At 69.3% G+C, this 56,704-nt stretch carries 52 protein-coding genes and 2 pseudogenes (1 of these 54 cut by a window edge); 37 read left to right on the top strand and 17 right to left on the bottom strand.

The annotated features are described in order from the left end of the window. Both ACT3TD_RS08970 and ACT3TD_RS08965 read left to right on the top strand, forming a co-directional pair. A protein-coding gene (locus ACT3TD_RS08970; RefSeq protein WP_441582174.1) for an ATP-binding protein crosses the window boundary here: on the top strand, window positions 1-151 show its 3' portion. The gene continues 1,628 nt to the left of window position 1, outside the view; 151 of the gene's 1,779 nt are visible here — the last part of the coding sequence; its start codon lies beyond the left edge, outside the window; the stop codon is at window positions 149-151. Further along, window positions 148-873, top strand: a complete 726-nt coding sequence (locus ACT3TD_RS08965) for a response regulator (protein ID WP_441579277.1) — start codon at window positions 148-150, stop codon at window positions 871-873. The genes ACT3TD_RS08970 and ACT3TD_RS08965 overlap by 4 nt, the downstream gene beginning before the upstream one ends. A gap of 30 nt (window positions 874-903) precedes the next feature. Here the strand turns inward: ACT3TD_RS08965 and ACT3TD_RS08960 are convergent, their stop codons facing one another. Beyond that, a complete protein-coding gene (locus tag ACT3TD_RS08960) occupies window positions 904-1,308 on the bottom strand; it encodes a YccF domain-containing protein (protein ID WP_301443664.1) in 405 nt (134 codons plus the stop codon). Window positions 1,309-1,496: 188 nt separating this feature from the next. Continuing rightward, entirely contained in the window at window positions 1,497-2,903 is a 1,407-nt protein-coding gene (locus ACT3TD_RS08955) for an MFS transporter (protein WP_301443660.1), read from the bottom strand. Window positions 2,904-3,067: 164 nt separating this feature from the next. Here ACT3TD_RS08955 and ACT3TD_RS08950 point away from each other — a divergent pair, with 164 nt between their 5' ends. Further along, a complete protein-coding gene (locus ACT3TD_RS08950) occupies window positions 3,068-3,727 on the top strand; it encodes a hypothetical protein (protein WP_441579470.1) in 660 nt (219 codons plus the stop codon). On the opposite strand, the gene ACT3TD_RS08945 is transcribed toward ACT3TD_RS08950, so the two are convergent. After that, complete coding sequence (locus ACT3TD_RS08945) at window positions 3,709-4,791, bottom strand: bile acid:sodium symporter family protein (protein WP_441579471.1); 1,083 nt, start codon at window positions 4,789-4,791, stop codon at window positions 3,709-3,711. The two genes, ACT3TD_RS08950 and ACT3TD_RS08945, sit on opposite strands and share 19 nt — an antisense overlap. A gap of 211 nt (window positions 4,792-5,002) precedes the next feature. Between ACT3TD_RS08945 and ACT3TD_RS08940 the strand changes: the two genes are divergently transcribed. Next, a complete protein-coding gene (locus ACT3TD_RS08940; RefSeq protein ID WP_441579472.1) occupies window positions 5,003-6,826 on the top strand; it encodes an alkaline phosphatase D family protein in 1,824 nt (607 codons plus the stop codon). Between the two features lie 40 nt (window positions 6,827-6,866). Beyond that, window positions 6,867-7,624: pseudogene (locus tag ACT3TD_RS08935) on the top strand (DNA alkylation repair protein). A 22-nt stretch (window positions 7,625-7,646) separates the two neighbouring features. On the opposite strand, the gene ACT3TD_RS08930 reads toward ACT3TD_RS08935, so the two are convergent. Both ACT3TD_RS08930 and ACT3TD_RS08925 read right to left on the bottom strand, forming a co-directional pair. Next, window positions 7,647-9,278 carry a PTS ascorbate transporter subunit IIC gene (locus ACT3TD_RS08930; protein ID WP_444614841.1) on the bottom strand — a complete coding sequence of 544 codons (1,632 nt, stop codon included), beginning with the start codon at window positions 9,276-9,278 and terminating at the stop codon, window positions 7,647-7,649. Window positions 9,279-9,307: 29 nt separating this feature from the next. Then, window positions 9,308-10,153 (bottom strand): PTS sugar transporter subunit IIA, encoded by an 846-nt coding sequence (locus ACT3TD_RS08925; RefSeq protein WP_301442707.1) that lies wholly within the window; start codon window positions 10,151-10,153, stop codon window positions 9,308-9,310. A 179-nt stretch (window positions 10,154-10,332) separates the two neighbouring features. On the opposite strand from ACT3TD_RS08925, the gene ACT3TD_RS08920 reads away from it, so the two are divergent. Beyond that, the gene (locus ACT3TD_RS08920; RefSeq protein WP_301442708.1) at window positions 10,333-10,488 is read left to right on the top strand and encodes a hypothetical protein; all 156 of its coding nucleotides are present in this window, start codon (window positions 10,333-10,335) and stop codon (window positions 10,486-10,488) included. Window positions 10,489-10,514: 26 nt separating this feature from the next. After that, window positions 10,515-11,378, top strand: coding sequence for a CoA transferase (locus tag ACT3TD_RS08915; RefSeq protein ID WP_301442709.1), 864 nt, complete (start codon window positions 10,515-10,517; stop codon window positions 11,376-11,378). Window positions 11,379-11,391: 13 nt separating this feature from the next. On the opposite strand, the gene ACT3TD_RS08910 is transcribed toward ACT3TD_RS08915, so the two are convergent. Both ACT3TD_RS08910 and ACT3TD_RS08905 read right to left on the bottom strand, forming a co-directional pair. Beyond that, window positions 11,392-11,874 (bottom strand): GNAT family N-acetyltransferase, encoded by a 483-nt coding sequence (locus ACT3TD_RS08910; RefSeq protein WP_301442710.1) that lies wholly within the window; start codon window positions 11,872-11,874, stop codon window positions 11,392-11,394. An 86-nt stretch (window positions 11,875-11,960) separates the two neighbouring features. Then, window positions 11,961-12,248, bottom strand: a complete 288-nt coding sequence (locus ACT3TD_RS08905) for a hypothetical protein (RefSeq protein ID WP_301442711.1) — start codon at window positions 12,246-12,248, stop codon at window positions 11,961-11,963. A gap of 309 nt (window positions 12,249-12,557) precedes the next feature. Between ACT3TD_RS08905 and ACT3TD_RS08900 the strand changes: the two genes are divergently transcribed. Further along, window positions 12,558-13,355: a hypothetical protein gene (locus tag ACT3TD_RS08900; protein WP_301442712.1), complete on the top strand. Its 798-nt coding sequence runs from the start codon at window positions 12,558-12,560 to the stop codon at window positions 13,353-13,355. A gap of 83 nt (window positions 13,356-13,438) precedes the next feature. Then, a complete protein-coding gene (locus ACT3TD_RS08895; RefSeq protein WP_301442713.1) occupies window positions 13,439-14,386 on the top strand; it encodes a D-isomer specific 2-hydroxyacid dehydrogenase family protein in 948 nt (315 codons plus the stop codon). 18 nt (window positions 14,387-14,404) lie between these two features. On the opposite strand, the gene ACT3TD_RS08890 is transcribed toward ACT3TD_RS08895, so the two are convergent. Further along, the gene (locus ACT3TD_RS08890) at window positions 14,405-15,013 is read right to left on the bottom strand and encodes a DUF1990 domain-containing protein (protein WP_301442714.1); all 609 of its coding nucleotides are present in this window, start codon (window positions 15,011-15,013) and stop codon (window positions 14,405-14,407) included. 127 nt (window positions 15,014-15,140) lie between these two features. Here ACT3TD_RS08890 and ACT3TD_RS08885 point away from each other — a divergent pair, with 127 nt between their 5' ends. From ACT3TD_RS08885 to ACT3TD_RS08870, 4 genes are all read left to right on the top strand, one after another. Beyond that, window positions 15,141-15,986, top strand: coding sequence for a hypothetical protein (locus ACT3TD_RS08885; RefSeq protein ID WP_301442715.1), 846 nt, complete (start codon window positions 15,141-15,143; stop codon window positions 15,984-15,986). A gap of 441 nt (window positions 15,987-16,427) precedes the next feature. After that, complete coding sequence (locus ACT3TD_RS08880; protein WP_301442716.1) at window positions 16,428-18,248, top strand: BCCT family transporter; 1,821 nt, start codon at window positions 16,428-16,430, stop codon at window positions 18,246-18,248. A gap of 107 nt (window positions 18,249-18,355) precedes the next feature. Continuing rightward, on the top strand, window positions 18,356-19,210 hold the full coding sequence (locus ACT3TD_RS08875; protein WP_444614839.1) for a 3-hydroxybutyryl-CoA dehydrogenase: 855 nt from the start codon (window positions 18,356-18,358) through the stop codon (window positions 19,208-19,210). A gap of 89 nt (window positions 19,211-19,299) precedes the next feature. Then, window positions 19,300-19,509, top strand: a complete 210-nt coding sequence (locus ACT3TD_RS08870) for a CsbD family protein (protein ID WP_301442718.1) — start codon at window positions 19,300-19,302, stop codon at window positions 19,507-19,509. Between the two features lie 180 nt (window positions 19,510-19,689). Here the strand turns inward: ACT3TD_RS08870 and ACT3TD_RS08865 are convergent, their stop codons facing one another. The 4 genes from ACT3TD_RS08865 to ACT3TD_RS08850 all read right to left on the bottom strand — a co-directional run bounded on the left by ACT3TD_RS08865 (window position 19,690) and on the right by ACT3TD_RS08850 (window position 25,182). Beyond that, a complete protein-coding gene (locus ACT3TD_RS08865) occupies window positions 19,690-21,612 on the bottom strand; it encodes an ABC transporter ATP-binding protein (protein ID WP_301442219.1) in 1,923 nt (640 codons plus the stop codon). Window positions 21,613-21,629: 17 nt separating this feature from the next. Beyond that, a complete protein-coding gene (locus ACT3TD_RS08860) occupies window positions 21,630-22,844 on the bottom strand; it encodes a MalY/PatB family protein (RefSeq protein WP_301442220.1) in 1,215 nt (404 codons plus the stop codon). Between the two features lie 72 nt (window positions 22,845-22,916). Next, window positions 22,917-24,446 carry a carboxylesterase family protein gene (locus ACT3TD_RS08855; protein ID WP_441579652.1) on the bottom strand — a complete coding sequence of 510 codons (1,530 nt, stop codon included), beginning with the start codon at window positions 24,444-24,446 and terminating at the stop codon, window positions 22,917-22,919. 4 nt (window positions 24,447-24,450) lie between these two features. Beyond that, complete coding sequence (locus tag ACT3TD_RS08850) at window positions 24,451-25,182, bottom strand: TetR/AcrR family transcriptional regulator (RefSeq protein ID WP_301442222.1); 732 nt, start codon at window positions 25,180-25,182, stop codon at window positions 24,451-24,453. Window positions 25,183-25,263: 81 nt separating this feature from the next. Between ACT3TD_RS08850 and ACT3TD_RS08845 the strand changes: the two genes are divergently transcribed. The 16 genes from ACT3TD_RS08845 (at window position 25,264) to ACT3TD_RS08770 (ending at window position 42,888) form a co-directional block, all read left to right on the top strand. After that, on the top strand, window positions 25,264-27,384 hold the full coding sequence (locus tag ACT3TD_RS08845) for a M3 family metallopeptidase (RefSeq protein ID WP_441579653.1): 2,121 nt from the start codon (window positions 25,264-25,266) through the stop codon (window positions 27,382-27,384). 35 nt (window positions 27,385-27,419) lie between these two features. Then, on the top strand, window positions 27,420-27,635 hold the full coding sequence (locus tag ACT3TD_RS08840; protein ID WP_441579654.1) for a hypothetical protein: 216 nt from the start codon (window positions 27,420-27,422) through the stop codon (window positions 27,633-27,635). 219 nt (window positions 27,636-27,854) lie between these two features. After that, window positions 27,855-29,681, top strand: coding sequence for an AMP-dependent synthetase/ligase (locus ACT3TD_RS08835; protein WP_444614838.1), 1,827 nt, complete (start codon window positions 27,855-27,857; stop codon window positions 29,679-29,681). Window positions 29,682-29,808: 127 nt separating this feature from the next. Further along, window positions 29,809-30,471, top strand: coding sequence for a hypothetical protein (locus tag ACT3TD_RS08830; protein WP_301442226.1), 663 nt, complete (start codon window positions 29,809-29,811; stop codon window positions 30,469-30,471). Between the two features lie 72 nt (window positions 30,472-30,543). After that, complete coding sequence (gene hemW, locus ACT3TD_RS08825) at window positions 30,544-31,824, top strand: radical SAM family heme chaperone HemW (RefSeq protein ID WP_301442227.1); 1,281 nt, start codon at window positions 30,544-30,546, stop codon at window positions 31,822-31,824. Window positions 31,825-31,926: 102 nt separating this feature from the next. Continuing rightward, window positions 31,927-32,946: a heat-inducible transcriptional repressor HrcA gene (hrcA, locus tag ACT3TD_RS08820; protein WP_301442228.1), complete on the top strand. Its 1,020-nt coding sequence runs from the start codon at window positions 31,927-31,929 to the stop codon at window positions 32,944-32,946. Window positions 32,947-33,072: 126 nt separating this feature from the next. Further along, window positions 33,073-34,218, top strand: coding sequence for a molecular chaperone DnaJ (gene dnaJ, locus ACT3TD_RS08815; protein WP_444614836.1), 1,146 nt, complete (start codon window positions 33,073-33,075; stop codon window positions 34,216-34,218). Window positions 34,219-34,230: 12 nt separating this feature from the next. Beyond that, window positions 34,231-35,052, top strand: a complete 822-nt coding sequence (locus tag ACT3TD_RS08810) for a 16S rRNA (uracil(1498)-N(3))-methyltransferase (protein ID WP_301442230.1) — start codon at window positions 34,231-34,233, stop codon at window positions 35,050-35,052. Window positions 35,053-35,104: 52 nt separating this feature from the next. Then, window positions 35,105-36,220 (top strand): PhoH family protein, encoded by a 1,116-nt coding sequence (locus ACT3TD_RS08805; protein ID WP_301442231.1) that lies wholly within the window; start codon window positions 35,105-35,107, stop codon window positions 36,218-36,220. Next, window positions 36,217-36,831 carry an rRNA maturation RNase YbeY gene (gene ybeY / locus ACT3TD_RS08800; protein ID WP_301442232.1) on the top strand — a complete coding sequence of 205 codons (615 nt, stop codon included), beginning with the start codon at window positions 36,217-36,219 and terminating at the stop codon, window positions 36,829-36,831. Before ACT3TD_RS08805 ends, ybeY begins: the two co-directional genes overlap by 4 nt. Then, a complete protein-coding gene (locus tag ACT3TD_RS08795; protein WP_301442233.1) occupies window positions 36,824-38,227 on the top strand; it encodes a hemolysin family protein in 1,404 nt (467 codons plus the stop codon). The genes ybeY and ACT3TD_RS08795 overlap by 8 nt, the downstream gene beginning before the upstream one ends. 65 nt (window positions 38,228-38,292) lie before the next feature. Continuing rightward, window positions 38,293-39,216: a GTPase Era gene (gene era, locus ACT3TD_RS08790; protein WP_441579722.1), complete on the top strand. Its 924-nt coding sequence runs from the start codon at window positions 38,293-38,295 to the stop codon at window positions 39,214-39,216. A 269-nt stretch (window positions 39,217-39,485) separates the two neighbouring features. Next, window positions 39,486-40,118, top strand: a complete 633-nt coding sequence (locus ACT3TD_RS08785) for a DUF4282 domain-containing protein (protein WP_301443411.1) — start codon at window positions 39,486-39,488, stop codon at window positions 40,116-40,118. 64 nt (window positions 40,119-40,182) lie between these two features. Then, on the top strand, window positions 40,183-40,986 hold the full coding sequence (gene recO, locus ACT3TD_RS08780) for a DNA repair protein RecO (RefSeq protein ID WP_301443412.1): 804 nt from the start codon (window positions 40,183-40,185) through the stop codon (window positions 40,984-40,986). A 25-nt stretch (window positions 40,987-41,011) separates the two neighbouring features. Beyond that, the gene (locus ACT3TD_RS08775; RefSeq protein ID WP_301443413.1) at window positions 41,012-41,737 is read left to right on the top strand and encodes an isoprenyl transferase; all 726 of its coding nucleotides are present in this window, start codon (window positions 41,012-41,014) and stop codon (window positions 41,735-41,737) included. Then, window positions 41,734-42,888 carry a VIT1/CCC1 transporter family protein gene (locus ACT3TD_RS08770; protein ID WP_301443414.1) on the top strand — a complete coding sequence of 385 codons (1,155 nt, stop codon included), beginning with the start codon at window positions 41,734-41,736 and terminating at the stop codon, window positions 42,886-42,888. The genes ACT3TD_RS08775 and ACT3TD_RS08770 overlap by 4 nt, the downstream gene beginning before the upstream one ends. Before the next feature lie 44 nt (window positions 42,889-42,932). Here the strand turns inward: ACT3TD_RS08770 and ACT3TD_RS08765 are convergent, their stop codons facing one another. After that, on the bottom strand, window positions 42,933-43,349 hold the full coding sequence (locus tag ACT3TD_RS08765) for a Fur family transcriptional regulator (RefSeq protein ID WP_301443415.1): 417 nt from the start codon (window positions 43,347-43,349) through the stop codon (window positions 42,933-42,935). A gap of 483 nt (window positions 43,350-43,832) precedes the next feature. Between ACT3TD_RS08765 and ACT3TD_RS08760 the strand changes: the two genes are divergently transcribed. Next, window positions 43,833-45,215 (top strand): glycine--tRNA ligase, encoded by a 1,383-nt coding sequence (locus ACT3TD_RS08760; protein WP_301443416.1) that lies wholly within the window; start codon window positions 43,833-43,835, stop codon window positions 45,213-45,215. A 19-nt stretch (window positions 45,216-45,234) separates the two neighbouring features. Then, on the top strand, window positions 45,235-45,828 hold the full coding sequence (locus ACT3TD_RS08755) for a hypothetical protein (RefSeq protein ID WP_301443417.1): 594 nt from the start codon (window positions 45,235-45,237) through the stop codon (window positions 45,826-45,828). A gap of 20 nt (window positions 45,829-45,848) precedes the next feature. Here ACT3TD_RS08755 and ACT3TD_RS08750 read toward each other — a convergent pair whose 3' ends face one another. Both ACT3TD_RS08750 and ACT3TD_RS08745 read right to left on the bottom strand, forming a co-directional pair. Then, complete coding sequence (locus ACT3TD_RS08750; protein WP_301443418.1) at window positions 45,849-46,370, bottom strand: dihydrofolate reductase family protein; 522 nt, start codon at window positions 46,368-46,370, stop codon at window positions 45,849-45,851. Window positions 46,371-46,480: 110 nt separating this feature from the next. Further along, on the bottom strand, window positions 46,481-48,577 hold the full coding sequence (locus ACT3TD_RS08745; protein ID WP_441579678.1) for a TPM domain-containing protein: 2,097 nt from the start codon (window positions 48,575-48,577) through the stop codon (window positions 46,481-46,483). Window positions 48,578-48,627: 50 nt separating this feature from the next. Here ACT3TD_RS08745 and ACT3TD_RS08740 point away from each other — a divergent pair, with 50 nt between their 5' ends. Both ACT3TD_RS08740 and ACT3TD_RS08735 read left to right on the top strand, forming a co-directional pair. Beyond that, window positions 48,628-49,296: a YdcF family protein gene (locus tag ACT3TD_RS08740; protein ID WP_301444137.1), complete on the top strand. Its 669-nt coding sequence runs from the start codon at window positions 48,628-48,630 to the stop codon at window positions 49,294-49,296. A gap of 40 nt (window positions 49,297-49,336) precedes the next feature. Continuing rightward, complete coding sequence (locus ACT3TD_RS08735) at window positions 49,337-50,638, top strand: deoxyguanosinetriphosphate triphosphohydrolase (RefSeq protein WP_301444138.1); 1,302 nt, start codon at window positions 49,337-49,339, stop codon at window positions 50,636-50,638. Window positions 50,639-50,646: 8 nt separating this feature from the next. Here ACT3TD_RS08735 and ACT3TD_RS08730 read toward each other — a convergent pair whose 3' ends face one another. Beyond that, window positions 50,647-51,093: a ribonuclease domain-containing protein gene (locus tag ACT3TD_RS08730; protein ID WP_441579680.1), complete on the bottom strand. Its 447-nt coding sequence runs from the start codon at window positions 51,091-51,093 to the stop codon at window positions 50,647-50,649. A gap of 66 nt (window positions 51,094-51,159) precedes the next feature. Between ACT3TD_RS08730 and dnaG the strand changes: the two genes are divergently transcribed. After that, a complete protein-coding gene (dnaG, locus tag ACT3TD_RS08725) occupies window positions 51,160-53,145 on the top strand; it encodes a DNA primase (protein WP_441582168.1) in 1,986 nt (661 codons plus the stop codon). A 161-nt stretch (window positions 53,146-53,306) separates the two neighbouring features. Here the strand turns inward: dnaG and ACT3TD_RS08720 are convergent. Continuing rightward, window positions 53,307-53,537 (bottom strand): annotated as a pseudogene (locus ACT3TD_RS08720) (hypothetical protein); the annotation flags it as partial. 147 nt (window positions 53,538-53,684) lie between these two features. Between ACT3TD_RS08720 and ACT3TD_RS08715 the strand changes: the two are divergent. From ACT3TD_RS08715 to ACT3TD_RS08705, 3 genes are all read left to right on the top strand, one after another. After that, window positions 53,685-54,797 carry an S-(hydroxymethyl)mycothiol dehydrogenase gene (locus ACT3TD_RS08715; protein ID WP_301443666.1) on the top strand — a complete coding sequence of 371 codons (1,113 nt, stop codon included), beginning with the start codon at window positions 53,685-53,687 and terminating at the stop codon, window positions 54,795-54,797. Beyond that, window positions 54,794-55,462 carry an MBL fold metallo-hydrolase gene (locus ACT3TD_RS08710; RefSeq protein ID WP_301443667.1) on the top strand — a complete coding sequence of 223 codons (669 nt, stop codon included), beginning with the start codon at window positions 54,794-54,796 and terminating at the stop codon, window positions 55,460-55,462. The genes ACT3TD_RS08715 and ACT3TD_RS08710 overlap by 4 nt, the downstream gene beginning before the upstream one ends. Before the next feature lie 182 nt (window positions 55,463-55,644). Further along, a complete protein-coding gene (locus ACT3TD_RS08705; RefSeq protein WP_367620321.1) occupies window positions 55,645-55,941 on the top strand; it encodes a metal-sensitive transcriptional regulator in 297 nt (98 codons plus the stop codon). The last annotated feature ends 763 nt before the right edge of the window (window positions 55,942-56,704 follow it).

The following is a 56,704-nucleotide window of genomic DNA, read 5'->3' as shown; positions in this document are numbered from 1 at the left end:
GCGCGAGATGCTGCGCCGTCGCGGCGGCGAACTCTGGGTCATCGACCGCGGCGGCACGCACCCGGGGCACGGGGCGGTCTTCGGCGTGCGACTACCCGGGGTGTTCGGGACGGCCGAGGGCTCAACCAATCCAGACGAGGAGACACGATGACACACCACCAGGACGCCCGGTCGACCACCCGCACACCGCGTAACCTGCGGGTGCTCGTCCTCGACGACGATTTCCGGGTCGCCTCGATCCATGCCGACATCGTCGCCTCGGTACCGGGCCTGGAGGTCCAGGCGACGGTCGGCACCTGCGCGGAGGCCAGGGCGGTGCTGGAGGGGCGGGACACGAACGTCGTGCCGGGGCTCGTCCCGGACCTCGTGCTCGCCGACGTCTACCTGCCCGACGGGGACGGCATCGAGCTGGTGCGTGCGGCACGCGTCGACGCCTTCGTGTTGTCCGCGGCCGTCGAGGCGTCCACCGTGCGGCGCGCCTTCACCGCAGGGGTCCACGCCTACCTGGTGAAACCCTTCAACCGCAGGGAGCTCGTGGAGCGCCTGGAGCGCTACATCAGGTTCCGCCGGGTGACCGGGACGCCTCACCCGTTGCGGCAGGAGGAGATCGACCGGGCGATGGCGGTGATGCACGCGACGACGCAGCCGGTCACCGCGGCCGGGAGCTCCACCGAGGACCTCGTCCTCGAGGCGCTGGGCTCCGGTGAGCACTCCGCGGCGCAGGTGGCGGAGGTCGCCGGGGTGTCCCGGGCGACCGCGCAGCGCAGGCTATCGGCGCTGGCCGGACGCGGGGTCGTCACCGTGCGGCTGCGGTACGGAAGTTCAGGACGCCCCGAGCACCTGTACTCGCGGTCCTCGGGGCGGGGGTGGTGAGGGCGCGCCGGTTCATGCGGCGCCGGGAGGTCAGGCGTTGGGCTCGGGGATCATCCGCGCCGAGGAGTCCTCGACGATCGCCTTGCCGAAGGGGAAGCAGGTGACCGGGATCATCTTCAGGTTCGCCCAGGCCAGCGGCAGCCCGATGATGGTGATGGCCTGCAGGGCGGCGGTGGCGATGTGCCCGAGGGCGAGCCACAGGCCAGCGACGAGGAACCAGATGACGTTCATCAGCCCGGAGCCGAAGCCGGCGGTGGACTTGGTGACCACGGTGCGGCCGAAGGGCCACAGGGCGTAGCTCGCCATCCGGAACGAGGCAACGCCGGCGGGGATGGTGATGATGAAGACGCAGGCGATCAGGCCGAAGAGGATGTAGCCGAGGAACAGCCAGATTCCGCCGGTGACCAGCCAGAGAATGTTGAGGACGAACCGCAGGATTGTCATGGCCCCCATGCTAGCGTCATCGGCGTGCGGTCGTGGGGTGGGTGAGACGACCGCCGCAAGGCCATCCGGGATGTCATCTGACTCATGCCCCAGGTCGAGAACCGGCCGTTTTCTCCCCGGGGCATGACTCAGGTGACATCGACTGGTCACGCTGACTGGTCACGCCGTGCACCACCGTGTCAGGCCGGTCGCACCTCCTCCGCCTGCCCTGTCTGCCCCGCCTGCCGCCGGGGCAGCGTCCACGCCGCCACCAGCAGGACCACGGCCGCGACGACGACCCCGTAGAACACCCCGGTGGTGGCGTCGACCACCGAGCCGCCGCCGGAGTAGACCGCGTTGGACACCGTGCCGTAGACGGCCACGGCCACGGCACTGCCCGCCGAGCGGGCGAACATGGTCAGCCCGGTGACCTCGGCGCGCTCGGACCAGCCGACCGAGGACTGCGCGGCCACCACGTTCGGTGCGGCGGTGAAGCCCATGCCCGCGCCCAGTACCAGGGCGACGGCGACGATGAGCCAGATGTTCTGCTGGCCGACCACCAGGAGCAGCAGGAGCGTACCGACCATCACGATCGAGGTGCCCAACGTGATCGAGGCGCGGAAGCCGTGCGGGACGTAGATGCGTCCGGCGTTGGCGCTGGCCAGCGGCCAGGCGATGGTCAGGGCGGCGACGGCGATGCCCGCGGCGACGGGGGTGGCCCCGGCGGCGCGCTCCAGGTAGGTGGGTACGAAGCTGGTCAGCCCGAGCACGATCGCCCCGATGGCCGCGGAGATCACCACGGCGTGCACGATCAGGCGCCGCGACAGCAGGTGCAGGTTCACCACGGGTTCGGCGGCGCGGCGTTCCACCATTACAAACGCCGCCAGGGTGAGGGCGCCGCCGAGGAAGCAGACCAGCGAGGCGGTGGAGGTCCAGGACCATGCCTCGCCGCCCTCCAGCAGCCCGAGGAGCAGCAGGGTGAGCCCGAGGGTGAGAAGCAGGGCACCTTCGACGTCGATGCGGTGGCGGGTGCGCTCCACCTTCTCGTGGAAGTTGCGCCACACCATCACCGCGGCGAGCAGGCCCAGGGGGATGTTGATCACGAAGATCCAGCGCCAGGACACGTACTGGGAGAACAGCCCACCGAGCAGCGGGCCGAGCATCGAGGAGATGGCCCACACGCTGGCGAGGTAGCCCTGCACCTTGGCGCGTTCGCGCACGGAGTAGATGTCGCCGGCGATGGTCTGGCCCATCGGCTGCACCGCGCCGGCACCGACGCCCTGGATGATGCGGCAGAGGATGAGCACGGTCATCGAGGGGGCGGCGACGGCGAGGGCGGAGCCGAGGACGAAGACGCCGATGCCGGTGAGGATCACCGGTTTGCGCCCGTAGGTGTCGGCGAGTTTCGAGAAGACCGGGACGGTGACGGCCTGGGCGAGCAGGTACCCGGAGAACAGCCACGGGTAACGGGAGAATTCGCCGAGGTCGTCGACGATGCTGGGCACGGCGGTGGCCAGCACCGTGGCGTCCACCGCCATGAGCGCGGAGGACAGCATGATCGCGACGAGGACGGGGCCGCGGCGGTCCCGGAACACTGACAAGGCCATTTCTCCGATGGTAACGACCCGGGTCGTGCGCGAGGCGGGGAAGACCCCGTTCTCTGGCGCGCCACCGGACCGGTGTGGCACGGTGGTGGTGACACTACTGTGAACTACAGATACTGGAGATGAGTCCTGTGCGTGATGTGACTGGAACTCGACGAGGCACGACCTTGCCCGCGGCAGGGCTCGCCCTGGCGGCCGCAGCAGGGCTCTTCCTCGCCGCCTGCGACAACGACGGTGCCGGTGTCGAGGAGGCGCAAGGCGGCGGTTCGGTCAGCGCCGACCCGGCCGACGCCGCCCTGTCGGGTGACATGACCAGCGAGCAGGACGCCGGGGAGGCTCCGGAGCCGACGCCGGGCGCGGCGTCCACCGATGGTTCGGCCGGTGCCGTCGCCGACGGCGCCCCGGCACCGGACCCCGCGCCGTCCTCCGGCGACGAGCAGGTTGCCACCCAGCAGAACCGTGTGGAGCTGGCCGACTACACCGTCCCGCTGAACGGTCAGGACTCGATGATCTGCATGTTCCGTGACAGCCAGGAGGCCGACGGCTTCGACTGGGGCTGCCAGGCGGAGAACTTCCACGCCGGGTGGGAGGCCACCCGCGGCGGCGACGCCAACGGTGTCGCCTACCGTGTCGGCGGCGACCCGGAGCTCTACGGGCTGCTGGGCAACGCCGCGAGCCCCAACCAGGCCGGCACGCTCGACGAGGGTGCGGTCACCGAGGTCGGCGACCGCTTCGTGGTGGACACCACGCAGCCGGACGCGGCGCTGATCACCGCCGACGGCGTGACTGCGCGCGTCACCGCCGACTCCTACGAGATCGTCGGCTGAGTCTGCTGAACTGAAGCCTCGGACGCTGCACCGGTCGCTGCACCGGGCGCCGCGTCGCGTTCGCCGGGCAGGGGGCGGCGTCGCACGAGCGCGGCGTAGACCGCGCCGGTGATGTTGTGCAGCACCGCGGCCACGGCGCCGGGCAGCGCGGCCTCGGGGGAGAAGAAACGTCCGGCCATGCCGGAGGCCAGTCCGGCGGACTGGGTGCCGATCTCGATCGCCATCGTGCGGTTGACCGGCTCGGGCAGGCGGAAGAGCCGTCCGGTGAGGTATCCCAGCAGGTAGCCGCAGAGGTTGTGCAGCAGCACCGCGGCGAAGACGATCAGGCCGACCTGGGCCAGGCGTTCGGCGTTGTTGGCCACCGCGGGGAACACCACGCCGCCGATGCCGAGGATCGACAGCCACGGCAGCACGGGGGCGACCTTGTCGACCCACCGGTTGAGCACGGTGCGGATCAGCAGGCCACCGACGACGGGCAGCAGCACGGTCTGCACCAGGGTCAGGGCCATGCCGGCACCGTCGACCTCGGTGCGGGTGTCGGCGAGCAGCAGCATCAACGCCGGGGTCAGGATGGGGGAGACCAGGGTGGACACACTGGTCATGGCGACGGAGACGGCGACGTCGCCCTTGGCCAGGTAGGCGATCACGTTGGATGCGGTGCCGCCGGGCACCGAGCCGAGCATCAGCAGTCCCACGGCCAGCGCCGGGTTGAGGCCGAGCAGTTTGGCCACGCCGATGGCCAGCAGCGGCATGATCACGAACTGGGCGATCACGCCCACGATCACCGGGGTGGGCCGGGTGGCGATGACCTTGAAGTCGGGGATCGTCAGCGTGAGCCCCATGGTGAACATGATGACCATGAGGAAGAGGTTGATGTGGTCGGTCAGGGGGATGAACACGGCCGGGGCGAGGAAGGCGGCGAGTGTGCCGGCGAGGATGAACACCGGGAAAGCGGTGACGGCGATGGCCGCGGAGCGGTCCTCCTTGTGCCGGGCCTCAGGGGAGTGTGCGGCGGTGGGCGCGGCTGTGGATGCAGCGGGGGAGCTTCTGTCGTGACTCGTCATGCTTCACGAATGTATCGGCCCCAGAATGATTATCCTAAAATGCGACAGTTTGCGTCCCACTGTCTGGGACGGGGCCCGTGCGTTAACCCGGGATGAACACTGCGACAACAGTCCCCGACAACCCTCTTCTCGCCCGGCGGCGACCCCCGGGGGCCGATAGCGTGATTTCCCGACGAGGCAGCCGGTGGACGGCCGCTGCCGATGCGAGAAGATGGAGAACACGACTGTGCCGACCAGGCCGCTGGGAATCAGGACGCCGGGAAACAGGACACCGCAGGACGCGACGGCACCCGGGGGTGTCACCCGCCGCCGCTTCCTCACCGGGGCGGTCGTCGCCGGTGCCGGGTTCACCGTCGCCGGCGGCGCCGGGCAGGCCTACGCGCAGGACGCCCCGGGCGGCGCGCAGGACGCTGTATCGTCCGGTGCGTCCGGCGCCTTCCTGCACTCCGTCGCCTCCGGCGACCCCTGGCCGGACAGCGTGGTGATCTGGACCCGGGTCACCCCCACGCCAGAGGCCACGCCCGGCTCGGGGGCGGGCGCGCCGACGAAGGTGCGCTGGGAGGTCGCCACCGACCCCGGATTCGGTGCATCCACCGTCGCCTCCGGCGAGCAGGTCACCGACGCCACCGTGGATCACACCGTGAAGGTCAACGTCACCGGGCTGACCCCGGCGACCGACCTGCACTACCGCTTCACCGTGCTCGACGGCCCGGCCACCGGGGCGACCTCGCGGGTGGGGCGCACCCGCACCTCACCGGCGCTGGAGGCAGAGCCGGACAACGTGCGCTTCGGGGTGTGCTCCTGCTCGAACTACGAGGCCGGCTACTTCCGTGCCTACCGGGAACTCGCCGACCGCGGGGACGTGGAGTTCATCCTGCACCTCGGCGACTACACCTACGAGTACGACTCCGGCGAGTACGGCGCGGCCTACGGAGAGATCGTGCGCACCGTGGAACCGGCGCAACGCACCCGCACCCTCACCGGCTACCGCATCCGCCAGGGCCACTACCACCGGGACCGCGACCTGGCCGACCTGCACGCCGCCAAGCCGATGATCTGCATCTGGGACGACCACGAGTTCTTCGACAACGCCTGGCGCGACGGCGCCACCGGCGACTCCGAGTACGGCGGCCCCGCGGAGTACGCCGAGGTGCGCCGCGCGGCCACCCAGGCCTACTACGAGTGGATGCCGGTGCGCGCCGGGAAGGGCTTCAACACCGGCGAGGACCGTCACCTCTACCGCCACCTGCGCTACGGCCGGCTCTTCGAGCTGATCCTGCCGGACCTGCGCACCTACCGTGACCTGCAGGGGCCGTTGAACACGGTGAACGACTCCTCGCGCACGATGATGGGCACCGACCAGTTCGGCTGGTTCGGCGACGTGCTGACCACCTCCTCGACGACGTGGCAGCTCATCGGCAACTCGGTGATGTTCGCCCCGATGACCCTGCCGAATACGCTGGACCCGCGGGTGCACGACTGGCTCGTCGACCAGGTCGGCGTGCCGCCGGACGGGGTGGCGCTCAACACCGACCAGTGGGACGGCTACATGGTCGAGCGTCAGCGCATCATTGACCTCATCGCCGAGCGACGGGCGAAGGGGTCGCAGCCGGGGCTCAACGTCGTCTTCCTCACCGGCGACATCCACTCCTCGTGGGCGGCGGACATCCCGGCGTCGGCGGCGGACTACCGGCTGCGCCGCGACATGGACGTCGTCGCCGCGGAGTTCATCGTCCCCTCCGTCACCGCGGGCAGCGCCTACGACGCCATCGTGCCGTCCCCGGTCGCCGCCCCGGCGGTGAAGGAGGCGCTGCGGGTGGGGCAGGACGCCCTGACCACGATCGACCACTGGTACAAGTACGTGGACCTGACCCGCCACGGCATGATGGTCGTCGACGTGGACTCCACCCGCACCCAGGTCGACTGGTTCCACGGCGAGGTGCTGCAGGACGACGCGCCGATGACCTACACGACCAGCTGGCAGACCAGGGTCGGTGACCCGGGGGCCAGGCCGGCGGCAGGACCGCTGCAGTGATGACGCTGCGCTCGACCGGCGGAGTCAATAGGATGGCGGCATGAGTGAGACCGACGACAGTCAGGCAGAAGCCGCCGACACCGCCGTAGCCGACGTACGCGAGGCCTTGGACGCGCTGGCGGACCCGGCTGTGCTGGTGGTCAACGAGCGTCACGGTGACGACCACGCGGTGAACCTCACCAAGCTGCGCGCGGTGGCCAAGGAGGCCGGGACCGGGCGCAAGCCGGCGGTGAAACACGAGCTGGCGCTGGCCTGTGGGAGACCGGGGACTCGGCCTGCCGTCTGGCGGCGACGCTGCTGATGCGTCCGAAGTCGCTGGACGCCGACGCCCTGGACACGATGCTGCGTCAGGCGGGCACCCCGAAGGTGCACACCTGGCTGCTGAGCTACGTGGTGAAGAAGAGCGCGCACGTCGACGAGCTGCGAGAGCGTTGGTTCGAGGAAACCGACCCGGCCACCGACCCCACCGTCGCCTCCGCCGGCTGGGCACTGACCACCGAGAAGGTGGCTGCCTGGGACCCCGTGACAGAGGAACAGGCAGAACAGGCCGGTGAAATCACCGGCCTGCTCGACCTGATCGAGTCCACGATGGCGGACAGTCCGGACACCTTGCAGTGGGCGCAGAACGAGTGCCTGGCGCAGATCGGGATCAACCACCCGGACTTCCGGGAGCGTGCCGTGGAGATCGGTGAGCGCCTCGGCGTGTTGAAGGACTACCCGACGCCGAAGAACTGCACGTCACCGTATGCGCCGGCGTGGATCGCGGAGATGGTGTCCCGCCAGGAGGCGGGGAGCTAGGCTCCCCGGAGGCTCGCGGACCCTACTCCGCCGGCGGTGCCGGCGGGGTGGGCGCGCCCTTGGGCGGGGCGATGCGGGAGTAGGCCGCGGTCGCACCGGACGCACCGGACGCACCGGCCGAGGCGTCCTGCATGGCACCGGTGGCGCCGGCACCTGCAGCGTCTCCTGCGTTCTCTGTGCCCTCTTCGGCACCCTCGCCGATCCAGGAGCCCGCGGAGCGGCCAGGGGCGGCGTCCCAGTTGCCGTCGACGAGCTTCTTCTGCACGACCAGGGCGGCGGCGAAGACCGCCACGGCCACGGCCACGATGACCACCAGGCCCCACACCCCGGCCGGGGCGTTGCCGATGAGCAGGCCGAACCAGCCGAAGTCGGCGTCGCCGAAGGTGGTGTTCTCGCCCGACATGTCGCCGAGCACGTTGATCAGGAACGCCGGCAGGATCGTGATGATCACACCGTTGACGAACGCGCCGAGCACCGCGCCGCGGCGTCCACCGGTGGCGTTGCCGTACACGCCGGCGGCACCGCCGGTGAAGAAGTGCGGCACCAGGCCGGGCAGGATCAGCGCGGCGCCGAACGCCGGGTTCAGCCACGTCGACAGGATCACCAGGGCGACCAGGCCACCGGAGAAGCTGGAGATGAAGCCGATGAGCACGGCGTTCTGCGCGTAGGGGAACACGATCGGGGCGTCGAGCGCGGGGATCGCACCCGGGACGACCTTGGCGGCGATGCCCTGGAAGGCGGGCACGAGCTCGCCGAGGATGGTGCGCACACCGAAGAGGATCACGGCCACGGCCACGCCGAACTGCAGACCCTGGGTCACCGCCTGCATCAGGTAGTTGCCCAGGTCGGTGGCCACGGAGTCCTCACCGAAGGCGGCGAAGGCCTCGTCCTGCCCGGCCCGCACCACGTAGAGGATCGCCAGGACCAGGTACATCAGCACCATCGACAGGGCGGTGGCGACCATGGAGTCGCGCAGGAACCGCAGGCCCTCGGGGACCTTCAGGTCCTCGGAGGACTTCGACGCCTTGGCGCCCTTGCCGCCGACGGCCTTGCCCACCGCACCGGCGGCGATGTAGCCGGCGGTGCCGAAGTGGCCGATGGCCACCGAGTCGTCGCCGGTGACCTTGCGGGTCCAGGGGTGCGCCAGGGCGGGGAGGGCGACCATCAGCACGCCGAGCAGCACCGCGCCCAGGCCCACGACGATCCAGTCGGCGTAGTCCGCGGTGACCAGGATGATGGTGATCATCGTGGCCATGAACAGCACGTGGTGACCGGTCAGGAAGACGTAGCGCAGCGGTGTGAAGCGCGCGAACAGCAGGCTGACCACGTAGCCGAGGATCATCAGCCAGGCGACCTGGGAGCCGAACTCCTCCTGGGCGATGCCGGCGATGGCCTCGTTGGTGGGCACCACACCGTGCATGCCGGTGGCGCCCTCGATCATCACGCCGAGCGGGTCGAGCGAGGCGGTGACCAGCGTGGCGCCGGCACCGATGAGCAGGAAGCCGAGGATCGCCTTGATCGCGCCGCCGGCGACCTGCCCGGCGCTGCGGCGCATGGCGATCAGGCCGATGGCGGTGAAGATACCGATGAGGAACGCCGGGACGGCGAGGATCTCGTTGACGATGAACGTTGGAATGGCGAGCAACCAGTCCATGGGGGATTCTCCTTTTGAGGGGGCCGTTCTTACAGGGCGTAGAGCGCGCGGAGCGCGGAGTCGATCTCGCGGGGGCTGGTGAAGTTCTCCACGACCCAGACCGGGATCCCGGGGTCGCCTAGGGTCTTGGCGATCTCACCGGAGGTGAGGATCAGGTCGGCGTCCTTCGCCTTGCCCTTCGCCGAGATGGTGTCGGTGGCCTCCACGGAGACGAGCGCGTCCCAGCCCCAGCGCTTGAGGACGTCCTCGGTGGTGTTCTTCAGAAACAGGCTGGTGCCCAGCCCGTTGCCGCACACGGTGAGGATGTGGTTGCGCGAGTTCCCGCCGGGGTAGCGCTCCCCGTCGGGGATCGAGTAGGACGCCCCGGCGGCGCTGGCGGTGCTGGCAGCGGCAGTGCTGTCGGTGCCGGCGTCCGACGCGGGCGCGTCGCGTCCGTCGAGGATGGCGAGGATCTCCTCGGGGGTCTGCGCGGCGTCCAGCTTCGCGCGGGTGGACTTGCGTCCGACGACCTTGGCCAGCTGCGCCATGGCGCTGGTGTGGGTGGTGGCGTCGGTGGCGGCCAGGGCGACGACGAGGGTGACCGGGTCGTTCTTCTCGTGGCCGAACTCCACGGGCTCGGCCAGGCGCACCCAGCTCATCGCGGTCTCGTGCACGGCCTCGCTGGGGCGGGCGTGGGCGAAGGCGAAGCCGGGGGCGACGACGATGTAGGGGCCGTTGTCGATCACCGAGTCGATCATCGCGGTCGTGTAGGCGGCGTCGGTCGCGCCGGTGTCTTCCAGGAGTTCCCCGGAGTGCGCGACGGCTGTCTTCCAGTCGGCGGCAGTCACATCCAGGTCGATCCTGCTTTGTGACAGGAGGGAGGTGAGGGTGCTCATGAGACTCATCCTATCCCTGCTCTTAGTAGGTAACGAAACTAGGTAATGGGGGCTTCGGCGGTCTCGCGGGGCCCGGATGTTCGAACGCAGGGGCGTACTGGCTGCTGTGCAACCGGCGTGATTCGCGCACCCTGAAGAGGTGGCTGCAGACGAACCAGGACTACCGGGTCAACTGGCAGATGCTGGCCGACGACGAGCGGGCCGTCTTCGCTCGTCCGGAGGAGCTGCCGGTGCTCCCGCTGCGGCACTGGAAGTCCGTGTGGCTGGTCATCCTCGCCGGTTTCGTGGTGGCGATGGTCGGCGCCATGTTTCTTCCCGAACCCACCACCGCCTGAGGCCGACCCCACGTAGCATCACCGCCATGGATGACAGTAGCGATGAACTGCTTGCCGGGGTCAGGGTCGTCTCGATGGCGGTGAACCTGCCCGGCCCGGTCGCCGCGCACCGGCTGCGCGGCCTGGGTGCTTCGGTGACGAAGGTCGAGCCGCCGTCCGGCGACCCGCTGTCGCTCGTCGCCCCGGAGTACTATGCGCACCTCGCCGCAGGCCAGGACGTGGTGGCCCTGGACCTGAAGTCCACCGCCGGCTCCGAGCGGTTGCACACCCTTCTTCAGGACGCTGACCTGCTGGTCACCTCGCACCGGCCGCGGGCGCTGGCCGCGTTGGGGCTGGACTGGGAGGACCTGCACGCCCGACATCCCCACCTGAGCCAGGTGGCGATCACCGGCAGTCCCGGGGAGGCGGCGGACACCCCGGGGCATGACCTGACCTACCAGGCTGCGGCGGGCACGATCGCCCGGCATGACGGTGTCCCGGTGATGCCGACGCTGCCGGCCGCGGATCTGGGAGGCGCCGAACGGGCGGTCGCCGACGGCATCGCCGCGGTACTCCGGGCGCAACGCACCGGGCAGGGGCACCACGTCGAGGTCGCGCTGTCCGGGGTCGTCGACGACTTCGCCGCGTCCACACGGTGCGGGCTCTCCGGGCCGGGGACGATCCTGGGCGGCGGCTACCCGCTCTACGGGATCTACCCGGCCAGCGACGGTTTCGTGGCGGTGGCGGCGATCGAACCGCACTTCGCCGCGGCACTGGCAGCACTGATGGGGGAGGAGTCTGCGTTCGAGGTGACCGCGGAGGATCTCCGGGAGTTCTTCGCCGCCGGCACCCTGGAGCACTGGAGTCGGTGGGCCCGTGAACACGACCTGCCGGTGGCGCCGCTGCGCTGAGACGGGGGGCCGCTCAGCGCAGCGGGAGGCGGAAGGCGGCGCGCGGTGCGACGTCCAGCCCGGCGTCCTGCTCTGCGGCACGTACGGCATGCAGGTCGGGGCGTAGATCGGGACGCAGGTCGCTGGCGTCGAGCGGGAGGAATCCGAGACTGCGGTAGAGCGGGCCGTTCCAGGGCACGTCGACGAAACTGGTCAGGCACACCCCGGGGAACCCGCGGGCGCGGGCATGCTCCACCGCCAGTGCAATGAGCCGGGTGCCGAGGCGTCGGCCCCGGCACGACGGATCCACCGAGACCTGCTCGATCAGGAGGTCGCCGTCGGCCAGCCCCACCCACAACCAGGCGACGAGGTGTGTGAAACCGTCCCCGGCACCGTCGACGACGAGGACGTGGTGGGCGTCCACCGCGGCGGTGAGCTCCGCGACGCCCGGAGGGTCGTCGTCAGCGACCACGTCGAGCCCGACGGTGCGGAAGGGTTCCCCGGCACGTCGTTCCAACGCACGTACGGCGGCGACGTCCCGCCTGCCCGCCAGTCGTGCGGGGGCCGGGACGTCACCGCCGGTGAAGGAGCAGTCGCAGACGCCTATGAGACGGGGGAGGACTGGGCGCCCGGGGCGTAGGGCTCGGTGTCGCCGACGGTCTCCGGCTCGCCGTCGGTGCCGTAGACCGTCGCGCCCTCGGAGGGCTCCTCGCTGGAGGAGGCGGAGGAACTCGACGGAACGCCGGCGCCCTCGTAGCCGCTGTCCGGGGTGACCTCGGTCGAGGGGGCGGTTCGTTCGCTGTCGTTCTCGCTCGGCGGCTGGCAGGCGGTCGCCCCCAGCGCCAGAACGGCGGCAGCGAGCAGGGCGGTGGTCCGGCGGGTGCGGGTCATCTCATCTCTCCTGAGTGAGTCAGCGGTGGATCAGCGGGAGGTAGTCACGTCCTCCCGTGGGGTACTCGTCCATGAGCATAGTTGGTCGGACCTGCGCATCGGTACACGGGCAACCCCGCAGGTGCGTCCGGAACGCGGGACCGGCCCTTTTCCCGTGCCCCACCCCGCACGCACCGGGGGCGGCCCTGAGGCCGACCGGTGCGGTGTTCGGTGCCCGTGTCCGCGCCTCGGCGCGGTACCCTGTGAGCCTGGACCGGGCCGGTGGCAATGACCGTGCCCATGAGGATCCCACGAGGAAAGGACACGGCCATGAGTTCGGACGGTCGCTCGAACGGTCGATGGGGTACGCCGGATGACGGCGAGTGGCAGGGGGACGAGACCCCGACCACGGCCTGGGACCCCGCGGGCCGGCCCCGGCAGGACGGAAACGGGCAGGACGTTCCCGCGGACGAGAACCCGACGACGGTGTGGAACGGCGGCGCCGGTGCGCAACCGCCCCAGTCGCCCCAGTCACCCCAGCCTCCGCAGTACCAGTACGGCAACGAGGACGAGACGCAGGTCATCCGGCCCGGTCAGCCCGCCGACCAGTACGGGCAGCCGCAGTACGGTCAGCCCCAGTACGACCAGCAGCAGTACTACGGTGACCCCTACGCTCAGCAGCAGTACGACCAGCAGCCCTACGACCAGCAGCAGTACGGTGAGCCGCAGTTCGGGGCGGGGCAGCCCGACGACAACGGCGGCGGGAAGAAGCGTGGCGGCAAGCTCGCCGTCATCGTGCTCGTCGTCGCCGCACTGGTCGCGATCGTGCTGGCGTTGGTGACGTTCGTCTTCAACCGCAGCGGGGACGGGGCGACCGCCCCGACGACCACCACGCAGCAGACACCGGAGGAGACCCAGGGCAACGAGGACAACCAGGACAACGACGGTGGCGAACCGTCGTCACCGGGGCTCCAGCTGCCCAGCGACATCGAACTTCCCAGCGACATCGAGATCCCCACGGACCTCGAGGACCTGCCCAGCAATCTGCCGGACCTGCCGAGCCTGGACCCGGACGTCATGGACCAGCTCAACGACACCCTGGACCAGTTCCGTGACCAGCTGCCCTGACCAGCGGGCCTGACCAGCGGGCCTGACCGGGCCCACCCCCGTGCCCGGGCACGGCACCGGGGGTGGCAGGTATGAATTGTTGCATGAGCCGACAAGCATCACCCCTGAACATCTTCACCTCCACGTTCCCCCTGCCGCAGACCCGCGCGGCACTGGAGGACGCTGGCGCGGTGATGGTCGACGACCTCGCCGAGGCCGACGCCTTCATCTGCCACGGTGTGGCCCCCGCGGACTTCCCCACGCTGCCCGACCGGGTGAAGTGGGTGCAGCTGTGCCAGGCCGGTATCGAGGGCTTCTTCAAGCAGGACGTCATCGACGCCGGCGCGCAGGGCGACCGCCGCTGGACGAACGCGTCCGGGGTGTACGGACGCCAGGTCGCCGAGAGCGCGATGGCGCTGCTCCTGTCGGTCACCCACATGCACAAGAGGATCGCCCGGGCGGCCAGCTGGTCGGTGTGGCGTGAGGTCGACGACAACACCCGGTGGCTGCACGGCACCACCGTGGCGGTCGTCGGCGCCGGCGGCATCGGCCGGCACCTCATCGAGATGCTCGCCCCCTTCGGGGCGTCGGTCATCGCGGTCAACCGCACCGGGAACCCGGTGGACGGGGCGGAGCGCACGCTGCCGATCGAGCAGGTGTCGGACGCCGTGGCGGCCGCCGACCACACCGTCGTCGCCGTCCCGCTGACGGACGCCACCCGCGGCCTGTTCGACGCCGACCTGTTCGCGTCCTTCCGTCCCGGGGCGACCGTGGTCAACGTCGCACGGGGGCCGGTCGTGGTCACCGACGACCTCGTCGCTGCCCTGGAGTCCGGGCAGCTCGGCGGCGCGGGACTCGACGTCACCGACCCCGAGCCGCTGCCGGACGGGCACCCGCTGTGGGAGATGGACAACGTGACGATCACGACGCACTCGGCGAACACCCGCGCCTCGATGGACGCCCAGCTCGCCGGGCCCACCGTCGACAACTACCGCGCCTTCCTCTCCGGGGAGCGCATGCCCACCGAGATTGACCCGTCGAAGGGCTACTAAAGGGCTACTGACCGGAGGCTAGGGTCGCTGCGCGGCGATCCCGCGCACGTAGGCGTTCGCCATCCGGGCCTGGACGCGGCGACCCACCGGGCCACCCAACCTGGTCAGCAGGGTGCCGGGCCGGGAGAACGCGCTGACGGTGGCGGTGACCGTGCCGTCGGAGTGCAGGGTCACGGTGAAGGCCTCCTCGCCGCACTCCACGTGACCCGGCAGGGTGCCGTAGACAAGGGAGTCCGGCCCGGCGGTGAGGACCAGGCACGGCGAGTCCAGCGGGGTGAGCAGGCCGCGGCCCGGGGTCACCGTCACGACGTCGCCGACCGCCATCGGCGCGGTGTCGTCCAGCGGTGTTCCGGCGCGGTGCAGCGGTGCGCCGGCCAGCCGGTGCGCCCGCCCTCCCAGCAGGTTGTCGAGCGCGCGGGCGTGGTCGTCCTTGCCGTGCCCGATGACCCGGCTGGTGCTCAGGCAGTGGAACCCCTGGTGCTCCAGGCGGTCGGCTACCCCGGAGTGGCCGTCGAGGTCGTGCACCGAGGCGGACAGTCCGCGGAACTCGCCGGGGTAGGTGAGGTCGCGTTCCGACAGTGCGCGGTCGGGCGGTCGGGGTGGGGAGGACGGGAGGCGCAGTCGCATTCCCCCGAGGCTACCGACACGGCATGCTCCCGTGCCCCGGTAGTTTCTCGGTGGAGAGCATTTTTCGGCGACACCGGCTACAATGCCCCACGTACATCCTCCCTGCCACAGCGAAGGAAGATCGAGCATGCCCGTAACAACCGAGTCAGCCGGGAACTCCGGAACCCGTTCGAGCCGTGCCCTGAGCCGCATCCCGAAACTCTTCTCGGGGCGCAAGGCAGGACGCGTCCTGTCCGCCGGGGCGATGGCGGTCGCGCTGGTGACCGGCGGGACCACCGTCGTGGCGCCGGCGGTGGCGGGCGCGCAGACCTCGACCCACGCCGGCGCCGGCATCGTGCTCACCTTGGGCGACGGCTCCGAGGCGCTGTGCACCCTGAACTCCGTCGTCGAGAAGGACGGCACGTTCTACGGTGTGACCGCCGGGCACTGCCTCAGCGAGGCGGAGATCGGCTCGCCGGTGGTGAAGGTCTCCACCGACTCCGGGCAGCTGCTCGCCGACGCCGAGGACATCGCCGCCGGCGGTGTGGAGCTCGGCGGCGAGGCCAACCCCTTCGACCCCTACGCCGGACTCGACGACGTGGGCTGGTTCCGTCTCGACGAGTCGGTCACCCCGAATGACGGGGAGGTCTCCAGTACCGCGCACACGGGCATCCCGGTGCTCGACGACGCGCTGCGTGGCCACAGCCAGCCCCTCGGCGACCCGGTCCCGGTGACCCAGAACCTCGTCGGCTCCATCGTCTGCAAGGACGGCACGATGTCCGGGCGCACCTGCGGGCCGGTCCTGGCGGTGAACACCGACTCCCAGGAGATCACCGCCCTGATCCCGGCGATCAGCGGTGACTCCGGAAGCCCGCTGCACGTCGCCGGTGCCGACGGCAAGCGCCACATCGTCGGTGCCCTGTCCAACGGCACCCCGGTGCTGTTCAACACCTTCGACGGGACCCGTGAGCACCTCCCGGCCGTCGGGGCGTGACCTTTTCGTTGCCGTTCTCCCGAATTTTCCGGAGTCACCTCTGAAGGACGCTCCAGTGGGCTGTCAGGAAACTCCAAGACTGCGATCGTAGTGTCGGAGACATCGCCACCACAGATGGCGAGGTGATATCCAGAATTGCCGTCGCGAAAGGACTCCGTATTCGGTAGCTGAGCATTCTCCTCTTGAAACGTCAGCAGATGACCCCCGGTTCGTCAGGAGCCGGGGGTCATCTGTGTCTGCGTACGCACGGCCGGGTTTTGGCCCCCTATGTACACTCGGATGCCACGTTGTCCACACGACCTCAACCATCCGGGAACAACGGTGCCCTGATCGGCCGGTGTCCCCGGAGGAACCGGAATTGATGTGACTTCCCCGACCGACAGTTCAGCGACCGACAGCTCACCTGCCAGTCAGTCGACACGCGGCGCGTCAGGGGAGGGGGTGGACGAAAGCAGCGGAGCCAGGCGCGGTCCGGACCCGCTGATCCTCTGGGTCTCGGCCGGGTTCATCGTGGTGTTCGTCGCGGTGTGCGTGATCTTCGGCGACAGTGCCCGCGACAACTTCGCGGTGGTCTCCGAGTGGCTGATGACGAACCTCAACTGGCTCTACATCGGCGGGGTGACCATCGCCCTGCTCTTCCTCATCGCCGTGGCGTTCAGCCACTTCGGACGCATGCGCCTGGGCCCCGACGGGCAGAAACCGGAGTACTCGCTGAAGAGCTGGTTCGCCATGCTCTTCGCCGGCGGTCTCGGCAGCGTCCTGATGTTCTGGGGTGTGGCCGAACCGATCAACCACGCGGTGAACGTGCCCATGCAGGACGCCGAACCGATGTCCCACGAGGCCGTGAACGAGGCCATGGGCTTCACGATGTACCACTTCGGCATCCACATGTGGGTGATCTTCGCCCTGCCGGGACTGGCCTTGGGCTACTTCATCTACAAGCGGAACCTCCCGCCGCGGGTGTCCTCGGTGTTCGCGCCGATCCTCGGCGGGGCGATCTACTCCTGGCCGGGCAAGCTCATCGACGCGCTGGCCATCATCGGCACCGTCTTCGGCATCGCCGTGTCCCTGGGCCTGGGCACGTTGCAGATCGAGTCCGGCCTGGGCACCGTGTTCGGGATCGAGGGTTCCACCCTGCTGCTGGTGGGCATCATCGTGGTCATCGTCGGCGCCGCCTGCTGGTCGGTGGCCGCGGGCCTGGACAAGGGCATCAAGAACCTGTCGAACATCAACATCGTGATGGCGGTGGTGCTGCTCGTCTTCGTGCTCGTCGCCGGGCCCACGTTGCTGTTGCTGCGCGGCACCATGGACACCGCCTCGCTCTACGCCGAGTGGCTGCCGAGACTGATGTTCTGGTCGGACGCCGACCAGATCACCCGTGAGGGCTGGCAGGGCACCTGGACGGTCTTCTACTGGGCGTGGACGATCTGCTGGTCGCCGTTCATCGGCATGTTCGTCGCCCGGATCTCCAAGGGCAGGACGGTCCGGGAGTTCGTCGGCGGCGTACTGGTGCTGCCCGCCCTGTTCATCCTGATCTGGTTCGCCGTGTTCGGCTACGCCGGCCTGAACGCCGAGCGCACGAACCCGGGGAGCCTGTCGGGGCCGGTCGTCGAGGACGGCGACGCGGCGTCCTCCCTGTTCATCCTGCTGGAGACCATGCCGTGGAGCACCCTGGTCAGCGGTTTCGCACTGGTGGTCGTGGCGATCTTCTTCGTCACCTCCATCGACTCCTCGGCGTTGGTGACCGACATGTTCGCCGTGGGGGAGGAGAACGTGACACCGACCTACCAGCGGGTGCTGTGGGCGGTGTCGATCGGTGCGGTGGCCGCGGCGATCCTGGTCATGTCGCCGGACGCCGGGATCGAGGCCTTGCAGGAGGTGTCGATCATCATCGGGCTGCCGTTCTTCCTGATGTTCTTCGTGATGATGTACTCACTGCTCAAGGGAATGAACAACGACTTCCACGCCCGGCCGGAGCCGGTGACCCGCCAGTGGGACAAGACCGACTCGCCGGAGGCGTTGGAGGAGAACGAGAGCAAGCCGGCACCCGGCTACGACGACGACGGTGAGGAGCTGCCCCGGGCGTCCTACGACGCCGACGGCAACCTCATCGTCCCCGGCAGCGTGATCATCGCCGGTGACGTCGGGGTCGTCGGCGGCATCGGCGACGCCGATCCCGAGGACTACGACGCGCTGGGGGAGACTCAGGACGCGCAGGACGGTCCGGAGGGTCCGGACGGTTCGGGCGGGCGACCGGGGTGACGCCGGTCGCGGTTCGCCGCCGACCGTGAGCCGGGTTACACTATGTAGACATAACCATATACGCAAGTGCAGGAACGACAGCTCTCACGAGCATGAAGGAGAACACCATGGTTCAGCGTGTAGGCGTCATCGGGGCAGGTCAGATGGGCGGCGGAATCGCCGAGGTCGCGGCCAAGGCCGGCAGCGACGTCCTGGTCTGGGAGGGCAAGCAGGAGGCCCTCGACTTCGGCAAGTCCAAGATCGAGAAGTCGCTGGCCAAGGCCGTCGACCGCGGCAAGCTCAGCGAGCAGGACCGCGACGCCGCGCTGGCACGCCTGACCTTCACCACCGCCCTGGAGGACTTCGCCGACCGTGAACTGGTCATGGAGGCGATCATCGAGAACGAGGCGATCAAGAAGGACGTCTTCGCCAAGCTCGACGCCATCGTCGAGGACAAGAGCGCCCCGCTGTGCTCCAACACCTCCTCGCTGCCGGTCCAGGCCATCGCCTCGGCCACCGAGAACCCCGGCCGTGTCATCGGCCTGCACTTCTTCAACCCGGTCCCGGTGCTCCCGCTCGTCGAGGTCATCCCGGCCCTGACGACCGACGAGTCCACCGTGGAGACCGCACGCACCTACGCCACCGAGGTGCTGGGCAAGTCCGCGATCCAGGCGCAGGACCGCTCCGGGTTCATCGTGAACTTCCTCCTGGTGCCCTACCTGCTCTCGGCGGTGCGCATGGTGGAGCAGGGCGTGGCAACCAAGGAGGACATCGACACCGGCATGAAGCTCGGTGCGAACCACCCGATGGGCCCGCTGACCCTGGCGGACATGGTCGGCCTCGACACCTGCGCGTTCATCGCCGACGTGATGCTCGAGGAGTTCGGCGACCCGTCCTACGCCTGCCCGCCGCTGCTGCGCCGCATGGTGCAGGCCGGACACGTCGGACGCAAGTCCGGCAAGGGTTTCTACGACTACGCATAGATACCCCCGGGGGTCCCTGCACGGCGCGACGGATTTCACTATGCTCGTGCCCGCAAGCCTTTTTACGTCAACAGCGAAGGAGAGCTTTAATGTCAGGGATCGACGACATCAAGAACAAGGCCGAGGACGCAGCAGGCCAGGCCAAGGAAGCTGCCGGCGGCGCCGCCGGTAACGACGACCTCAAGAACGAGGGCAAGGCCGACCAGGTCAAGTCCGATGCGAAGCAGAAGTTCGAGGACGTCAAGGAGAAGGCGACCGACAAGGCCAACGAGGTCATCGGGAAGTTCAAGGACAACTAGTCCTTGACCCTCCCCGGCGTCACGCTGTAGACGCGGACCCCTCCACCTCCCGCACGGGAACGGTGGAGGGGTTCGCTCATGTGCACCGCCGGAACAGGGGCGAAGATCGAGCGTGGGATGGTGAACCCGGTGATTCAGCCATCCCACGCTCGATCTTCGCCCCTCGGTGCGTGAGGAGGGTCAGGAGTCTGCCGACTCCTCCGGGTGGGCCCCGCTCTCCCCGCTCTCCTCCGAGTCGACCTCCGGCCCACCGTCGCCGTGGAAGCCGAAGCGGCGCAGCCGGGCGCGGTCGGCGTCCGAGGAACTGGCGGTGAGGCGCAGCAGCTCGGCGTAGATGCCGCCACTGGTCGCCAGCTCGGCGGGCGAACCGGTCTCGTCGACCCGTCCTGCGTCGAGGGTGACGATGGTGTCCACCGTCGCGATCGTGGACAGCCGGTGGGCGATGACCAGGGTGGTGCGTCCGACCATCAGCTCCTCCAGACCGGCCTGCACCGCGCGCTCGGCGCGGGTGTCCAGGGCGGAGGTGGCCTCGTCGAGGATGAGGATCGGGGCGTCCTTCAGCATGGCGCGTGCCACGGCGATGCGCTGCTTCTGCCCGCCGGACAGCCGCAGGCCGCGCTCACCGATGAGGGTGTCGTAGCCGGCGGGGAAGTTGCGGATGAAGGCGTCGGCGTTGGCACGCTCGGCGACCTCGCGGATCTCCTCGTCGGTGGCGTGGGGACGCCCGTAGGCGATGTTCTCCCGGATGGTGCCGGAGAACAGTGCGGCGTCCTGGAAGACCACGCCGACCATGCCACGCAGCTGGGCGGCGGAGAGCTCGCGGATGTCGTGGCCACAGACCCGCAGCGTGCCGTCGGTCGGACGGTACAGCCCCAGCAGCAGGTTGACCAGGGTGGACTTGCCGCCGCCGGACTCGCCGACCAGGGCGACCTTCTCGTTGTGCCCGGCGGCGAAGCTGACCTGGTGGATGACCTGCTCGTCGGCGTCGTAGCCGAAGCTCACGTCGTCGAACTCGAACACGGGGGTGCCGCCGGGACGGTCGCAGCCGGGGACGGGCTCCGGCGGGGAGGGCACGGCGTCCTCCACGGCCTGTGCGTCGACCACCGAGGGGCCGTACTCGCGGGAGGCGGCGAGCAGCACCGGCGAGGTGGTCGGCTCCTCGAGCTCGTCCATGGCCTCGAAGTACTCCCTCGAGCCGGCGGCGGCGCGCTGGGCGGAGTCGACCATCCAGCTCATCATCGTGGCCGGCTGCTTCGCCATCGCCACCAGCTGCACCAGCAGCACCAGTTCGCCGATGGTGAAGGAGCCGTTGAGGGTGCGCAGGAACAGCACGAGGTAGATGGCGAAGAACACCAGGTTCATGCCGGCCATGCGGAAGATGTCCATCATGTGCCACCAGCGCGACTGGCGTTTGGTGACGTCCACGGTCTCGGCGAAGTGGGTCTGGAACAGGCGCAGCTCGCGCAGCTCGGAGACGAAGGACTTCACCACCTTCACCTGGCCGACGACCTCGGCGAAGCGGCCCTGGGCGGTGTCGATGTGCTCGTTCTTGGTCTTCTCCCACCGCATCCAGCGTTTGCTGGTCAGCGCGGTGAGCCACAGGTACATCGGGAAGATGATGATCAGCAGCAGGGCCAGCGGCCAGTAGTACCAGGCGGAGATCGCCAGCACCACGATCACGGTGAGCACCATGGAGAAGAAGTTGTTGGCGAAGGACTGCAGGAACTGGGTCAGCCCCATGATCGAACGGTCCAGCCGGGAGATGATGGTGCCGGTGATCTGCCGGTCGAAGTAGCTCTGCGGCAGGGCCAGCAGCTTGGCGAAGTAGCGGTTCGACAGGATCTGGCGCATGCGCATGGCCATGACGTCGCCGAACCAGCCGCCCACGTTGTGGATCACGGTGTGGGCGAGTTCGGCGGCGAGCAGGCCCAGGGCCACGCCGATGACGGTGCGGGTGGCTGCCTCGGTCGAGATCGACCCGCCGACCGAGCCCACGATCGTGTCGGTGGCGTGGCTGATCAGGAACGGCGAGGCCAGGGAGAGCAGCACGGTGGCCGTCGCGGCGATGATGACCATCGTGTAGTACGGCCACAGCTCCTTCATGGAGCTGACGATTCGGGTCAGGCTTCGCACGGGGCTCCGCTCCGCAGGTCGGCGGCGGCGATACGGTCCAGGGCCTCGTCGAGGATCTCGCGGGAGGTGCCGAAGTTCAGCCGGACGTGGCCGGCACCGGTCGGTCCGAAGTCGGTGCCTTCGTTGAGTCCCACGCGTGCCAGGGTGCGCAGCCGGGCGGCGGGTGCGGTGACGGTGCCGTCGGCGCCGCGCAGCCGGTCGACGTCCGAGACGTCCAGCCACGCCAGGAAGGTTGCCTCCTCCTGCGGCAGGCGCACGCCGGGCAGCACCTCGGGCAGGCGCTCGGCGAGGTGACGCCAGTTCGCCGCGAGGTAGTCGACCTCCTCGGTGAGCCAGTCCAGGCCCCCGGTGTAGGCGGCGGTGGCGGCGGCCAGACCGATGGTGGAGGCCTCGCCGGTGACGAGGTTGGAGAGCCGGGCGATGTCGCGGGTGTCGTCGTTGTTGGTGGTGATCAGCTGGGCGCACTTGAGCCCGGCGGTGTTCCAGCCCTTGGAGGTGGCGGTCACGGTGACGGTGACCTGCGCGGCGGTGTCGGACACGGTGGCGGTGGGCACGTGGTTGCCGGAGTAGACCAGCGGGGCGTGGATCTCGTCGGAGATCACGCGCACGTGGTGCTTGGCGGCCAGGTCGGTGACCGCGCGCAGTTCCCCGGCGGTGAAGGCGCGCCCCAGCGGGTTGAAGGGGTTGCACAGGATCATGCTGCCCACCCCGTGGGGGTTGTCGGTGGAGGTGAAGGCGCGCTCGAGGGCCTCGAGGTCGAACACGGCCTCACCGTCGTCGCCGGTGCCCATGGGCACGTAGGTGGCGGGGCGGCGGGTGGCGGCCGGCACCTTCTGGAACGGCGGGTAGGCCGGTAGCGGGACCACGATCGACGAGCCGGGTGCGGTGAGGTTGTCGACGGCCACGACGATGCCCTTGACCACGTCGGGGACCACGGTGACGTTGCCCGGGTCGATCGTCCAGCCGTGGCGGGCCTGGGAGAACGACGCCAGCGCCTCGGCGAGCAGCTGTGAGCCGGCACCGAGTTCGGGGTAGCCGAAGTACTCGCGGTCCACGGCGTCGCGCACGGCGGTGGCGACGGCGGGGCAGGTGTCGAAGTCGGTCTCGGCGACCCACAGGGGCAGGACGTCGGGCTCGTAGGCCGTCCACTTCATGGTGCGGCGGTTGCGGAGGGTGTCGAGGGTGGGGAAGGTGAGAGCCATGCCGACAACTCTAACCGCCACCCCCGGACGCGGGAGGATGCAGGGGACAGCGGGAGGAGGCTGCAGGTGGCCTCAGTACAGCGGGCCCAGCAGGGTACGTACCGCGCGCCAGGGGTCGCGCGTGGTGGCGTCCTGCGCGTCGCCACCCATGTCGAAGACGCGCGCGGTGCGCGCCGGTGTGCCGAAGGGTTCCCAGTCCGGGTCCCGGCCGTGGACGAAGTCGACGACGGTGGTGCGGAACTGTTCGCCGACCCCGCCCGGCCGGCCGAGCCGGTGCTGCGCGTCCGGCCCGCACACGGCCTCGACCTCGGTGGTGTCCACGTTCAGACGGTCGAAGAGCAGCGGCAGTTCCGCGCAGTGCTGGGCCGGGATGCCGGGACGGCCGCGGAACTCGTAGGCCCACACCTGCCCGCCGGTTCCCGCGAGCGCCTCGGCGACGGCGGAGGCCCAGCGCCGGATCGTCCGGTCGCCGACGGTGCGTCCCAACGGGTGCACCGGGGCGGTGGTCCCCACCACCCGGCACCAGGCACGCAGGTGGCGCAGCGGCACGCCGAGGCCCCGCATCGACGGGGCGAGGAGCCGGGCGTCCACCGTCCCCGGCAGGCGGAGCCCCCGGCCCAGCACGCGGCGCAGGAGACCGTCGGTCTGGCGCACGAGCGGGAAGCGCACGAACTCGTCGTGCATCGTGCCCACGAGCACGGGCACCGCACGCAGCGTGCCGGGGTCCAGCGGGTACACGCCCACGGCGCAGTCGGTGAGGTGCATACGGGCGAAGCGTCGGTAGGACGCACTGAGCTGGGTGGGGGTCAACGACGCGAGCATGTCGACGGACGGCGCGCGCGCGACGCCACGGCCGGTACGGCCGCCACGGCCGGCGCGCAACGCGAGACGCGTGGTCAGCCGGCGCTGCGTCCAGCCGCGACGAGGGGCGCCCGGTGACATCAGCACGGCCCGGTGGAACAGGTCGGTGGCACGGGGGTCGGTGAGCAGCCAGGCGACGAGGGCACCGCCGGCGGACTGGCCGGCCAGCGTCACCCGGTCGGCGTCGGCGTCCAGACCGCCGGCGATTCCGGCGCAGTCCCTGATCCACCGCAGACCGAGCAACAGGTCCTCGACGCCCCGGAAGGTGGCGGCGTCTGCACCTTCTTCTGCTCCTTGAGCACCCGGGCCCGGCAGGGGCAGGAAGCCCTCGAAGCGTTTGCGGTAGTTCATTGCGACGACCACGCAGCCCTCGCGGGCGAGGGCGCAGCCGTCGTACCAGGGTTCGTCGGCGTGGCCGGTCTCGAACCGTCCGCCGTGGACCCACGCCATCACCGGCAGTGCCCCGGGCCCGCCGGACGGGCAGTACACCGTGGCCGTGTGTGCGGCGCGCAGCCCGCGACGTCCGGCGGTGTCGGTGCAGTCCAGCGTGCCCTCCCACGCCGGGGCCGGTCGCGGCGTGGCGAAGAGGACGTCGCCACTGTCGAAGGGTGCGGCGACGGGCACCGCGCGGAACACGGCGACGCGGTGGCGTCCGGCGTCGGGGTCCTCACGCCAGGATCCCCGCACGGTGCCGGACGGGGTGCACAGCAACGGGTCGCCGGTGGCGGGGTCGGTCCTCATCGGGTCAGCGGTGGCTGCTGGCTTCCTGCATGATGATCGAGATGACCCCCATGGCGTGCAGGTCCAGCTGACGGCGCAGGTTCGACGACTCGTTCATCTCGTGGTCCACGAACAGCCCCTCCACCCCGGAGACCATGTAGGTCACGATGGCGGTCCGCCGGTGCTCCGGGACGTGGGCGAAGTGGGCGGCGCCGATGTCGGAGAGCCGGGCGATGACGTCGGCGCGCATCTGCAGGTACATGCGGCGCGGGCTGGGGTCGTCGCTGCGCTTCTGCAACGCCAGAGGCAGGCACAGGCGGATGAACTCCGGGTGGTTCTCCAGGGCGTCGAGGAGCTGCTCGGCGATCTGGGGGAGGTGCTGCAGGATGTCCTCGTCGACGGGGATGTCCCAGGCCTTGTTCCAGGCGTCGAAGCTCTTCGAGATGACCTGGGACATCAGGTCGTCCTTGTCCTGGAAGTGCCAGTACAGGGAACTGGCGGGCAGCCCGCACTCCCGGCAGATCTCCGCGATGCTCGTCCCGTCGTACCCGCGCTCGGCGGCGATCCGCGTGGCGGCGGCGAGGATGCGCTGGCGCGAGCGCTCCCCGTCGGCACGGCGGTTTCGTGCCCGGCGGCGCGGTTTCGCCTTGTCGTTTGAGCTGTCTGACGAGCTGTCTGACGTGGTGTTCGACGAGCTCACGGGCGCCTTCTCGTCGGTGGGCGTGGTGGTGGTGCTGTATTCTACCGGGGCTGACATGGTTGATATACTACGGAAAATAAATATCTCGGGTGTATCCGCCCCCTGATCCCCGTCGGGCGGCACGTTAAGCTGGCGCGCATGACCGGCGACACCACTTCACGAAACCCCCTGCTCGAACCCTCGGACCTCGACCACGAGCTGCCCGACTTCCGCGCGATCGCGCTCAGCGACCTCGTCCCGACCTTCCGCACCGGTGTGGTCGACCACCGGGCGGAGATCGCCGCCATCGTGGCGAACCCGCAGGAGCCCACGTGGGAGAACACCATGGAGCCCCTGGAGGCCAGCGGTCAGCTGCTCGACCGGGTGCTCGCCATCGTCTTCAACTACGCCGGCACGGACGCCACCGACGAGGTCGTGGCGGTGGAGGAGACCGTCGCCCCCGAGCTCGCCGAGCACGTCAGCGCGGTGAACATGGACGCCGGCCTCTTCGCCCGGGTGAATGCCCTTTCCGCCCGGTCGCAGCTCCCCGAGGGCAGTGAGGACGAGGCTCTGTTGACGCACTGGCTGCGGCGTTTCCGCCGCGGCGGCGCCGCCCTCGACGACGCCGGACGCACCGAGCTGGCCACCATCGACGCTCGCCTGGCGGAACTCTCGACGCGTTTCGGACGCAACCTCGTCGCCGCGACCGACGCCGGTGCCGTCCTGTTCACCGACGAGGACGACCTGGCGGGGTTGAGCCCGGCGCACAGGCGCCGGCTCGCCGCCGACGCCGCCGAGACCGGGCAGGACGGCTGGCTGGTGCGCCTGGGTCTGCCGAGCGTGCAGCCGGTCATCGAGGAGCTCGACGACCCGGCCGCCCGCACCCGCGTCACCGAGGCGTCCCGTGCCCGTGGACGCGGCACCAACGACGAGGTGGTGCTGGAGATCGTCCGGCTGCGGGCGCGCCGGGCGGAACTGCTCGGGTACCCCAACCACGCGGAGTTCGTCGCCGAGGAGGAGACCGCCGGCTCGCTCGCCGCGGTCGACGACCTGCTGGGCACGCTCACCCCGGCGGCGGTGGCCAACGCCGCCGGCGAGTACAAGCTGGCACTCGACAAGTCCGGTGCGGGCGACCCCCTCACCGAGTCGGACTGGCCCTACTGGGCGGCCAAGCTGCGCGCCGAGGAGCTCGACGTCGACGAGGCCGAGATGAAGAAGTACTTCCCGCTGGAGCGTGTGCTGCGCGACGGGGCCTTCTTCGCCGCGCAACGGCTATACGGCATCACCGTGGCCCCGCGCGAGGATCTCGTGGGCTACCACCCGGATGTGCGGGTCTGGGAGGTCAGGGAAGAAGAGGCGGCCGGCGGTCAGGCGATCGGCCTGATCCTCACCGACATGTACGCCCGTCCCACCAAGCGTGGCGGGGCGTGGATGAGCAGCTTCGTGGACCAGAACAACCTGCTCGGCCAGACGCCGGTGGTGGTCAACGTGCTCAACATCGCCAAACCCGCTGAGGGTGAGGCCGGGGGCGAGGCTCTGCTGAGCATCGACGAGGTGATGACCGTCTTCCACGAGTTCGGCCACGCCCTGCACGGGCTGCTGTCCGACGTGCGTTACCCGAGCCTGTCCGGCACGAACGTGCCGCGGGACTTCGTGGAGTTCCCCAGCCAGATCAACGAGAACTGGGCCCTGGAGCCGGCGGTGCTGGCGAACTACGCCCGCCACGTGGAGACCGGGGAGCCGCTGCCGCAGGAGATGGTGGACGCGGTGCGCCGGCAGGCGGCGTGGGGTCAGGGCTTCTCCACCTCCGAGTACCTCGCGGCGTGCTGGCTGGACCTGGCGTGGCACCGGCTCACCCCCGCGCAGGCGGCGGCGGTCACGGACGTGGCGTCCTTCGAGCAGGACGCCCTGGAGGCCGCCGGTTTCGGCGCGGTGGGCGGTGGCGCGGACGCCCCGGCGTTGGCGCCGCGGTACTCCTCGACCTACTTCAACCACATCTTCGCCGGGGGCTACTCGGCGGACTACTGGAGCTACCTGTGGGCCGAGGTGCTCGACGCCGACGGATTCGAGGGCTTCGTCGACACCGACGCCGCCGGGCGTGACGGGGTCGACCCGGACGACGTGCGCTTCGCAGGTGACCGGTTCCGCCGCATGGTCCTGTCGCGCGGGGCGACGATCGACTACGACGACGCCTTCTGGATGTTCCGCGGTAAACAGCGCAGTGTGGAGCCGCTGTTGCGCCGTCGTGGGCTCGCAGGGGCGGCGGACTCGGCGGGGTAACCTCCCGCGCGGACTGGAAGGTAGGATCGTTTCCTGTGACTGACGGCATAGAACAATGGGTCCTCGACCTCCCGCTGTGGCTGCAGACCCCGTTGGTCCTGATCGTCCTGGTGCTGGTGGCCTCCGTCATCGCCGTGGTGCTGATGAAGGTGGCCTTCGGCCTGCTTCCCCTCAGCCACGAGGAGCGGCAGGCCTTCGGACCGGCGGACGGACCGTCCGGCGAGACGCGAGAGGAAAGGCAGAAACGGTGAAGCACCATTCCAGAGTGAGGCAGGCCCTCATCCTGCTGATCGTCCTGCTCGTGGTGGCCTGGCTGATCAGCTACTTCCTCTGACATCCCGCCTGTGCCCCACGGGATTCGCGATTTTCATTATATCGATACAGACGTCAGCTAGCGTTGTGGACTGGAACACGCAGGGTTCCCGGGTGTGAGCTGAACGACCACCTGACATCACTGTGATTGGAGAGACATGCAGGAGTACTCCTCGGAGGCGCTGTACACCGTCGGCGAGAACGAGACTTGTCTGACCGCGATCAGGGACAATGCCCTGAAGCGTCCCCAGACCATCCTGTACAGCCGTCCGCGGAAGTTCGAGTGGGTCGACGTGCGCGCCGACGAGTTCCTGCGCGAGGTCTACGACGTCGCCAAGGGACTCATCGCCAACGGCATCGGCCAGGGCGACCGTGTGGTGCTGATGTCGGACACCCGGTACGAGTGGAGCCTGCTGGACTTCGCCATCATGGCCGCCGGTGCGGTCTCCGTGCCGATCTACCCCTCCTCGTCCACCTCGCAGTGCGAGTGGATCGTGCAGGACTCCGGCGCGCGCCTCGGCATCGCCGAGAAGTCCGGCCACGCCGTGCGCCTGCGCACCTTCGTCAAGGAGGGTGAGCCGGTGGAGGGCACCGCCCACCTGCGCCGCGTCCTGTCCTTCAACGAGGGTGCCGTGGCGACCCTCGTCGAGGAAGGCAAGGACGTCGACGATGCGCAGGTCGAGGAGCGCATCGCCGCGACGAAGTCCTCCGACCTGGCGTCCCTGGTGTACACCTCCGGCACCACCGGACGGCCCAAGGGCTGTCGGCTGCTGCACTCCAACTGGCTCGGCGAGGCGCGCGCGATCCTGACCCACCCCATCGGCGGCATCGCCGTGGAGGGCAACCGCACGCTGACCTTCCTCCCGCTGGCCCACGTGCTCTCGCGCGCGGTCTCCCTGGCCACGACGATCGGTGGGGCGACCCAGTCGCACTGGGCGGACATGTCCACCCTGGTGCCGGAGTTCCAGCGCTCCCAGCCCCACCTCATCCTCGGCGTCCCGCGCGTCTTCGAGAAGGTGCACGCCGGGGTGAAGACCAAGGCCACCGAGGGTGGCGGCATCGGCGCCAAGATCTTCCCGCGCGCCGAGAAGACCGCCGTGGAGTACTCCAAGGCCCTCGACTCCGCCGAGGGGCCCTCGCTGGGCCTGAAGGTCAAGCGCACCGTCTACGACAAGCTGGTCTACGGCAAGGTCAAGGCGGCCATGGGCGGCGAGCTGCAGTACGCCATCTCCGGCGGCTCGGCACTGAACCCGGAGCTCATGCACTTCTTCCGTGGCATCGGCGTGCGCATCTACGAGGGCTACGGCATGACCGAGACCACCGCGGCGATCGCGGTGAACTTCGAGCCGGACAACATCATCGGCACCGTCGGCAAGCCGGTCGGCGGCAACACCGTGCGCATCGCCGACGACGGTGAGATCCTGATGAAGGGCACCGTGGTCTTCGACGGCTACTGGAACAACGAGAAGGCCACGAAGGAGAGCTTCAGCGACGACGGCTTCGTGATCTCCGGCGACCTCGGTGAGCTGCTGCCCACCGGCCACCTGAAGATCACCGGGCGCAAGAAGGAGATCATCGTCACCGCCGGTGGCAAGAACGTCTCCCCGGGGCCGCTGGAGGACATCCTGCGCTCCGCCCCGCTGATCTCCCAGGCGATGGTCGTCGGCGACAACGAGAAGTTCGTCGGCTCCCTGATCACCCTCGACGAGGAGGCCCTGGTCGGCTGGCGCAAGCGCAACGGCCTCAACGCCGACACCTCGGTCAAGGAGCTGGCGAAGAACCCGGTGCTGCGCGCCGAGATCCGGGACGCGATCAACGAGGCCAACGACACCGTCTCGCACTCCGAGGGCATCAAGAAGTTCCGCATCTGCCGACGCGACTTCACCGAGGACGACGGCGAGGTCACCCCGTCGATGAAGGTCAAGCGGCACACCGTCGCCGAGCACTTCGCCGACGACATCGCCTGGATCTACACCTCCCGCTAGATTCTGGTAATCCCCGACACCACCCCGGCCCAGCCTCCATGGGCCGGGGTTCGTCGTGTCCTAGACTGTCCTTCAGTCGCGACCCGCGAGATAAACCGACTTCTGACGCTGCCGAGAGGAGCCATCCGTGCACGACGCCGCCCGACTGCGACTGCGCGAGCTCACCCAGAGCGTCTACGACATCGGCGACGAGGTCGCCGAACTCATCGAGAACCTCTCCGAGTCCATGGCGGACTGGGACGAGGAGCTCGTGGAGGACTGCCTCCTGGAACTCGCGGAGTCCGTTTCCGTGGGACGCGCCGAGGTCCGTGCCGCGCTCGCCGAGCTCAACGGTCTGCGTCAGGCGTTCGTCTCCGGTATCCGCTCGGGGTCACTGTCGGCCACGGTGGTGGACAACCACCCGGGACGCACCCTGTCCTTCCTGCGCGACCACGCGGTCACCCCGGTCGAGCCGCAGCCGGCACCGATCGTGAGCACGGCGACGCTGCGGGTGAACCTGCGCCGGCGCAACACCGAACTCACCGACATGCTCGCCGACCTGGCGGAGTGGACGGTGGAGCAGACCCGCCTGGCGGTCGAGGATCAGAGTGTCCTGCTGCCGCAGGCGTTGGCGAGGGCGGAGAAGCACGCGCGCGACGTGGCGTCGCGCTGGCGCGGCGAGGTCGTCGGCGACCACCCCGCGCTGGTCGGCGAACTACGCGGCGAGGCCCCGCCGCGCTTCCTCGCCGAGCGCGCCCGGGTGGAGCAGGTGCTGTCGAAGATCCGCTCACGCCGCGTCGCCGCCGGCTGAGACTGCCCCGGCCCGGCCCCGCTGCGGCCCCGCTGCGGCCCCGCTGCGGCCCCGTGGCGTCCGACCGATAGCATGGTCCCAATGACCCGCATCCCCGAGGACCGTCACGGCCTGTACATCCACGTGCCGTTCTGCAGCACCCGGTGCGGTTACTGCGACTTCAACACCTACACGCCGGGGGAGACCGGTTCCTCCTCGATGTCGACGTACCTCTCCGCGCTGGAGGCCGAGCTCGACCTCGCCGCGTGTGACTGGGACCGCACCGGCCCGCCGTCCACCGTCTTCCTCGGCGGCGGCACACCGTCGCTGCTGGGGGCGGACGGCCTGGCGCGCGTGCTCGGCGCCGTCAAGCGCACCCTCGGCCTGGCGCCGGGGGCGGAGGTGACCACGGAGTCGAACCCGGAGTCGACGTCCCCGGAGTTCTTCGACACGTTGCTGGAGGCCGGCTACACGCGGGTGTCGCTGGGCATGCAGTCCGCGGCGGGCCACGTCCTGAAGGTCCTGGACCGCACGCACACCCCGGGGCGCGCCACGGAGGCCGCCCGCGAGGCGATGGCCGCCGGTTTCGAGCACGTCAACCTCGACCTCATCTACGGCACCCCCACCGAGACCGACGACGACCTGCGGCTCACCCTCGACCAGGTGCTGTCCACCGGCGTCGACCACGTCTCCGCCTACTCCCTGATCGTGGAGGACGGCACGGCGATGGCACGCAAGGTGCGCAAGGGTCTGCTGCCGCAGCCCGACGAGGACGTCTACGCCGACCGGTACGAGATGATCGACTCGGCACTCAGCGAGGCGGGTATGGGCTGGTACGAGGTGTCGAACTGGTCGCGCCCGGGCGGGGAGTGCCGCCACAACATGGTCTACTGGCGCTCGGGGCAGTGGTGGGGCGCAGGCCCCGGCGCCCACGGGTGTGTGCGGCTTGTGGACGACCCGGTCACCGGCCGCGGCGTGGAGCCGGTCGCGGCTGACGCGTCCGGTACGTCCGGCACAGAGTTCAGCGGTATCACCCGTCTGGTCAACGCCAAGCTGCCGCGGCGCTACGCCGAGGCGCTCGGCGAAGGGACGGACGGGGCCGACGGCACTGACGGAGCGTCCGAGCGGCGCAGCCCGGTGACCACCGTGGAGCCGCTGAGCCGCGGCGACCTGCACACTGAGCGGGTCATGCTGGGCCTGCGGCTGCGCGAGGGGCTGGCGGACGAGGTGCTGGCGTCCGCGGCGTCCGCCGTCGAGCACCACGTGGAGCTCGGCCTGCTGGAGCGAGTCGACGGGCGTACCCGCCTGACCGACCGCGGCCGGCTGCTGGCCGACGGCATCATCACCGACATCCTGCTCGCCGAAGAGGGATGAACCCGGCAGGGATGAGCACAGCAGGGATGACACGTGCCCGGGGGTGCGTGCCATACTGGCGGGAGACAGAAAGGCAGGGCACACACCATGGCGGCTAAGGCGATGACGGGGACCGAGCAACGGCGTGCCGAGGTGCTGCGCGCCATCGTCGCCGACTTCATCTCCACCCACGAACCCGTCGGTTCCAAGGCCCTGGTGGAGCGTCACCGGCTGGGGGTGTCCTCGGCGACGGTCCGCAACGACATGGCGGTGCTGGAGTCCGAGGGCTACATCATCCAGCAGCACACCAGCTCCGGGCGCATCCCCACGGAGAAGGCCTACCGCACGTTCGTCGACGGCATCGCTCAGATCAAGCCGCTGAGCCGTCCGGAACGCCGCGCGATCCTGGGCTTCCTCGAGGACGGGGTGGACATGGAGGACGTGCTGCGCCGCAGCGTGCAGCTGCTCGCCCAGCTCACCCGCCAGGTCGCGGTGGTGCAGATCCCGGACCTGCGTCGCGGGCGGGTGAAGCACTGCGAGATCGTGCAGCTCGGCGACACCCGGCTGCTGCTGGTGCTGATCACCGACGCCGGGCAGGTCGAACAGCGCAACGTGGACCTCGCCGACCCGTTGTCGGCGGAGGACCTGCCGAAGCTGCGCGAGCTGATCAACGAGACCCTCGTGGGCCACACCCTCGACGACGCCTCCGCGGCCATCGCCGAGATGGCCGCCGGCGACGACGAACGGGTCTCGCCGCGCCTGCGCGCCCCGGCGTTGAACTGCGCGACGGTGCTCGTGGAGACGATGCTGGAGCGTCCCACCGACCGGCTGATCCTGGCGGGCACACCGAACCTGGTGCGTGCCGGCGAGCTGGAGAGCGTGCTGGAGGCCCTGGAGGAACAGGTCGTGGTGCTGCGGCTGCTCTCCACGGCGCGCGACCACGGGGTCAGCGTGACCATCGGCGAGGAGAACGGCACCGCCGAGCTGCAGTCCGCGGCGGTGGTGTCCACCGGTTACGGTGCCCGCGACGAGGTCATGGGCGGTATGGGGGTGCTTGGGCCCACGTACCTGGACTACCCCGGTACGATCAGCTCGGTGCAGGCGGTGGGCCACTACGTCTCCCGCATTCTCGCCGGCGAGTAGGACGTACTACACTTGTCGGGGTGATTTTCGGGGCCTTTTCGGGCCCCGGTTTTCGGCCCGCCGGGGAAAGCCCCGGGGCCGGATGATGGACAGTCCCCAACTAACGGTGAGAAGGAAACAGCCACCTTGGCACGTGACTACTACGGAATTCTCGGTGTCAGCAGTGACGCGTCGGACGCCGAGATCAAGAAGGCCTACCGCAAGCTGGCCCGCAAGTACCACCCGGACGTGAACCCGTCCGAGGAGGCCGCGGAGCAGTTCCGTGAGGCCTCCCTGGCGCAGGAGGTGCTCACCGACCCGCAGAAGCGGCAGATCGTGGACGCCGGCGGCGACCCCGAGGAGCAGGGCCCCGGCGGCGGTGGCGGTGCCGGCGGGTTCGGCGGTGGCGGCTTCGGCGACATCTTCGACGCCTTCTTCGGCGGCGGTGCCGGTGGCGCCGGCGGCCCGCGGGTCTCGCGCGTGCGCCCGGGCAACGACGCCCTGCTGCGCCTGCAGCTGACCCTCGACGAGTGCTTCGCCGGTGTGACCAAGGACGTCACCGTGGACACCGCGGTGCTCTGCGAGGAGTGCGACGGTTCCGGTTCGGAGTCGAAGTCCGCCCCGGTGACCTGCCCGACCTGTCACGGTCAGGGCCAGGTCATGGAGATCGAGCAGTCGATCCTGGGCCGGGTGCAGGTCGCCCGCGCCTGCCCGCGGTGCCAGGGTGTCGGCGAGATCATCGAGGACCCCTGCCAGGAGTGCGCCGGCGACGGCCGCGTGCGCGCCCGCCGCGACATCGAGGTGAAGATCCCGGCCGGCATCCGCGACGGCATGCGGATCCGCATGTCCGGCGAGGGTGAGGTCGGCCCCGGCGGCGGCCCCGCCGGCGACCTCTACGTGGAGGTCCAGGTCAAGGAGCACAACTACTTCCTGCGCGACGCCGACGACCTGCACGTCACCGTGAACGTGCCGATGGTGGACGCCGCACTGGGCACCACGGTGGAGGTGCCGCTGCTGGACGACTCGGTGGCCACCGTCACCGTGGAGCCCGGTACGCAGCCGGAGGCCGTGGTGCGCGTCAAGGGCAAGGGCATGCCGCACCTGCGCCGCGAGGGCCACGGCAGCCTGGTGGCGCACGTGGACGTCACCGTGCCCACGGAGCTGGACAAGAAGCAGCGCGACCTGCTGGAGCAGTTCCGTGGTGAGACCGGCCACGTCGCCGGCCTGCAGTCCTCCGGGGACGAGCACTCCGGCGGTTTGTTCTCGCGGCTGCGCCAGAAGTTCGGCCGGTAGCGGAGGACTGACGTGACCGACCCCGTCTTCGTCGTCCCCGACCTCACCGCGCAGCTCGCCGCGGTGGGGGAGACCGGCGAGTTCACCCTGCCCGCCTCCGAGGCGAAGCACGCCTCGGTCAAGCGCATCCGCCAGGGTGAGGCGGTGGTGCTCACCGACGGTTCCGGGACGGGTGTCGCCGGGACGTGGAACAGCTCCGGTGGCTCCGGTGGGACAGTGACGGGTCAGCGCCGGGTCGACGAGGACACCCCGCGCCCGCGGGTCACGGTGGTGCAAGCCATCCCGAAGTCCGAGCGCGCCGAGTTGGCCGTCGACCTGGCCGTGCAGGCCGGTGCGGACCGGATCATCCCGTGGCAGGCCGATCGCTGCGTGTCGCGTTGGACGGGCAAGTCGGACAAGGCAGACAAGTCCGCGAAGGCACGGTCACGTTGGGAGGCCACCGCGGTCTCTGCGATGAAGCAGTCCCGCCGCCTGTCCGGCGCCCACGTGGGCGACCTGCTCACCGACATCGCCGAGCTACCCGCGCACCTGGCAGACCGGCCCTGGGGCCAGGACGAGGACCAGCACGAGGGACAGGACGCTGCGGCGCGCGTGCGCGTCCTCGTCCTGCACGAGGACGCGGCGACGCCGCTGCGTGACGTCGACCTCGACGTCGACGAGGTCGTCCTGGTCGTCGGGCCCGAGGGAGGTGTCAGTGACCGGGAGATCGCGGCGGTGACGGGCGCGCAGGACGGTCAGGCGATCGTCCTGGGCCCGGAGGTGCTGCGTACGGCGACGGCCGCGGCCGTCGCGCTCGGCGCCATCGGGGTGCTCACCACGCGGTGGGGGCGCTAAACTTCACGTGACGACACCAAGTCACACATCCACAGGAGAACCCGGAAGAGTTTTGAAGCAACCACCAAGGCGTATCGCCTCCACCTCCGTCGAACTCGACCCCGAGACCGCGCAGACGGTGTCGGGCATGGCCGACGAGAACTTCCGCATCATCGAGGACCACATCGACGCCGACCTGCTGAGCAGGGGCAACCACGTGACCGTGCGGGGCGAGGCCTCGCAGGTGGCGCGGGCCCGTCGCGTCCTGCGCGAGCTGGAGGCCATGGCCGTGCGCGGCTCCGAGGTGAGCCCGGACCTGACCCGCCGGACCATCGAACTGGTCGACGAGACCGACCGCCGCGCCGACGAGGCCGCGCGCGAGGCGCTGCCCGGCGGCGCGTCCGATGCAGCGTCCGGCAGCATGGCCGCAGTCACCGGTGAGGTCATCGTGGAGCACCGCGGCCGGTCGATCCGTCCCAAGACGGTGGGCCAGCGCAGCTACGTCGACGCCATCGACGCGTCCACCGTGGTCGTCGGCAGTGGGCCGGCGGGTACGGGCAAGACCTACCTCGCCGTCGCCAAGGCCGTGCAGGCGCTGCAGAAGCGCGAGGTCAGCAGGATCATCCTGACGCGTCCGGCGGTGGAGGCCGGCGAGAAGCTGGGCTTCCTGCCCGGCACCCTCGGCGACAAGATCGACCCCTACCTGCGCCCCCTCTACGACGCCCTGCGCGACATGCTCGACCCGGAGTCCATCCCGCGGCTCATCGAGTCCGGCGTGATCGAGGTCGCCCCGCTGGCCTACATGCGTGGGCGCACGCTCAACGGCGCCTTCGTGATCCTCGACGAGGCGCAGAACACCACCCCGGCGCAGATGAAGATGTTCCTGACCCGCCTGGGCTTCGGCACGAAGATCGTGGTCACCGGCGACCTCACCCAGGTCGACCTACCGAACCACCAGTCCAGCGGGCTGAGCGTGGCGCACCGGATACTGTCCGGGGTGGACGGCGTGACCGTCACCGACTTCGACTCCACCGACGTGGTGCGCCACCACCTGGTCGGACGCATCATCCAGGCCTACGACCGCTACGAGACGGAGCAGGCCGAGGAGGCGGAACTGGCCCGCCAGGACCGGCTCGACAGGCAGGAACGCCAGGAACGTAAGAACCGCAACGAGAGGGGTACCCGGTGAGCATCGAGGTCTTCAACGAGTCCGGCTTCGGCGAGGTCAACGAGGAGGAGCTGATCGACGTCGCCCGCTTCGCCCTGTGGAGCCTGGACGTGCACTCCTCGGCGGAGCTGTCCATCCACGTCGTGGACCTGGACACCATCGCCGACCTGCACGTGCGCTGGCTGGACCTGCCCGGTCCGACCGACGTGATGAGCTTCCCGATGGACGAGCTCACCCCGGGGTGGGGACGCAAGGACGGCCCGCCCCCGGGACCGGGCGTGCTCGGCGACATCATGCTGTGCCCGGAGTTCGCCCGCGGTCAGGCCGAACGTGCCGGCCACGGCCTGGCCCACGAGCTGGACCTGCTGACCGTGCACGGTGTGCTGCACCTGCTCGGCTTCGACCACGTGGTGCCGGAGGAGGAGCAGCGCATGTTCGCGCTGCAGAACGAGATCCTGGTGAACTGGTACGACTCGCAGAAGGAGCGCGGGGTGTCCTTCGGGCCGAAGCCCACCGGTGCCGCGGCGTTCCCCAGCGCCTCGGACGCCGGGACGGACCGCTGGGTGAACCCGGTGCCGCCGCCGTTCAGTGAGCCGGGGGAGTCGGCGGGGGAGCCGGAACCGGATGCCTGATCCTGCGGTCATCCTCGCGGCGGTGGTGGCGCTACTCGTCATCCTGCCGTTGGCGGGGGTGCTGTCCTCGACCGAGACGGCGATGAGTTCGCTGTCGGTGGCCCGTGTGGAGTCCATGGTCAAGGACGAGCGGCCGGGGGCGTCCCGGCTGCTGCAGGTCGTGCAGCAACGACCGGACTTCATCAACCTCCTCGTCCTGCTGCGCACCGTGTGCGAGGCCTCCGCCGCGGTGCTGGTCACCATGGTCGCCCTCGAGGTTATCGGTGATCGCCGATGGGCCCTCGTGGCCGCGATCGTGCTGGTCACCCTGCTGATCTACGTGATCGTCGGGGTGGTGTCGCGCACGGTGGGACGCCGCAACCCCTACAGCGTGTCGCTGCGCGCCGCCCCGGTGCTGGTGGTCTTCCGCAAGGTCCTGGGCCCGCTGGCGCGGGTGCTGGTCTGGCTGGGTGGCGTGGTCACCCCCGGGCGCGGTCTGCGTACCGGCCCGTTCGCCACCGAGATCGAGCTGCGCGAGATGGTCGACATCGCCCAGGAACGTGGCGTGGTGGAGGTCGACGAGCGCCGGATGATCCAGTCGGTCTTCGACCTCGCCGACACCACCGCCCGCGAGATCATGGTGCCGCGTCCGGAGATCCTCTGGATCGAGGACGACAAGACCGCCGCCCAGGCCGTGCGGCTGTGCGTGCGCTCGGGTCTGTCCCGGGTGCCGGTGGTCGGGGAGAGCGTCGACGACGTGGTCGGTGTGGTGTACCTCAAGGACCTCGTCGCCGAGACCTACGACGCCACACGTGCCGACCGCTCCGTGCCCGTGAGCACCGTGATGCGTCCGCCGGTCTTCGTCCCGGACTCGCGCAGCCTCGACGACCTGCTGGAGGACATGCAGCGCGACCAGGTGCACATCGCCGTGCTCGTCGACGAGTACGGCGGGACCGCGGGCCTGGTGAGCATCGAGGACATCCTCGAGGAGATCGTCGGTGAGATCAGCGACGAGTACGACGACGGCGACGACGTGGCCGTCGAACCCCTCGACCCCGGCGTGTTCCGGGTCGAGGCGTGGACGAGCCTCGGTGACCTCGAGGAACTCTACGAGGACGTGGACCTGGAGTTCCCCGAGGAGATCCTCGACGAGGTCGACACCGTCGCCGGGCTGGCCGCCTATGAACTGGGCAAGGTGCCGCTGCCCGGTGCGGAGTTCGACGTCGCCGGACTGCACATGGTGTGCGAAGGTGGCAGGGACCGGCGAGGCCGGGTGAAGGTACGCACCGTGGTGGTGTCCGGGCCGACGAAACCCGACGATCCCGCCGATGATGCCGGTGGCGACGGCGCAGGGGATACTGAGATGACCGACAGCGAGAATGACAGCATGACCGACAGAGAGCAGGACCGACCATGAGCGAGACCCCCGACTTCCCCGACTTCCCGGACTTCCCCGACGAGGCGGACGTCCCGTCCGACGCCATGGTGGCGCCGGTGGACTTCAGTGCGCCGGAGGGCTTCCGCAGCGGGTTCGTCAGCTTCGTCGGCCGCCCGAACACCGGCAAGTCCACGCTGACGAACGCGCTGGTCGGGGAGAAGATCGCGATCACCGCCGACCAGCCGGAGACCACGCGTCACCCGATCCGCGGCATCGTGCACCGGGAGGACTCGCAGATCATCGTGGTCGACACCCCGGGGCTGCACCGCCCGCGCACCCTGCTCGGTGAGCGGCTCAACGAGGTCGTCAAGGAGACCTACGCCGACGTCGACGTGATCGGGCTGTGCATCCCGGCCGACGAGAAGATCGGCCCCGGCGACCGCTGGATCCTCGACGCGGTGCGCAAGGCCGCCCCGCGCACCCCGGTCGTCGGTATCGTCACCAAGCTGGACAAGGCGTCGAAGGACGAGGTCGGTGCACAGCTGATGGCGCTGCACGACCTGCTGGACGCCGGCGAGGTCGTGCCGGTCTCCGCCGCCGACGGCGTGCAGCTCGACGTCCTGCTGGACGTGTTCACCGGCCTGCTGCCGGAGGGGCCGAAGTTCTACCCGGACGACCACGTCACCGACGACGACCGGGACACCCGGATGTCCGAGCTGATCCGCGAGGCCGCGCTGTCGGGCCTGCACGACGAGCTGCCGCACTCGGTGGCGGTCCAGATCGACGAGGTCCTGCCGTCCGAGGAGCGAGAGAACGTCCTCGAGGTCCACGCGGTGATCTTCCTGGAGCGCGAGGGCCAGAAGCGCATCCTGCGCGGCAAGGACAACCGCCGGTGGGGCCGGATCATCCACAACGCCCGCCAGAGCCTGATCGACCTGCTCGGCCAGAACGTGTACCTGGATCTGCGGATGAAGGTCGCCAAGAACTGGCAGTCCGACCCCAAGCAGCTCGGGCGCCTGGGCTTCTAGAGGGCACCGACCTTCTGCCGGGGTACCAAGTTGGACCTGGCGGCGGTGAGTTAGGGCAACTCAACGCCGCCAGGTCCAACTTGGTACCCGGTGCCCGCAGACGCAGGGGCGAAGATCGAGCGTGGGATGGTTGAATCGACCGGTTCAAGCATCCCACGCTCGATTTCCGCCCTTCTGGGTCACTCTCCGCTCTGCGCGCTCGGCCCGGATTCCTGGGGGCGTGGTGATATTCTCGACGGGACCAATCACCAGCTTCCCAGGAGACACTGATGACCACGCCCGGCGACAGCGGCAACGAGAACGGCAACGAGAACGGCAACGAGAACGGCAACAACGGCGGAAACAGCAACGGCGAGTACCGTCCGAACCGGTGGAGCAACCCCGGCGACGGCTCAGCCGGCAGTTCCAGCGCGGGTTCCAGCGCGGGTTCCAGCGCAGGTTCGAACCCGAATCCGGGTGCGTTCCCCTCGTTCGGTGCCCAGCCGCAGTCGGGGGACGACTCCTACGCCTACGGCGCCCATGCCGCACCGTCCGGCCCCGGGCAGGGCGTGGGTACCGGCCAGGACTCCTTCTTCTCCGCGCTGTTTGACTTCAGCTTCACCCGCTATGCCACCCCGTCGATCATCAAGTTCGCCTACGCGCTGGGCTTCGCCTTCATCGCCCTGATGTGGGTGGGCTACGTGCTCTTCGCGTTGTTCGTCCCGGCCGCCGAGCTCGGGGTGGGCGGTTTCTTCCTCGGCCTGTTCGGGATCATCATCCTCACCGTCGGCATGTTGTTCATGCTGATGTCGTTGCGCATGATGCTGGAGTTCTACCTCTCCAACATCCGTATCGCGCAGTCGGCGCAGGCGATCGACCAGCGTCTGCTGGAGCGCGACGACCGCTCCACCGGCCGGCACTGACGTCGTCCGGCCTCGGTAGGCCTCGGTAGACGGCAACCGGCCGACCAGTCGTAGACTGGTCACCATGTCCAGGAGCCCTCGTCCCCAGTACCGGGACGAGGGCTTCGTGGTGCGCACCCACAAGCTGGGGGAGGCGGACCTCATCGTGGTGCTGCTGACCCGTGAACACGGCCTGGTCCGTGCGGTGGCCAAGGGCGTCCGACGCTCGAAGTCGCGCTTCGGCGCCCGTCTGGACCGGTTCTGCCTGGTCAACGTGCAGGTCTATCCGGGGCGCAACCGGTCGAAGCCGGACGGGGGCCTGGCGAACGTCACCGACGCCGTCACCGTGCACACCTACGCCCCGCAGGTCAGCGCGGACGTCGACCGGTTCTACGCCGGCGTGGCGATGCTGGAGGTCGCCGAGCTGACGGTGCAGGGGTCGGGAGAGGACGCCGCGCACGTCGTCGACCTGCTCGACGAGTCGCTCGCCGCGTTCGCCGCACCGGATATTGCGCAGGACGTCCCGGCGATCCCGCCGCGGACGCAGGCGGACCGGTTCGTCCTGCGCGCGTTGGGGATGGCAGGTTGGGCGCCGAGCCTGGTGGACTGCGCGCAGTGCGGGCGCCCGGGCCCGCACCGGGCGTTCCACCCGCTGGCGGGTGGGGCGGTCTGTACGTCGTGCCGTCCTCCCGGGGCGTCGACGCCGCCGGCGCAGTCGGTGCGGGTGCTGTGGCTGCTCTCGCGCGGGAGGGCGGGCGACCTGGCGGCCGTCGCGGAGGTCGCCGCGGCGTCCGACGGCCCCCGGGTGCTGGGTATCGCCCATGAGCTGCTGGTGTCGCACGTGCGCAACCAGACGGAGACCCCCTGCCGTGCTTTCTCGTCCCTGTGAGTGGTGGTCTGGCACAATATTGGTCGTGAGTAGACCTGAGATCCCCGCCGAGTTCATTCCCCGCCACGTCGCCATCGTGATGGACGGCAACGGCCGGTGGGCGCAGGAGCGGGGGCTGCCGCGCACCGAGGGGCACAAGCGGGGCGAGGGCGTGCTGATGGACATCGTCGACGAGTGCCTGGAGCTGGGGGTCGGCTACCTGTCGGCGTACGCGTTCTCCACGGAGAACTGGCGGCGCAGCACCGACGAGGTGCGCTTCCTGATGGGTTTCAACCGGGACGTGCTGCGTCGGCGTCGTGACGAGCTGGACGCCAAGGGTGTGCGCGTGGTGTGGGCGGGGCGCCGGCCGCGGCTGTGGCGTTCGGTGATCTCCGAGCTGCAGAAGGCCGAGGAGCAGACGAAGGACAACACCCGCCTGACGCTGGTCATGTGTGTGAACTACGGGGGACGCGCCGAGATCACCGACGCCACCCGCGCCATCGCCGCGGAGGTCGCCGCCGGGCGGATGAAGCCGCGGGAGATCTCGGAGAAGACCCTGTCGGCCTACATGAACGACCCGGGCATGCCCGACGTGGACCTTTTCCTGCGCCCCTCCGGCGAGCAGCGAACGTCGAACTTCCTGCCGTGGCAGTCGGTGTACGCGGAGATGGTGTACCAGGACGTGCTCTTCCCGGACTTCACCCCGGAGCACCTGCAGGCCGCGGTGCTGGAGTACGCCAGACGTGACCGACGGTTCGGGGGTGTGAAATGACCGCACCGGACGAGACACCGGACGACACACCGGACGCTGCGCCGACGCGGCAGCAGCTCAACCGCTGGCGCCGCTACCTCGCCGACGAGCGCGCGGAGGGTGCGGTCTACCGCGAGCTCGCCCGGAAGCGGACCGGGGAGGAGCGCGAGATCCTGCTGGCGATCGCGGAGGCGGAGTCGCGGCACGAGGAGTACTGGCGTGAGCGGCTCGGCGACGACGTCGGCCTGCCGCGTAAGGCGGGGGTCAACACCCGGTTGATGGCGTGGATGGCGCGTCGGTTCGGGTCGGTGTTCGTGCTGGCGCTGCTGCAGTCGGCGGAGTCGCGCAACCACTACCTCTCCGACGAGGACGCCACCGAGCAGATGGCGGCGGACGAGGCGATCCACGCCGAGGTGGTGCGTGGTCTGGCGGCCCGGGGGCGGGCGAAGATGTCCGGCGACTTCCGTGCGGCGATCTTCGGGGCGAACGACGGTCTGGTGTCGAACCTCGCTCTTCTGCTCGGCATGTACGGCGCGGGTGCCGGGCAGGCGACGATGCTGACCGCCGGCATCGCCGGGCTGCTCTCCGGCGCGTTGTCGATGGCGGCGGGGGAGTACGTCTCGGTGACGAGCCAGAAGGAGCTGCTCGAGGCGTCCCACCCGGACCCGAACGCGAGTACGGCCGTGCCGAAGCTGGACGTGGACCGCAATGAGCTGGAGCTGGTCTACCGCGCCCGTGGCATGGATTCCGAGGCCGCCGGACGCAAGGCGCGCGAGGTGTTCGCCGAGATCGCCCGCCTGGAGGTCATCAAGGACTCCGCGGACACTGCTGACGCTGCGGACGTGGAGTTCGACGCGGAGGTCGACGACGAGGTCGTCGCGGAGGCGGAGTCCAGCGGGTCGGGTCTGTCGGCGGCGGTGTCGAGTTTCCTGTGCTTCGGTGTCGGCGCACTGGTGCCCGTGGTCCCGCTGATCTTCGGCATGGGTGGACTGTCGTCGATCGTGGTGGCGTGCGTGCTGGTGGGCATCGTGCTGCTGGTGACCGGCGCGCTGGTCGGGCTGCTGTCGGGGATGTCCCCGTGGAAGCGGGCGCTGCGTCAGCTGGCGATCGGCCTGGGTGCCGCGGCGGCGACGTTCGCGCTGGGCACGTTGTTCGACGTCGCGGCGACGTAGTGGCGACGTGGCGACGGAGTGACCCGTCCGGGTCTGCCGGTTGCTCAGCCCTTGCGTTGATTCTTCGCGCAGTCGGCGCACAGGCCGAAGACGTCGGCGGTGTGCCCGGTCATCACGAAGCCGTGCTGCTGGGCGACCTCGGCGGCCCAGCGTTCCACCGGCCCGCCGTCGATCTCCACGGCCTTGCGGCAGGACGTGCAGACCAGGTGATGGTGGTGGTGCACGGAGCTGCAGCTGCGGTAGAGCATCTCCCCGCTGTCGTCCTGCAGGGTGTCGATCATGCCCTGGGTGTTGAGCTGCTGGAGGGTGCGGTACACCGTCGTCAGACCGACCTTGTGCCCGCGCTCGGTAAGGGTGGCGTGGATGTCCTGGGCGCTGGCGAACGTCGTCATCCCGTCGAGGGTGTCGACCACGGCGGCACGCTGACGGGTGTTTCGTTGTCCGATCTGGGGTGTGTTCATCGTGCCCCCAGCCTAACCGTTCGCGCCTGCGCGCGGGAAGGAAAAGTCGCGTATTAGCGACATTGCGGGGCATCGTCCTGCAGCCCCGCTGGTGGGACCTTCGGGGGACGGGGAGGCGACGGGTGGTGACCGAGGAAAATGCAGGTGAGGGTGGTTTCTCTGAGGTCGTGGTGTCGGACTTGACAGGGGTGGCTGGGCACCCGTAAATTAAGGCCAGTTCCCCAGGGATGGCTTGTCCCCCCCTAAGTCCATCCCACCAAACGGGGAACAAGGCCCCATCCTCTTCGGAGGACAGCGTGGCCGGGACCCGCGATAACCCCCCCCCTTCGCGGGTCCTTTTTAATGCCTTGATGAGCCCGGCCCGTGCCGGCGGCGGGTGGGGTCGGACCCGCCGGGTGCTTCCGTGTGACGTCCCCGGTATCATGGGCGTGATTGTCTGAACGACCGTCTACCCCACCGTCTTTCGAGGAGTGCCCGGAGCCCATGGCCGCAAGTAACATCGAGACCGTCGTCAACCTCTGCAAGCGCAGGGGACTGGTGTTCCCTGCAGGTGAGATCTACGGCGGTACGCGCTCCGCCTGGGACTACGGTCCCCTGGGCGTGGAGCTCAAGGAGAACATCAAGCGCCAGTGGTGGCGTCACATGGTGACCTCCCGTAAGGACGTCGTCGGTGTCGACACCTCCATCATCCAGCCCACGCAGGTGTGGGAGGCGTCCGGCCACGTGGAGGTGTTCTCCGACCCGTTGGTGGAGTCGCTGTACACCCACAAGCGCTACCGTGCCGACCACCTCCTGGAGGCCTACGAGGAGAAGCACGGCCACGAGGCCCCCAACGGCCTGGCGGACATCAACGACCCGGTCACCGGCCAGCCCGGAAAGTGGACCGAGCCGCGGGAGTTCTCCGGCCTGCTCAAGACCTACCTGGGCCCGGTGGACGACAAGGAGGGCCTGCACTACCTGCGTCCGGAGACCGCCCAGGGCATCTTCATCAACTTCAAGAACGTGATGGGTGCGTCCCGTCAGAAGCCGCCCTTCGGTATCGCGAACACCGGCAAGTCGTTCCGTAACGAGATCACGCCGGGCAACTTCATCTTCCGTACCCGCGAGTTCGAGCAGATGGAGATGGAGTTCTTCGTCAAGCCGGGCGAGGACGAGGAATGGCACCAGACCTGGATCGACGACCGGTTCAACTGGTACGTCAACCTGGGAATCGACCCGGAGAACCTGCGTCTGTTCGAGCACCCGAAGGAGAAGCTGTCCCACTACTCCAAGCGCACGGTGGACGTGGAGTACGCCTTCAACTTCGCCGGTTCGAAGTGGGGCGAGCTCGAGGGTGTCGCCAACCGTACGGACTACGACCTGAAGACCCACGCCGAGCACTCCGGTGAGGACCTCAGCTTCTTCGACCAGGAGTCGGGCGAGCGGTGGATCCCGTACTGCATCGAGCCGGCCGCCGGCCTGGGTCGTGCGATGATGGCCTTCCTCGTCGACGCCTACTTCGAGGACGAGGCGCCGAACACGAAGGGCGGCGTCGACAAGCGCACCGTCCTGCGTCTGGACCGTCGTCTGGCGCCGGTGAAGGTCGCCGTCCTGCCGCTGTCGAAGAAGGAGACGCTGACCCCGACGGCCGAGAAGGTCGCCGAGGAGCTGCGTGGCCTGTGGAACGTCGACTACGACGTCTCCGGTGCCATCGGGCGTCGTTACCGTCGTCAGGACGAGATCGGCACGCCGTTCTGCGTCACCGTCGACTTCGACTCCCTGGAGGACAACGCGGTCACCGTGCGCGAGCGCGACACCATGTCCCAGGAGCGTGTCAGCATGGACAAGCTGCAGGGATACCTCGCCGAGCGTCTCGCCGGCTGCTAGACGGAGGACGGATCCCCTTATGCCGAACCCTGACATCCGCTGGACGGTCCCGTCCGACGGACACACCTTCCCGATCTACGCCGGGCTACCCAGCGACATGGACCGGGTCGGTGAGTATTCCGTGGAGCGCGACGTCGCGTCGATCCGCTTCGGTGGCGACACCTGGCAGCTCGAGGCGGACGAGGGGCCGCGGATGACGGCGACGACGGGTGAGGACACCGGCTCGCAGGTGTTCACCGCCGTGGGGGACGCCAAGACCTTCGGCGCGTCCAAGAACGTCAGCTGCGTCGCCGACCGGCACCGTGTGCTGATCCACGCGGAGTCGAAGAAGGACTTCGTGCTGTTCAAGGCGCCGGAGGATCCGGACGAGCCGCTGGACCTGTCGAATGCGAGGAAGATCGGCCAGTTCAGCTCGGAGAACGGCGGGCTGAAGAACGTGCACGTCTCCTTCGTGGGGTCGGGCAAGAAGCTCCCGTTGGACGTGCAGGTGTTCCTGTCGTGGGTCGCACGGCACGCGATGGAGACCCGGGTGCTGTCCACCACCTGGCGGCTGTCGATCTTCCTGATCGTGCTGATCCCGTTCCTGGTGCTCTACTTCCTCGGGTTCCTCTGAGGTCCTAGCCGACGTCCGTTCTAGCGGACGACACGAAACCGGGCGCAGACCAGCGCCCGGTTTCTCATTGTCTCCACGAGTTCCAGGTCGAGGCGACGGGGGAGCAGGGGAGCGCCGGACCCGAGGGTGACGGGGGCGTACTGGATCCACACCTCGTCGAGGAGACCGGCGTCGGCGAACTGCCCGGCGACATCCCCGCCCCCCACGATCCACAGGTCCTTGTCACCGGCGGCGGACGTCATCGCCGCGTGCACCTCGGCCACCGGATCCTGGGTGAACCGGATGTCCGCGTTCTCGACGCCGGGGAGGTCACGGTGGGTGAAGACCCAGGTCGGCGCACTGTACGGCCAGTCGTCGGCGTTGGCCAGCAGCCATTCGTAGGTGGTGGCGCCCATGGCGAGCGCGCCGATCCCCTCGGTGAACTGCTCGGGGGACATCGGCCCGTCCCAGTCGAAGTCCTGGGACGTCAGCCAGTCCAGTGAGTGGTCGGCGGTGGCCATGAACCCGTCGAGACTGGACGCGGTGAAGTAGTGGGTGGTCATGGAGCCGAGGGTAGTCGGGTACCTCGGTGGGCCTCGAACATGGAGAAACCCAGGCCTCTGATCCCTTCCGGGGAACCTGTGACCTGGGTTGGGGGGGGGGATGTGGCGCGTCAGATACCGAAGGAGTCGCCGCCTCCACCGAAGCCACCGCCCCCGCCACCGAAGCCACCGCCTCCACCACCGAAGCCTCCGCCGAATCCACCGTTGCCGCTCAGCAGTGAACCGAGCACGACGCCGGCGACGAGGTTTCCGCCTCCGCCACCACCGCGGCCGTAGTAGTTGTTGCGGCGGTTGTACTCCTCGATGTCACGACGGGCCAGCTGGGAGGCCTGGCGGGCCAGGGCATTGGCCTGTTGAGCCGCAGTGAAGGCGGCGCGGGGCTTGGTGTCGCGCTGCTGGTGTGCGGCGTCCAGGGCCTGACCGGCCGACTGTGCGGCCGACCGGGCCTCCACGCCGATCATGCGGCCACGGGTGTGGATGGTGTCCTCGACGGCGCGCAGGTGGTTGGTGGCGTCGGCGATGGTGCGGTCCACCATCCCGAGGGTGCGCTGGTAGTTGTTCTCCGCCCCGCGGGCCTCGTCGAGCTGGATGTCGAGTTCACCGTCGGCGTCCAGCAGCTCGGAGTAGGTGCCCAGCGGATCCTTGTCGCCCTTCTCACGTGCCGCGGCGAGCGCGGTCTTCGCCCGCTCCACCGCCTTGCCCAGTTCCGCGCGGTCGATCTCGGCGTTACTCGCGGCCAGGTGTGTGGCCTCCGTGATCTCCTCGTCGACCTCCTGGATGAGCGAGTCGAGGCTGGCCTGCGCCTCGTGCAGCTGGGATTCGGCGTGCTCCACGGCGGAGAGCTGACTGTCTGCCTGCTTGATCGCCAGGTGTGCGGAACCGGCGGCGTCGATGAGCTCGCCCTGCTGGCCGGCAGGCAGGTTCAGCAGTTCACGGGCACGGGTGATCGCCTGCTCGGCCTCGGAGATCTCGGCCTCGGCGATGTCGGGGTTGTCTGCCACGGACTCGAGCAGCTCCGGGTCGACCTTGCTGGACAGGGACTCCAGGATCTCCCTGGACCGCGGGATCCGCGAGCGCAGCTCCACGGTCTGCTGGAAGAACTTCTCGACGATCTCGGGGGCGTCGATCAGCTTCTCGCGCAGGGTGGCGAAGCGCTCGGCCTGTTCGTCGAGGTTCTCGTCGGCGGTGCCGCAGGAGGAGATGATGTCGATCAGCTGCGCACGTTCCTCGTGCTCGCCGCTGAACAGCCCGTTCTGCAGCCGCTGGTGGGTGTCGTAGGCGCGTGCGAGCGCCTTCTTCGACACCTCCAGGGCCTTGCGTAGGTCGCGGGTTCGCTCTTCACCGAACTCCGCCTCAGCGGTGTCGAGCTCCTGGTGACCCTTGCGGATCGACTCGTCGGTGCTGTGCAGTTCCTCGCTGGCCAGCGTGCGCAGGACGTGGGTGGGCTGCTGGGACAGGTCGTCGGTGTTGTCGGGGGTGATCGTACGGGCGGACTCCAGCTGCTCGGCCTCGTTCTCGTGCTTCTTCTTGCGCGAGTACCAGACAGCGCCGCCGGCACCGCCGACCACGACCACGGCCGCAGCGCCGCCCCAGGCGTAGGTGGAGGCCGGGGTGACGTCGGCGAGAACGTCGGCGACGGCCTGACCACCTGCCGCCCAGTTTCCACCTCCCATGTTGTCTCTGATCGTCGAGTTCACGTCCTCGGTGACGCTGTTGGGCACGCTTTCGCCAGGAACCGTGCTGATTCCTCCCGTTGAGGTGTCAACGACGATGACCAGTCCGTTGTTGATCTGGAGTTCTGACTGCAGTTGGTTCGCCAGGGAATCTCGGTCCTCGACGCCGTCGAGGTACACCAGGTACCCCTTCACCCCGGTCTCGGACGGCCCGTCGGCGAGGGTCTCCTCGATGGAGCTGCGCTCGGAGTCGGAGAGCACGCCTGCCTGGTCCACGACCTGGGAGTCCAGGGTGATGTCGGTGGAGGCGTCGGATTCCGTGGCGGTGCCCTGCGCGAGCACGGTCGTCGCAGCGTCCTGTGCCACGTTCTGGGCCACGTCCTTTGCAGGTGCCGCGGCGGCGGAACCGGCCCCCAGCCCCAGTCCCAGACCGGCCCCTGCCATCCCCGCGACGGCGACCGAGGCGGCGAAGCGCCGGAGTCGGACGGAGGGGGAGGGCCGGGAAAGATTCCGGGAGTGATTCGCAGCATACATGCATCCCACAATAACGAAATCCGCGAACTCGGGTGCGTAGTCTTAGGCCCATGAACGGCAGAACCTTGGGCAGCACCGCAGGACGTACCGCCGGTGCGGGCATACGTGGACTGATCTACATGGTCGTCGGCACGGTCGTCATCGCCATCGTCCTCACGCTCGCCACGGCGGCGCACGTCTGGGCGTACGCCCGGCAGGACGACCGGACGCAGGCGGACACGATCCTCGTCCTCGGCGCGGCACAGTACAACGGCACCCCGTCGCAGTGGTTCGCCGCCCGTCTCGACCACGCCGTGGACCTCTACGAGGAGGGGGTGTCGGCGCACATCACCACCATCGGTGGCAAGCTCGAGGGCGACGTGTACACCGAGGCCGAGGCCGGCGCGGACTACCTGCGAGAGCAGGGCGTGCCGGACGAGGCGATCACCGAGATCAACGAGGGGGCCGATACCCTCGGCTCGGCCGAGGCCTTCGCCCCGGTCGCCGAGGAGAACGGGTGGGACCGCGTGCTGGTCGTCACCGACCCGAACCATTCGCTGCGCGCCACGAGCATGGTCGGCGACCAGGGTGTCGACGCCCACGCCTCGCCGACCAGGCAGGGGCCGGCGGTGTCGAGCCGCAAGGAACAGCTGGACGCGATCATCCACGAGACCGGTGGGCTGATGTACTACCGGGCGACCGAGGAAGGCGGCGGTGACTACACCGTCGACGAAGACTGACGAAGACTGACCACCACTGAGAAGAGGGAGCAGGAACACCGTGCAACGATACGGCTACACCGCCCATGACCTGGACCGGATCATCGGGGTGCCGGGCAAGTCGCTCGGTGTCGACGGCGCGGTGCCCGACGCCCGCGACGACTTCGACCGCGACCGTGCGCGCGTGCTGCACAGTGCGGCGCTGCGGCGTCTAGCGGACAAGACGCAGGTCGTGGGGCCCGGCTCCGGCGACACCCCGCGCACGCGGCTCACACACTCCCTCGAGGTCGGCCAGATCTCCCGCGGCATCGGCAAGACCCTGGGCGTGGACCCGGACCTCGCCGACCTCGCGGGGCTGACGCACGACATCGGCCACCCGCCGTACGGGCACAACGGCGAGCGAGCACTCGACGAGGCCGCGGCGTCCTGCGGCGGTTTCGAGGGCAACGCGCAGACCCTGCGCATCCTCGTGCGCCTGGAGCCGAAGACCGTCGGGCCGGACGGACGCAGCTACGGGCTGAACCTCACGCGCGCGTCGCTGGACGCCGCCTGCAAGTACCCGTGGGGGCCGACGGCGCCCGACGGGACGCGGCGTCGCAAGTACTCCTGCTACACCGACGACCTGGAGGTGCTGTCCTGGATCCGTGAGGGCGCCCCGGAGGGACGCAAGTGCCTCGAGGCCCAGATCATGGACTGGGCCGACGACGTCGCTTACTCGGTGCACGACGTGGAGGACGGCATCGTCTCCGGGCGCATCAGCATGAACGTGCTGTGGGACCTCGTGGAACTCGCCGCCCTGGCGGAGAAGGGTGCGCGCGCCTTCGGCGGCGACCCCGAGGAGCTGCTGGACGCCGCGGACCGCCTGCGTCGCATGCCGCCGATCGCGCGCGCCGCGGACTTCCACGGCACCCTCCAGGACCTCGCCGCGCTCAAGGGCCTGACCAGTGAGCTGGTCAGCCGTTTCGTTACCGCGGCGGTGACCGCCACCCGGCAGGCCCACCTGTCGGACGGCGCCGGTGATCACCGTGTCCCGCTGGGGCGCTACGCCGCCGACCTGGCGATCCCTGCGGAGGTCAAGGCCGAGGTCGTGCTGCTGAAGTCCCTGGCGGTGCTCTACGTCATGGACGAGGGACGCCACCTGGCAGACCAGGAGCGCCAGCGCGACCGCATCTTCCGCGTCACCAACTACCTCACGCAGGGCGCGCCGGGCAGCCTGGACCTGCTGTTCCGTCCCTGGTGGGAGGCCGCCGCGACGGACGCCGACCGCCTGCGGGTGGTCATCGACCAGGTCGCCTCACTGACCGAGGCGCGTCTGGAACGGCTGGACCGGTCGGCCTCGGCGATCAGCGCCGCCTGGGGTTAAGTACCGAGTCAGTCCTCGGCGTCGGGGATGGCGCAGAAGCTCTCGTAGTGGTCGGCGGTGTAGTACCAGACGTCCGGGTCGGTGTCCGTCCCACCGCCGACGACGATGCGCCTCGCCCCACGGTGGTCCAGGCCGGGGGTGGTGACGGTGTACTCGCGGTAGTAGTCGCCGGACTCCTCGGGCAGCACGCCCTCGTAGTTGCCGAAATGCTTGCCGTCGTGGTCGGGGTGGGCGAAGGTGCCGTCGCCGAGGATGGAGTCGATGACCTCGTCGGCGTCCTCGGGCAGCGAGGCCACCGCGCAGGTGTCGGCCTCGCTGCCGGAGCTGCCGGAGCTGTTGTCGCTGCTGTTGTCGTCGGTGACGGCGTCGATGCCGAGGTAGCCGGCGACGAGGACGATCGCGGCGCCGGCGAGACCGCCGAGGACTTTGTTGTTCGGTGTAGCCACGGTGGTCAGTAGACCACACCGGACCACATCCGGTGTATGTGCGGCGGGTTTGGCGCGGGTGGCTATCATGGTCGCATGGCACGAGGGCGGATTCCGGACACCGACATCGCCGCGATCAGGGAGCAGACCCCGATCGAGGAGGTGGTGGGCGAGTACGTCCAGCTCACCCCGGGTGGTGTGGACTCGATGAAGGGGCTCAGCCCGTTCAAGGACGAGAAGACACCGTCCTTCCACGTCCGCCCGAACAAGGGCTACTTCCACTGCTTCGCCACCGGCGAGGGCGGCGACGTCTTCAGCTTCCTGATGAAGATGGAGCACGTCACCTTCCCGGAGGCCGTGGAGCAGTGCGCCGAGCGCATCGGCTTCCGCATCAATTACGAGGGCGGTGGCCCGGTGAACCGGGTCGAGCCGGGGACCCGGCAGCGTCTGGTGGCGGCGAACCGCGCCGCCCACGAGTTCTACATGGAGCGGTTCAAGGATCAGGAGGACGCCGGGGCGGAGACCGCGCGGGCGTTCCTGCGCGACCGTGGGTTCGACGGGGAGATCGTGGACACCTTCGGCTGCGGGTACGCCCCCGCCGGGTGGGACACGCTCACCAAGCACCTGCTGCGCCGCGGTTTCGAGTTCAAGGAGCTGGAGGACGCCGGCCTGAGCCGGATGGGCAACCGTGGCCCGATCGACCGCTTCCACCGTCGGCTGCTGTGGCCGATCCGTTCGGTGGCCGGCGACGTGATCGGTTTCGGCGCGCGCAAGCTCTTCGAGGACGACAACCTCGGCAAGTACATGAACACCCCCGAGACACTGCTGTACAAGAAGTCGAAGGTGCTCTTCGGCATCGACCTGGCGAAGAAGTCCATCGCCTCGGACCACCAGGCCGTGGTGGTGGAGGGCTACACCGACGTGATGGCGATGCACGCCGCGGGCGTGCCGACCGCCGTCGCCGCCTGCGGTACGGCCTTCGGCGAGGACCACCTGCAGATGCTGCGTCGTTTCATGGTGGACGACCAGTTCTTCCGCGGCGAGATCATCTACACCTTCGACGGTGACGAGGCCGGGCAGAAGGCCGCGTTGCGTGCCTTCGAGGGCGACCAGAAGTTCACCGGACGCAGCTACGTCTCCGTCGCGCCGGACGGCATGGACCCCTGCGACGTGCGCATGGAGAAGGGTGATGCGGCGGTGCGGGAGATCGTCGCCGACCGGATCCCCATGTTCGAGTTCGTCATCCGCACGGTGATCCGCGGCTACGACACCCACCACATCGACGGCCGCGTGGAGGCGATGCGCCGGATCGTCCCGGTGCTCGCCGGCATCCGGGACGATGCCCTGCGTGACGAGTACGCCCGCCAGGCCGCCGGCTGGCTGAGCTGGCCGGACCCCACCGAGGTCGTCAGCCAGGTGCGTGCGGAGGCAGCGAAGGGACGCCGCGGCAGCCAGGGCCCGGAGCTCAAGGAGGGCGTGGCGCGTCTGGCACGCCGCTCAGCCGAGGCGGAGAAGGCCGGGGCGGCCGCCGGGTCGAACGTGACCTCGATGCTGAGCCGTCCGGACCCGTCGGACATGTACCTGGAGCCCGCGCGCGAGGTGCTCAAGCTGATGCTGCAGGAGCCGGAGATGGTGGGTTCGGACGCCGACGGACTGCTGCCGGACTCCTTCGAGCACCCCACCTACGTGGCCGTGGCCTCGGCGCTCGCCGCCGCCGGCGGGGTCGGCTCGGTGGGCGAGGGGGGACGCCACGCCGCCGGTGCCGACTGGATCGACGCGGTCACCTCCGCCACCGACGACGTGATGTGCCGCGCGGTGATCAGCGAGCTGGCCGTGGAGGTGCCGCGGTGCGAGCGCGACCGGCTGCAGTTCTACGCCGGTGCGGTGGTCGCCCGGATGGAGGAGCGCTGGGTCGGCATGGAGATCGCCGAGCTGAAGTCACGGATGCAGCGCATGCGTCCGGACCAGGGCGGGGCGAAGAAGCAGGAGTACAACAACACCTTCGCCGACCTCATGGCGTTGGAGAAGTACCGGCGCACCCTGCAGGAGCAGGCGCAGAGCTACGGCGACCTGCGCGGTTAGGCCCGTCGGCGGGCGAACCTGCCCGCCCGTCCGGTGGAGGCGGCACCCGAGCCGTCCTGCTCACTGACGGGGCGGCCCTTGGCGTCGCGCATGCGCGGCTGCTCGGCCTCCACGAAGATGTCCTCCTCGTACTCGGCGGCGTCGTTCTCGAGGACGTCCAGCTCGTCGATCCCGTTTGTGCCGTTGACTCCGCGCACGTCGCGGAGCTCGCGCATGCGCGGCTCCGGGTCGATCCGGTCGGCCAGGGCCTTGCGACCGGCCTGGACGGCGCGACGCGTTGCCGGGGAGTTGACCGCAGCCTCGTAGCCGCGCCGGATCTGCTCGTAGCGGCGGCGTCCGGCCTTGGTGCCGAAGACGTATCCGGCGGCGGCTCCGATGACCAGCTGGATCATGAAAATTCTCTCCTGGTGCGTACTGGGGGCAGGACGGGCAAGGTGACGTTCGACCCCCACCCTACCCCGAGGACCTCACGCGACCGCGGGGAATCATCCGTATCCTCGTGGGCACCATAAAGTCACGGACATGAGGAGAGCAGCCAAGTGAGTACAACGGTCAAGGGAGTCATCGCACGCGGCAAGGGCGCCGAGGTGGAGCTGGTGGATGTGGTCGTCCCGGACCCCGGTGCCAACGACGTGGTCGTACGCGTGCAGTCCTGCGGGGTCTGCCACACCGACCTGGCCTACCGCGACGGCGGGATCAGCGACGACTACCCGTTCCTGCTCGGCCACGAGGCCGCCGGTGTCGTGGAGACCGTCGGTGAGGACGTCACCCACGTCGCCGAGGGCGACTTCGTGGTGCTGAACTGGCGCGCGGTGTGCGGGGAGTGCCGGGCGTGCAAGAAGGGTGAGCCGAAGTACTGCTTCGACACCTTCAACGCCTCGCGGAAGATGACCCTGGCCGACGGCACGGAGCTGGAGCCGGCGCTGGGCATCGGCGCGTTCGCGGAGAAGACCCTGGTCTACGAGGGCCAGTGCACGAAGGTCAACCCGCAGGCCGACCCCTCGGCCGTGGGGCTGCTGGGCTGCGGTGTGATGGCCGGGCTGGGTGCCGCGGTCAACACCGGTGAGATCAAGCGTGGCGAGACCGTGGCCGTCATCGGTGCCGGTGGTGTCGGCATGGCCGCGATCGCCGGGGCGAAGCTCGCCGGGGCGACGACGATCATCGCCGTGGACCTGTCGGAGGCGAAGCTGGAGCGGGCCCTGACGTTCGGTGCGACGCACACGGTCAACCCGTCCGACCTGTCCGGCGAGGGCACCGGGGAGGACCAGCCGGTGGTACAGGCCGTCCAGGAGATCCTCGGCGGGGTCGGTGCGGACGTCGTGGTCGACGCGGTCGGTCTGCCGGCGACGTTCACCCAGGCCTTCTACATGCGTGACCTCGCCGGACGTGTGGTGCTGGTCGGTGTGCCGACCCCGGAGATGACCCTGGAGCTGCCGTTCCTGGACGTGTTCGCCCGTGGTGGGGCGGTGAAGTCCTCCTGGTACGGCGACTGCCTGCCGGAGCGGGACTTCCCGATGTACACGGAGCTGTACCTGCAGGACCGTTTCCCGCTGGGCGACTTCGTCGACGACCGGGTGGGCATCAACGACGTCGAGGCGGCGTTCGAGAAGATGAAGCAGGGTTCGGTGCTGCGTTCGGTGGTGGAGCTGTGAACGCGCAGGGATCGACCGGGGTTTCGGGCAGCTCGGGTACCGGGCTGCGCATCGACCGGGTGGTGACCCACGGGGTCTTCGCCCTGGACGGCGGTGAGTGGGAGGTCGACAACAACATCTGGGTCATCGGTGACGATGACGAGGTGGTCGTCGTCGACGCCGCCCATGACGCCGACGCGATCGTCGACGCGGTCGGGGACAGGACGGTGCGTGGGGTGATCTGCACGCACGCGCACAACGACCACGTGACGGTGGCCCCGGAGCTGGCGGAGCGTCTGGACACGCAGATCCACGTGCACCCGGGTGACCAGATGCTGTGGAACCAGACCCACCCTGGTGTGGGGCACGAGGACCTGGCGGACGGTCAGGTCTTCGACGTGGCCGGGACCCGGCTGCGGGTGATCAACACGCCGGGGCATTCGCCGGGGTCGTGCTGCCTGTACCTGCCGGAGGCGAAGGTGCTGCTCAGCGGCGACACGATGTTCGCCGGTGGTCCCGGGGCCACGGGGCGTTCGTTCAGTGACTTCGACACGATCGTCGAGTCGTTGCGGTCGAAGGTGTTGACGTTGCCGGGGGAGACCGAGGTGTACACCGGTCACGGTGACGCGACGTCGATCGGTGACGAGGCACCGCACCTGGAGGAGTGGATCGCCCGCGGCTATTGATCCGCATACCCTGCAGGGGTATTGTCGGGGGTGAAAGAAATATTTCGATGAAGGAGTGGGACGTGCCTGAGAACCTGTTGACCGACGACGCTGTGGTCGGTGCTGACGCCGGCGCCGGTACTGACGCCGACAAGGGCGGCTGCGGCTGCGGCACCCACACCTCCGGTAGCGCCGGCGACGGGGTGGATGAGCAGGACGGTGTGCACGGCTACAGTGCGGACAAGAAGCGCTACCTCGCCCGGTTGAAGCGGATCGAGGGGCAGGTCCGTGGCCTGCACCGCATGGTGGACGAGGACACGTACTGCATCGACGTCCTCACCCAGGTGTCGGCGGTGCAGTCGGCGCTCAAAGGTGTTGCCCTGGCCCTGCTGGACGACCACATGCAGCACTGCGTGCTGCACGCGGCACAGCAGGGGGAGGACGAGGCGTTGGAGAAGCTCGACGAGGTCTCCGCGGCCGTCGGGCGGCTGTTGAAGTAGGGGAGGGCTGGTGCGGAGTACTTCGGTATTCTCATTGACTGAGAGGCCCCGGGAGACGTGAACCTGGCGTCCCTCCAAGGCAAGAGGAACCCCCGGTCGGTGGCGACCGGGGGTTCTGCTTTTTGTGGGGCCAGCGGGGGGCTAACCCATTGACTTTGTTTGTGCATTTCAGAGGGTATATCAACTAGCCGTTTTTGCCCTCCGTGGGAGATACGTGGGAAAAGGTCCCCGCCTACCCCCGCCTTGGCGCTTGGTTCTCCCCGTCCCTGCCTTCACTCTACCGCTCCTTAAGTCTCTGTGGAACCGTAGGCGCGTTAGGGTGGATGCGGCAACATTAGGGAACATGTTCACTGGGTGAGACGTTATATCCCACTATATGAGATGCTTCATACGCTTATGCAGGGGCGCATCTCCCAACTTTCGCACTCCACAAAGCCCAGCACCAGAGGCATGCCAGAAAAAGGGGGTAGGGGGAGACCCCTCCGGGGGGCTTGCGAGGCTCCGCCTTGAGCAGGTGCACACGCGCCACAACGGGGATAGCCGAACAAAGACGACGCCACCGCATGTGGACGTCCACCACAGGGCCAGCCAGGCACCGCTACGGCCCCCTCGGTGACCGCACATGTGCCGGGGGCTTCGACGGTACCTGCGGGGGTACGCAGGGGTATCCGCGGCAAAACTTGTAGTTGCGCACCCTAAGTAGCTCGGTAAGCTCTACCGTGTTGCCAACTTCTTCGGCACTCACATACTTCTCAAGGGAGAG

Source organism: Corynebacterium sp. AOP36-E1-14 (genome assembly GCF_052377495.1).
Classification (GTDB): Bacteria; Actinomycetota; Actinomycetes; order Mycobacteriales; family Mycobacteriaceae; genus Corynebacterium.
Note: the sequence above shows the minus strand (reverse complement) of the source record. Positions and strands in the feature narration are given on the sequence as shown.

Coding starts and splice junctions, on each gene's coding strand:
- ACT3TD_RS08930 (WP_444614841.1), bottom strand. CDS start 9,278: ATGGACTGGTTGCTCGCCATTCCAACGTTCATCGTCAACGAGATCCTC.
- ACT3TD_RS08765 (WP_301443415.1), bottom strand. CDS start 43,349: ATGAACACACCCCAGATCGGACAACGAAACACCCGTCAGCGTGCCGCC.
- ACT3TD_RS08915 (WP_301442709.1), top strand. CDS start 10,515: ATGGATGACAGTAGCGATGAACTGCTTGCCGGGGTCAGGGTCGTCTCG.
- ACT3TD_RS08965 (WP_441579277.1), top strand. CDS start 148: ATGACACACCACCAGGACGCCCGGTCGACCACCCGCACACCGCGTAAC.
- ACT3TD_RS08925 (WP_301442707.1), bottom strand. CDS start 10,153: ATGAGCACCCTCACCTCCCTCCTGTCACAAAGCAGGATCGACCTGGAT.
- ACT3TD_RS08855 (WP_441579652.1), bottom strand. CDS start 24,446: ATGAGGACCGACCCCGCCACCGGCGACCCGTTGCTGTGCACCCCGTCC.
- ACT3TD_RS08845 (WP_441579653.1), top strand. CDS start 25,264: ATGACCGGCGACACCACTTCACGAAACCCCCTGCTCGAACCCTCGGAC.
- ACT3TD_RS08920 (WP_301442708.1), top strand. CDS start 10,333: ATGCTGGCCGACGACGAGCGGGCCGTCTTCGCTCGTCCGGAGGAGCTG.
- ACT3TD_RS08955 (WP_301443660.1), bottom strand. CDS start 2,903: ATGGCCTTGTCAGTGTTCCGGGACCGCCGCGGCCCCGTCCTCGTCGCG.
- ACT3TD_RS08890 (WP_301442714.1), bottom strand. CDS start 15,013: ATGCGACTGCGCCTCCCGTCCTCCCCACCCCGACCGCCCGACCGCGCA.
- dnaG (WP_441582168.1), top strand. CDS start 51,160: ATGGCACGAGGGCGGATTCCGGACACCGACATCGCCGCGATCAGGGAG.
- ACT3TD_RS08945 (WP_441579471.1), bottom strand. CDS start 4,791: ATGACGAGTCACGACAGAAGCTCCCCCGCTGCATCCACAGCCGCGCCC.
- recO (WP_301443412.1), top strand. CDS start 40,183: ATGTCCAGGAGCCCTCGTCCCCAGTACCGGGACGAGGGCTTCGTGGTG.
- ACT3TD_RS08885 (WP_301442715.1), top strand. CDS start 15,141: ATGCCCGTAACAACCGAGTCAGCCGGGAACTCCGGAACCCGTTCGAGC.
- ACT3TD_RS08850 (WP_301442222.1), bottom strand. CDS start 25,182: ATGTCAGCCCCGGTAGAATACAGCACCACCACCACGCCCACCGACGAG.
- era (WP_441579722.1), top strand. CDS start 38,293: ATGGTGGCGCCGGTGGACTTCAGTGCGCCGGAGGGCTTCCGCAGCGGG.
- ACT3TD_RS08875 (WP_444614839.1), top strand. CDS start 18,356: ATGGTTCAGCGTGTAGGCGTCATCGGGGCAGGTCAGATGGGCGGCGGA.
- ACT3TD_RS08860 (WP_301442220.1), bottom strand. CDS start 22,844: ATGGCTCTCACCTTCCCCACCCTCGACACCCTCCGCAACCGCCGCACC.
- ACT3TD_RS08770 (WP_301443414.1), top strand. CDS start 41,734: ATGACCGCACCGGACGAGACACCGGACGACACACCGGACGCTGCGCCG.
- hemW (WP_301442227.1), top strand. CDS start 30,544: ATGGTCCCAATGACCCGCATCCCCGAGGACCGTCACGGCCTGTACATC.
- ACT3TD_RS08755 (WP_301443417.1), top strand. CDS start 45,235: ATGCCGAACCCTGACATCCGCTGGACGGTCCCGTCCGACGGACACACC.
- ACT3TD_RS08905 (WP_301442711.1), bottom strand. CDS start 12,248: ATGACCCGCACCCGCCGGACCACCGCCCTGCTCGCTGCCGCCGTTCTG.
- ACT3TD_RS08835 (WP_444614838.1), top strand. CDS start 27,855: ATGCAGGAGTACTCCTCGGAGGCGCTGTACACCGTCGGCGAGAACGAG.
- ACT3TD_RS08795 (WP_301442233.1), top strand. CDS start 36,824: ATGCCTGATCCTGCGGTCATCCTCGCGGCGGTGGTGGCGCTACTCGTC.
- ACT3TD_RS08750 (WP_301443418.1), bottom strand. CDS start 46,370: ATGACCACCCACTACTTCACCGCGTCCAGTCTCGACGGGTTCATGGCC.
- ACT3TD_RS08740 (WP_301444137.1), top strand. CDS start 48,628: ATGAACGGCAGAACCTTGGGCAGCACCGCAGGACGTACCGCCGGTGCG.
- ACT3TD_RS08865 (WP_301442219.1), bottom strand. CDS start 21,612: ATGAAGGAGCTGTGGCCGTACTACACGATGGTCATCATCGCCGCGACG.
- hrcA (WP_301442228.1), top strand. CDS start 31,927: ATGACGGGGACCGAGCAACGGCGTGCCGAGGTGCTGCGCGCCATCGTC.
- ACT3TD_RS08940 (WP_441579472.1), top strand. CDS start 5,003: ATGGAGAACACGACTGTGCCGACCAGGCCGCTGGGAATCAGGACGCCG.
- ACT3TD_RS08760 (WP_301443416.1), top strand. CDS start 43,833: ATGGCCGCAAGTAACATCGAGACCGTCGTCAACCTCTGCAAGCGCAGG.
- ACT3TD_RS08900 (WP_301442712.1), top strand. CDS start 12,558: ATGAGTTCGGACGGTCGCTCGAACGGTCGATGGGGTACGCCGGATGAC.
- ACT3TD_RS08895 (WP_301442713.1), top strand. CDS start 13,439: ATGAGCCGACAAGCATCACCCCTGAACATCTTCACCTCCACGTTCCCC.
- ACT3TD_RS08785 (WP_301443411.1), top strand. CDS start 39,486: ATGACCACGCCCGGCGACAGCGGCAACGAGAACGGCAACGAGAACGGC.
- ACT3TD_RS08870 (WP_301442718.1), top strand. CDS start 19,300: ATGTCAGGGATCGACGACATCAAGAACAAGGCCGAGGACGCAGCAGGC.
- ACT3TD_RS08745 (WP_441579678.1), bottom strand. CDS start 48,577: ATGTATGCTGCGAATCACTCCCGGAATCTTTCCCGGCCCTCCCCCTCC.